The organism is Aeromonas sp. 75A (assembly GCF_051919425.1).
GTDB lineage: Bacteria > Pseudomonadota > Gammaproteobacteria > Enterobacterales > Aeromonadaceae > Aeromonas > Aeromonas veronii.
Window position 1 is genome coordinate 1,890,001 of the sequence record NZ_JBQBES010000002.1, and the last position, 47,500, is coordinate 1,937,500.

44 protein-coding genes, 1 tRNA gene, 2 rRNA genes and 2 pseudogenes (2 of these 49 running past the window's edge) are annotated in these 47,500 nt (G+C 60.4%); 20 read left to right on the plus strand and 29 right to left on the minus strand.

What is annotated here, in order from left to right; translation table 11 throughout:
• Positions 1–2,182 (minus strand): annotated as a pseudogene (gene polA / locus ACTG2T_RS08675) (DNA polymerase I) (it extends 586 nt beyond the left edge of the window).
• Between the two features lie 400 nt (positions 2,183–2,582).
• Here polA and elbB point away from each other — a divergent pair.
• Entirely contained in the window at positions 2,583–3,233 is a 651-nt protein-coding gene (gene elbB / locus ACTG2T_RS08680) for an isoprenoid biosynthesis glyoxalase ElbB (protein WP_076495371.1), read from the plus strand.
• A 72-nt stretch (positions 3,234–3,305) separates the two neighbouring features.
• Here elbB and ACTG2T_RS08685 read toward each other — a convergent pair whose 3' ends face one another.
• From ACTG2T_RS08685 to fieF, 4 genes are all read right to left on the minus strand, one after another.
• Positions 3,306–3,515 (minus strand): cell division protein ZapB, encoded by a 210-nt coding sequence (locus ACTG2T_RS08685; RefSeq protein WP_005339554.1) that lies wholly within the window; start codon positions 3,513–3,515, stop codon positions 3,306–3,308.
• Positions 3,516–3,761: 246 nt separating this feature from the next.
• Complete coding sequence (locus ACTG2T_RS08690; RefSeq protein ID WP_330125726.1) at positions 3,762–5,042, minus strand: hypothetical protein; 1,281 nt, start codon at positions 5,040–5,042, stop codon at positions 3,762–3,764.
• A 20-nt stretch (positions 5,043–5,062) separates the two neighbouring features.
• Entirely contained in the window at positions 5,063–5,842 is a 780-nt protein-coding gene (gene cysE, locus ACTG2T_RS08695) for a serine O-acetyltransferase (protein ID WP_005339552.1), read from the minus strand.
• Positions 5,843–5,850: 8 nt separating this feature from the next.
• The gene (gene fieF / locus ACTG2T_RS08700; protein WP_005339551.1) at positions 5,851–6,762 is read right to left on the minus strand and encodes a cation efflux pump FieF; all 912 of its coding nucleotides are present in this window, start codon (positions 6,760–6,762) and stop codon (positions 5,851–5,853) included.
• 85 nt (positions 6,763–6,847) lie between these two features.
• Between fieF and ACTG2T_RS08705 the strand changes: the two genes are divergently transcribed.
• The 3 genes from ACTG2T_RS08705 (at position 6,848) to trmL (ending at position 9,434) form a co-directional block, all read left to right on the plus strand.
• The gene (locus tag ACTG2T_RS08705) at positions 6,848–7,543 is read left to right on the plus strand and encodes a response regulator (protein WP_005339549.1); all 696 of its coding nucleotides are present in this window, start codon (positions 6,848–6,850) and stop codon (positions 7,541–7,543) included.
• Positions 7,525–8,895: an ATP-binding protein gene (locus ACTG2T_RS08710; protein WP_005356054.1), complete on the plus strand. Its 1,371-nt coding sequence runs from the start codon at positions 7,525–7,527 to the stop codon at positions 8,893–8,895. Before ACTG2T_RS08705 ends, ACTG2T_RS08710 begins: the two co-directional genes overlap by 19 nt.
• Before the next feature lie 74 nt (positions 8,896–8,969).
• Positions 8,970–9,434, plus strand: a complete 465-nt coding sequence (gene trmL / locus ACTG2T_RS08715) for a tRNA (uridine(34)/cytosine(34)/5-carboxymethylaminomethyluridine(34)-2'-O)-methyltransferase TrmL (RefSeq protein WP_005339545.1) — start codon at positions 8,970–8,972, stop codon at positions 9,432–9,434.
• A gap of 13 nt (positions 9,435–9,447) precedes the next feature.
• On the opposite strand, the gene ACTG2T_RS08720 is transcribed toward trmL, so the two are convergent.
• From ACTG2T_RS08720 to lexA, 4 genes are all read right to left on the minus strand, one after another.
• The gene (locus ACTG2T_RS08720) at positions 9,448–10,737 is read right to left on the minus strand and encodes an MATE family efflux transporter (protein ID WP_330125729.1); all 1,290 of its coding nucleotides are present in this window, start codon (positions 10,735–10,737) and stop codon (positions 9,448–9,450) included.
• A gap of 74 nt (positions 10,738–10,811) precedes the next feature.
• On the minus strand, positions 10,812–11,438 hold the full coding sequence (locus ACTG2T_RS08725; protein WP_150997314.1) for an SCO family protein: 627 nt from the start codon (positions 11,436–11,438) through the stop codon (positions 10,812–10,814).
• 209 nt (positions 11,439–11,647) lie between these two features.
• A complete protein-coding gene (locus tag ACTG2T_RS08730) occupies positions 11,648–11,863 on the minus strand; it encodes a hypothetical protein (RefSeq protein ID WP_019446524.1) in 216 nt (71 codons plus the stop codon).
• Positions 11,864–12,346: 483 nt separating this feature from the next.
• On the minus strand, positions 12,347–12,970 hold the full coding sequence (gene lexA / locus ACTG2T_RS08735; RefSeq protein ID WP_005339540.1) for a transcriptional repressor LexA: 624 nt from the start codon (positions 12,968–12,970) through the stop codon (positions 12,347–12,349).
• A 204-nt stretch (positions 12,971–13,174) separates the two neighbouring features.
• Here lexA and plsB point away from each other — a divergent pair, with 204 nt between their 5' ends.
• On the plus strand, positions 13,175–15,598 hold the full coding sequence (gene plsB / locus ACTG2T_RS08740; RefSeq protein ID WP_330125725.1) for a glycerol-3-phosphate 1-O-acyltransferase PlsB: 2,424 nt from the start codon (positions 13,175–13,177) through the stop codon (positions 15,596–15,598).
• A gap of 69 nt (positions 15,599–15,667) precedes the next feature.
• Here the strand turns inward: plsB and ubiA are convergent, their stop codons facing one another.
• On the minus strand, positions 15,668–16,537 hold the full coding sequence (gene ubiA, locus ACTG2T_RS08745; protein ID WP_005339536.1) for a 4-hydroxybenzoate octaprenyltransferase: 870 nt from the start codon (positions 16,535–16,537) through the stop codon (positions 15,668–15,670).
• The gene (locus ACTG2T_RS08750; protein ID WP_139398996.1) at positions 16,534–17,070 is read right to left on the minus strand and encodes a chorismate--pyruvate lyase family protein; all 537 of its coding nucleotides are present in this window, start codon (positions 17,068–17,070) and stop codon (positions 16,534–16,536) included. The genes ubiA and ACTG2T_RS08750 overlap by 4 nt, the downstream gene beginning before the upstream one ends.
• 145 nt (positions 17,071–17,215) lie before the next feature.
• On the opposite strand from ACTG2T_RS08750, the gene ACTG2T_RS08755 reads away from it, so the two are divergent.
• Both ACTG2T_RS08755 and ACTG2T_RS08760 read left to right on the plus strand, forming a co-directional pair.
• Complete coding sequence (locus ACTG2T_RS08755) at positions 17,216–17,650, plus strand: flagellar basal body-associated protein FliL (protein WP_005339527.1); 435 nt, start codon at positions 17,216–17,218, stop codon at positions 17,648–17,650.
• A gap of 112 nt (positions 17,651–17,762) precedes the next feature.
• Positions 17,763–17,927 carry a hypothetical protein gene (locus ACTG2T_RS08760; RefSeq protein WP_005339525.1) on the plus strand — a complete coding sequence of 55 codons (165 nt, stop codon included), beginning with the start codon at positions 17,763–17,765 and terminating at the stop codon, positions 17,925–17,927.
• Between the two features lie 20 nt (positions 17,928–17,947).
• On the opposite strand, the gene ACTG2T_RS08765 is transcribed toward ACTG2T_RS08760, so the two are convergent.
• From ACTG2T_RS08765 to ACTG2T_RS08780, 4 genes are all read right to left on the minus strand, one after another.
• The gene (locus ACTG2T_RS08765) at positions 17,948–18,280 is read right to left on the minus strand and encodes a DUF2799 domain-containing protein (protein WP_040069401.1); all 333 of its coding nucleotides are present in this window, start codon (positions 18,278–18,280) and stop codon (positions 17,948–17,950) included.
• A 137-nt stretch (positions 18,281–18,417) separates the two neighbouring features.
• The gene (locus ACTG2T_RS08770) at positions 18,418–18,543 is read right to left on the minus strand and encodes a hypothetical protein (protein ID WP_005339521.1); all 126 of its coding nucleotides are present in this window, start codon (positions 18,541–18,543) and stop codon (positions 18,418–18,420) included.
• 72 nt (positions 18,544–18,615) lie between these two features.
• On the minus strand, positions 18,616–19,596 hold the full coding sequence (gene acuI / locus ACTG2T_RS08775) for an acrylyl-CoA reductase (NADPH) (protein ID WP_330125724.1): 981 nt from the start codon (positions 19,594–19,596) through the stop codon (positions 18,616–18,618).
• 32 nt (positions 19,597–19,628) lie between these two features.
• Positions 19,629–20,651 (minus strand): LacI family DNA-binding transcriptional regulator, encoded by a 1,023-nt coding sequence (locus tag ACTG2T_RS08780; protein ID WP_219265408.1) that lies wholly within the window; start codon positions 20,649–20,651, stop codon positions 19,629–19,631.
• Between the two features lie 251 nt (positions 20,652–20,902).
• Between ACTG2T_RS08780 and ACTG2T_RS08785 the strand changes: the two genes are divergently transcribed.
• From ACTG2T_RS08785 to ACTG2T_RS08795, 3 genes are read left to right on the plus strand one after another with little or no spacing between them, the layout of a single operon-like run.
• Positions 20,903–21,346, plus strand: a complete 444-nt coding sequence (locus tag ACTG2T_RS08785) for a PTS sugar transporter subunit IIA (RefSeq protein WP_330125723.1) — start codon at positions 20,903–20,905, stop codon at positions 21,344–21,346.
• A gap of 35 nt (positions 21,347–21,381) precedes the next feature.
• Positions 21,382–21,669 (plus strand): PTS sugar transporter subunit IIB, encoded by a 288-nt coding sequence (locus tag ACTG2T_RS08790; RefSeq protein WP_005356014.1) that lies wholly within the window; start codon positions 21,382–21,384, stop codon positions 21,667–21,669.
• Positions 21,670–21,720: 51 nt separating this feature from the next.
• Positions 21,721–22,980: a PTS ascorbate transporter subunit IIC gene (locus ACTG2T_RS08795; RefSeq protein WP_042030406.1), complete on the plus strand. Its 1,260-nt coding sequence runs from the start codon at positions 21,721–21,723 to the stop codon at positions 22,978–22,980.
• A 98-nt stretch (positions 22,981–23,078) separates the two neighbouring features.
• Here the strand turns inward: ACTG2T_RS08795 and waaA are convergent, their stop codons facing one another.
• Both waaA and waaF read right to left on the minus strand, forming a co-directional pair.
• Entirely contained in the window at positions 23,079–24,344 is a 1,266-nt protein-coding gene (gene waaA, locus ACTG2T_RS08800; RefSeq protein ID WP_330125722.1) for a lipid IV(A) 3-deoxy-D-manno-octulosonic acid transferase, read from the minus strand.
• Position 24,345: 1 nt separating this feature from the next.
• Positions 24,346–25,380, minus strand: a complete 1,035-nt coding sequence (gene waaF / locus ACTG2T_RS08805) for a lipopolysaccharide heptosyltransferase II (protein ID WP_330125721.1) — start codon at positions 25,378–25,380, stop codon at positions 24,346–24,348.
• Positions 25,381–25,656: 276 nt separating this feature from the next.
• Here waaF and ACTG2T_RS08810 point away from each other — a divergent pair, with 276 nt between their 5' ends.
• Positions 25,657–26,433, plus strand: a complete 777-nt coding sequence (locus ACTG2T_RS08810; RefSeq protein ID WP_330125719.1) for a glycosyltransferase family 2 protein — start codon at positions 25,657–25,659, stop codon at positions 26,431–26,433.
• A 51-nt stretch (positions 26,434–26,484) separates the two neighbouring features.
• Here ACTG2T_RS08810 and ACTG2T_RS08815 read toward each other — a convergent pair whose 3' ends face one another.
• Positions 26,485–27,522, minus strand: a complete 1,038-nt coding sequence (locus tag ACTG2T_RS08815) for a glycosyltransferase family 9 protein (protein WP_330125718.1) — start codon at positions 27,520–27,522, stop codon at positions 26,485–26,487.
• A gap of 134 nt (positions 27,523–27,656) precedes the next feature.
• Here ACTG2T_RS08815 and coaD point away from each other — a divergent pair, with 134 nt between their 5' ends.
• Positions 27,657–28,139 carry a pantetheine-phosphate adenylyltransferase gene (gene coaD, locus ACTG2T_RS08820; RefSeq protein WP_021231538.1) on the plus strand — a complete coding sequence of 161 codons (483 nt, stop codon included), beginning with the start codon at positions 27,657–27,659 and terminating at the stop codon, positions 28,137–28,139.
• 105 nt (positions 28,140–28,244) lie between these two features.
• Here coaD and ACTG2T_RS08825 read toward each other — a convergent pair whose 3' ends face one another.
• The 6 genes and pseudogenes from ACTG2T_RS08825 to radC form a co-directional block, all read right to left on the minus strand.
• Entirely contained in the window at positions 28,245–29,180 is a 936-nt protein-coding gene (locus ACTG2T_RS08825; RefSeq protein WP_323918901.1) for a VirK/YbjX family protein, read from the minus strand.
• A 114-nt stretch (positions 29,181–29,294) separates the two neighbouring features.
• Positions 29,295–30,106 (minus strand): annotated as a pseudogene (gene mutM, locus ACTG2T_RS08830) (bifunctional DNA-formamidopyrimidine glycosylase/DNA-(apurinic or apyrimidinic site) lyase).
• Between the two features lie 34 nt (positions 30,107–30,140).
• Complete coding sequence (locus tag ACTG2T_RS08835) at positions 30,141–30,596, minus strand: hypothetical protein (protein ID WP_108613983.1); 456 nt, start codon at positions 30,594–30,596, stop codon at positions 30,141–30,143.
• Positions 30,597–30,689: 93 nt separating this feature from the next.
• The gene (rpmG, locus tag ACTG2T_RS08840) at positions 30,690–30,857 is read right to left on the minus strand and encodes a 50S ribosomal protein L33 (protein WP_005307500.1); all 168 of its coding nucleotides are present in this window, start codon (positions 30,855–30,857) and stop codon (positions 30,690–30,692) included.
• An 11-nt stretch (positions 30,858–30,868) separates the two neighbouring features.
• A complete protein-coding gene (gene rpmB / locus ACTG2T_RS08845; RefSeq protein ID WP_005307492.1) occupies positions 30,869–31,105 on the minus strand; it encodes a 50S ribosomal protein L28 in 237 nt (78 codons plus the stop codon).
• Between the two features lie 136 nt (positions 31,106–31,241).
• Positions 31,242–31,916, minus strand: coding sequence for a RadC family protein (gene radC, locus ACTG2T_RS08850; RefSeq protein WP_330125716.1), 675 nt, complete (start codon positions 31,914–31,916; stop codon positions 31,242–31,244).
• Between the two features lie 147 nt (positions 31,917–32,063).
• On the opposite strand from radC, the gene coaBC reads away from it, so the two are divergent.
• From coaBC to pgi, 5 genes are all read left to right on the plus strand, one after another.
• Positions 32,064–33,266, plus strand: a complete 1,203-nt coding sequence (gene coaBC / locus ACTG2T_RS08855) for a bifunctional phosphopantothenoylcysteine decarboxylase/phosphopantothenate--cysteine ligase CoaBC (RefSeq protein ID WP_124930445.1) — start codon at positions 32,064–32,066, stop codon at positions 33,264–33,266.
• Between the two features lie 81 nt (positions 33,267–33,347).
• Entirely contained in the window at positions 33,348–33,806 is a 459-nt protein-coding gene (dut, locus tag ACTG2T_RS08860) for a dUTP diphosphatase (protein WP_005339498.1), read from the plus strand.
• Positions 33,807–33,874: 68 nt separating this feature from the next.
• Positions 33,875–34,471, plus strand: a complete 597-nt coding sequence (slmA, locus tag ACTG2T_RS08865) for a nucleoid occlusion factor SlmA (protein ID WP_005339495.1) — start codon at positions 33,875–33,877, stop codon at positions 34,469–34,471.
• 165 nt (positions 34,472–34,636) lie between these two features.
• Positions 34,637–35,473, plus strand: a complete 837-nt coding sequence (locus ACTG2T_RS08870; RefSeq protein ID WP_041210774.1) for a mechanosensitive ion channel domain-containing protein — start codon at positions 34,637–34,639, stop codon at positions 35,471–35,473.
• Between the two features lie 339 nt (positions 35,474–35,812).
• Positions 35,813–37,462 (plus strand): glucose-6-phosphate isomerase, encoded by a 1,650-nt coding sequence (gene pgi, locus ACTG2T_RS08875; RefSeq protein ID WP_330125715.1) that lies wholly within the window; start codon positions 35,813–35,815, stop codon positions 37,460–37,462.
• Between the two features lie 156 nt (positions 37,463–37,618).
• Here the strand turns inward: pgi and ilvC are convergent, their stop codons facing one another.
• Entirely contained in the window at positions 37,619–39,100 is a 1,482-nt protein-coding gene (ilvC, locus tag ACTG2T_RS08880) for a ketol-acid reductoisomerase (protein WP_041210772.1), read from the minus strand.
• A 221-nt stretch (positions 39,101–39,321) separates the two neighbouring features.
• Here ilvC and ilvY point away from each other — a divergent pair, with 221 nt between their 5' ends.
• Positions 39,322–40,215: an HTH-type transcriptional activator IlvY gene (ilvY, locus tag ACTG2T_RS08885; RefSeq protein WP_330125714.1), complete on the plus strand. Its 894-nt coding sequence runs from the start codon at positions 39,322–39,324 to the stop codon at positions 40,213–40,215.
• On the opposite strand, the gene ACTG2T_RS08890 is transcribed toward ilvY, so the two are convergent.
• Positions 40,204–41,064 carry a hypothetical protein gene (locus tag ACTG2T_RS08890; RefSeq protein WP_330125713.1) on the minus strand — a complete coding sequence of 287 codons (861 nt, stop codon included), beginning with the start codon at positions 41,062–41,064 and terminating at the stop codon, positions 40,204–40,206. The two genes, ilvY and ACTG2T_RS08890, sit on opposite strands and share 12 nt — an antisense overlap.
• Positions 41,065–41,256: 192 nt before the next feature.
• On the opposite strand from ACTG2T_RS08890, the gene ACTG2T_RS08895 reads away from it, so the two are divergent.
• Positions 41,257–41,448, plus strand: a complete 192-nt coding sequence (locus tag ACTG2T_RS08895) for a hypothetical protein (RefSeq protein WP_005339486.1) — start codon at positions 41,257–41,259, stop codon at positions 41,446–41,448.
• A gap of 73 nt (positions 41,449–41,521) precedes the next feature.
• A complete protein-coding gene (locus tag ACTG2T_RS08900) occupies positions 41,522–44,104 on the plus strand; it encodes a bifunctional acetate--CoA ligase family protein/GNAT family N-acetyltransferase (protein ID WP_330125712.1) in 2,583 nt (860 codons plus the stop codon).
• Positions 44,105–44,360: 256 nt separating this feature from the next.
• On the opposite strand, the gene ACTG2T_RS08905 is transcribed toward ACTG2T_RS08900, so the two are convergent.
• The 3 genes from ACTG2T_RS08905 to ACTG2T_RS08915 form a co-directional block, all read right to left on the minus strand.
• Positions 44,361–44,437, minus strand: a tRNA-Asp gene (locus ACTG2T_RS08905).
• Between the two features lie 97 nt (positions 44,438–44,534).
• Positions 44,535–44,649: ribosomal RNA gene (gene rrf / locus ACTG2T_RS08910) — 5S ribosomal RNA — on the minus strand.
• Between the two features lie 83 nt (positions 44,650–44,732).
• Positions 44,733–47,500, minus strand: a 23S ribosomal RNA gene (locus ACTG2T_RS08915); it runs 122 nt beyond the window's last position.

Here is a 47,500-nt window from a genome sequence, read left to right on the forward strand (position 1 = left end):
TTGTGGATGTCTTTGCCCTCAGCAAAGGCGGTCAGCAACCCCTTGTCACCGGAGAGGTGCGCCATGATGCGCAACTCGATCTGGGAGTAGTCCGCCGCCACCAGCTTGTAACCGGCGCTCGGAATAAAGGCCTGCCGAATGCGGCGCCCCTGCTCGTTGCGCACCGGGATGTTCTGCAGGTTGGGATCAGATGATGACAAACGGCCCGTAGCCGCCACCGCCTGATGATAGGAGGTGTGCACCCGTCCGGTCTGCGGCTTGATCATCAGCGGCAGTTTGTCGGTGTAGGTGGACTTGAGCTTGGCCAACCCACGGTGCTCCATCAGGAGGCGCGGCAGCTCATAGGTCTCAGCCAGCTCGGCCAGCACCTCTCTTCTGCGGTGGACGGTGCCCCCTTCGGAGTCTTTTTGATGATCGGCAGGCCCAGCTTGGTGAAGAGGATCTCCCCCAGCTGCTTGGGCGAGGAAAGGTTGAACTCCTGCCCGGCCAGCTCATGGGCCTGCTTCTCCAGCTCCGCCAAGCGCAGCTCGATCTCCTGACTCTGCTGATGCAGCAGTTTGGGCTCGATGGTGGTACCGAGTCGCTCCATCCGCGCCAGAACCGGCAGCAGCGGCAGCTCGATTTCGCTGAATACTTTGGCGAGGCCCGGCTCGGCAGAAAGCTTGCCCCACAGCGCCTGATGCAGACGCAGGGTGACGTCGGCATCTTCCGCTGCGTAAGGAGCCGCCTGCTCCAGCTCGATCTGGTTGAAGGTGAGCTGTTTCACCCCTTTGCCCGCGATATCTTCAAAGGAGGTGGTCTCGACCCCGAGGTAACGCTTGGCCAGCGAATCCATATCGTGACGACTGGCGGTGGAGTTGAGCACGTAGGACTCGAGCATGGTGTCGTAGGCAATGCCCTGCAGGTCGATGTCATGGTTGAGCAGCACGTTGCGATCGTACTTGAGGTTCTGCCCCACCTTGAGACGGGTCGGATCTTCCAGCAGCGGCTTGAGCTTGCCCAACACCACGGCCTCGCTCAGCTGTACCGGTGCCCCCAGATAGTCATGGCCAAACGGCACATAAGCAGCCTTGCCCGGCTCAACCGCGAAGGAGACACCGACGATCCGCGCCTCCATATAGTCGAGACTGGTGGTTTCGGTATCGAAGGCAAACAGCGGTGCCGCTTTCAACTGTTCCAGCCAGCCGTCAAACTCGGCTTCGTCCAGAATGCAGCGGTAGTCGGTTTCGATGGCGGCAACCGGAGCGGCGCTCTCATCACCAGCCTCGTCTTGTCCGGCAATCTCGCTCCCCTCTTCACCACCGGATTCCAGCTCCTTGATCAGGTTGCGCAGCTCGTATTCGCGATAGACCGCCAGCAGGGACTCCTTGTCGACCGGCTTGAGCAACAGCTCTTCCAGACTCTGTTCCAGCTCGACATCGGTCTTGATGGTCGCCAGTCGATAGGAGAGACGAACCTGCTCCTCCTGCTCGCGGAACTTGTCGGCGAACGCCTTGGAGCCACGGAAGCCGAGGGCGGCGACCTTGTCGAGGTTGGCGGCAATCTCGTCGATGCTGCCAATCCCCTGCAGCAGGGCCAGTGCGGTCTTCTCGCCGACACCGGTCATGCCGGGAATGTTGTCGACCTTGTCCCCCATCAGGGCCAGATAGTCGATGATGAGCTCGGGCGGTACGCCGAACTTCTCGATCACCCCTTCCCGATCGGTCTTCACATCTTTCATGGTGTCGATCAGGGTGACATGGTCGGAGACCAGCTGTGCCATATCCTTGTCACCGGTGCTGATCAGCACCGGCAGCTGCTTCTCGGTCGCCTGGCGGGCCAGGGTGCCGATCACGTCGTCGGCTTCAACCCCTTCCACCATCAGGAAGGGGAAGCCCATCGCCTTGATCATCTGGTGGATAGGCGCGACCTGGCTGCGCAGATCGTCCGGCATGCTGGCGCGGGTCGCCTTGTATTCGGGATAGATGTCATCGCGGAAGGTCTTGCCCTTGGCATCAAACACCACGGCCACATGACAGTCAGGATATTGCTTGCGCAGGCTGCGCATCATGTTGGCCATGACACGGACGGCGCCGCTCGGCAAACCGGTCGATGTGCGCAGATCAGCCTGCTGGGAGGCAAAGAAGGCGCGGTAAAGATAAGAGGAGCCGTCGACCAGAATAAGGGGGTTGCTAGGGGCCATGAAATCGTCCTGCCAGAGATAAACAGCCGCTAGGATGCCACAGGGCCCCCCTCACACCAAGGGGCGCAGCAACAGCACACAGCGCCTGATTAAGGGACTCAGTCTGTGGATAACTCTGTGTTCAAAAATGGGGCGCATCAGAGCGCACAGTGATAAAGCTGTGCACAAGAATATAAAAAGCCATTAAAAACAATGAATTGAGATCGTAAAAACCGATCGCGAGACAGTTAGAATGATCTCGATCAATGTGGAAAAAGATTTAAGGGAGTAGGTACGGCAGGATCCAAAACGAAACAATCCTAGCACAGCAAGATGACTTGACCAGCGGAGGGCGAGCGATAACCATACAAAAGTACAACAATCCATCCTGGCTCACATTTTCAACAACGAGGAGTTTGCCATGAAAAAAGTGGCCGTGATTTTGAGTGGCTGCGGTGTCTTTGACGGGGCCGAAATCCACGAGGCCGTCATCAGCCTGCTGGCGTTGGCCCGTCAGGGAGCCGCCGTCCAGTGCTTCGCCCCGAACGTGGCACAGCTCCATGTCATCAACCACCTGACCGGTGAAGTGAGCGAGGGAGAGAGCCGCAATGTGCTGGTCGAAGCGGCCCGTATCTGCCGTGGTCAGATAAAGGATGTGGCCGAGCTGGATGCGGCCGATTACGACGCGCTGCTGGTGCCCGGCGGCTTTGGCGCGGCCAAAAACCTGTGTAACTTTGCTATCAAAGGAGCCGAGTGCCAGATCCAGCCCGATGTGCTGAAAGCATGCCAGAGCTTTGCCAAAGCCAACAAACCGGCCGCCTATATCTGCATCGCGCCCGCCATGATCCCGCTGATCTATGGTACCGGGACGCTGGCGACCATCGGCCATGACGAGGGTACCGCCAACGCCATCGAGGCGATGGGTGGCAGCCATCTCAACTGCCCGGTCAACGAATTCGTGGTGGATCAGGAGCGCAAGGTGATCTCCACCCCCGCCTACATGCTGGCCAACAACATAGTCGAAGCGGCGGACGGCATCGAGAAGACAGTCAAGCAACTGCTGGCGCTGTAATCCTCACCCTGCCAAAAACAGACGGGCCGCTCATGGAGCGGCCCGTTTTCAATTCTGCCTGAAGGCGATGAATTAGATGGTTTCGCCCATCTGATCCATCTTGCCCAGCAGGGCACGCAGACGCTCCTGCCATGCAGTGTGCTCGTTGCGCAGTTGATGGTTCTCGTCTTGCAGCTTGCTGTTCTGCTCTTTCAGCTCGTCCAGCTCCATCTTCAGCAAGGAGATGTTGTCGACGGCGGATTGTACTTTGGATTCGAGTTGCTCAAGGACTTCTAGTGACATATGCATACCTGTTTGTTCAATTGCGATGCCCCACAGAGGGCGATTCAAGCGCGTGAAGCCAGCATACCCCGAGCGCATCGGCACAAACAAGCCAGTGCGCTGTAAAATGCGCCTTCCATAGATGTATTGTCTAAATATGCGTCTATTTTTCTCGCATCCTGCGCCCGAGCCGCGACAACACACTGAACCGTGCGTAAAAGACCCCGCCGCCCGCGCATCATTTGCACCCTCTCGACGGAATCGCCGTTATCCATGCAAGGCGATATAAGCCCCCAGCAACAGACAGGCGACGACATACATCAGCAGGCCGTAGAGCAGGTTCCAGCGCAGGATCAGCCCGGCACTGAGGTTGTAGCGGGAGGCCAGCGCCAGATTGGATCCGGAGAGCGGACTGGTGCCGGTGGCAAGCCCCCACCCCAGCAGGAAACACATACCGAGCAGGCTGGGATCCGGCGCCAGCGGCCAGAGCAGCGGCGCCAGCCCGGAGATACTGATGAGCGGATGCACCCCGACGATGGCCACCAGCAGGATCAGCAGCAGAGTGAGGGATGCTTCGAGCCAGCCAAAGTGATTGAACAGCGGCAGGCCGTGACCGGCACCGAGATCGATGACCGACAGCGCACTGTTGATCCCTGCCGCCAGCAAACCGGCCCCCAGAAACAGCACCAGCTGACCACCGATGGCGGGGAAGCGCTCCACTACCTGCCGCTTGAGGGCCGCCTTGCGCCCGACCCTTGGCATAAAGAGCAGCGCCAGCAGCGGGGCCACCAGCGCGATCACCGCCAGAATGCCGAGCTGGGGCCAGATCTGCTTGATGAGGAGAACCAGCAGCGCCAGCGTGACCGGCAACCCCAGGGTCTGCAGCCGCAGCGGATAACCGGCAAAGTCGGCTACCCCGATCCGCTCCACCTGCCAGGCAGTCAGCCCCATCGCCAGCAAGGCGGCGAGGATCCCGAACGGCAGAATATGAGAGAGCTGCAAGCCCGGCGCATAGGTGAGCGCCACCGCCATGGCGACAAAGAAGGGTGACCAGAAGGCGGCAGCACAGAAGACCCGGCTCAGCACCATCACCTGACGCCGCTCCAGGGTGCCATTGCGCTCCAGCCGATCGCCGATGATAAAGAGCACCGAGAGGTTGATGACCGCCCCCAGCAGATTGAGGCTGGCCATGGTGCTCCACAGGCCTTTACGCCCGGTCCAGGAGGTGGTGCCGGTCAAGAGACCCGAGGTGGCGAGGTTGAGGGTGCTCACCGCGGCAAACATGGTGAGCATATTGATGTTGGGCAGCAGCCAGTCACCGGCGGTGAGGCTCGCTCCCTGCCACCAGGAGAAGAAGAGCAGCAACAGCGCCGCGCCATACAAGGCCAGCGCCTGCCGCTTGGCAGCACCCACCAGCCAAGGCCAGGTGAGCAGTGATGCCCCCCAGGCCGCCATGGCCGCTGGCCAGGGGGAGAGTCCCAGATAGAGATGCAGCAGGTTGAGCAGCCACATCCCCAAAATCAGATAACCCGACCAGCGTTTGGCCATCGACTACTCCGGCCGGGAGATCAGAGACACTGATCCATATCCAGTGAAGGCTTGTCGCACTCCGGACGGCCGACGATCTTGGCGGGTACGCCAGCGACCGTGGTATGAGGCGGCACCGGGTTGATCACCACGCTGCCCGCGCCAATTTTGGCGCCCACGCCCACTTCGATATTGCCGAGCACCTTGGCGCCCGCCCCTATCATCACCCCTTCGCGGATCTTGGGATGGCGATCGCCGCTCTCCTTGCCGGTACCGCCGAGGGTCACGCTCTGCAGGATGGATACATCATCTTCAATCACTGCCGTCTCGCCCACCACTATGCCGGTGGCATGGTCAAACATGATCCCTTTGCCGATGCGGGCGGCCGGGTGCACATCCACCCCGAACACCACCGAGATCTGGTTTTGCAGATAGAGGGCCAGCGAGCGGCGCCCTTGGCGCCACAGCCAGTTGGCGACCCGATAGCCCTGCAGGGCATGGAACCCCTTGAGATAGAGCAGCGGAGTGGAGAAGAGGTCGACCGCCGGATCCCGCTCCTGCACGGCGCAGATGTCGGCCGCCACTACCGTCAGCAGCTCGGGCTCGCTGCGCAGGGCCAGCTCGATCACCTCGCGCAGGGCGATGGCGGGCATGGTGGCGCTGTCGAGTTTGTTGGCCAGCTGGAAGCTGAGGGCCGAACGCAGATTCTTGTGATTGAGAATGGTGGAGTGGAAAAAGCTGGCCAGCATCGGCTCCTGGGCCGCCATGCACTCCGCTTCTTGCTGAATTTTGTGCCAGGTTTTGGCAACCAGTTCATCCATGTTGCAGCCTACTGTTGTTCTGGGTGAGGGCTCTGTTGTTCTTTTGTCAGCACCGAGATGGGGTCCATGTGGATGATGACATCCATCCGCTCGAATGCCTGGCGTACCGCCAGCTCGGCTTCATCGGCGATCTGATGGGCCTTGACCAGGGGGATCTGATCATCCAGTTCAAGATGCAACTGTACGAATCGGGTCGGCCCGGATTGACGGGTGCGCAGGTCATGTACGCCGTGTACACCTTCTACGGCACAGCAGAGCGCCATTATTCTCGCTTGTTCTTCCGCTGGCAACTGACGATCGAGCAGGGCCTGCACCGACTCGTAGCCGATGTGTCCCGCCCCCCACAACAGGAATAGCCCGATCAGGATGGCAAACAGGCCATCGGCCCAGTACCACCCCTGCCCCGCCAGCACCAGCGCCAGCAAGACACCGGCATTGAGCAGCAGATCGGAACGGTAGTGCAGCATGTCAGCCTTGATCGCCACACTGTTGGTCTTGCGAATAACGAAACTCTGGAAGCTGACCAGCAGCAGGGTCAGCACGATGGATCCGCCGCTGACCCAGAGACCCGCCTCCAGCCGCAGGATAGGCGCCTGATTGAGCAGGGATGAAATTCCGTGCATCACCAGCAGCAAGGCGGAGCCGGAGATAAAGGCCGACTGGATGAGGCCCGCCAGCGACTCCGCCTTGCCGTGACCGAAACGGTGCTCGTCATCGGCGGGGGCAAGCGCATAGCGAATGGCCAGCAGGTTGATGATGGAGGCACTCACATCCATGAAGGAGTCGGTAAGCGACGCCAGCAGGGTCGATGAGTCGGTCATCAGCCAGGCGATCAGTTTGCCGATGATCAGCAAGGTAGCGGTGGTGACCGCCGCTATGCTGGCAAAGGTCACCCAACGGGAATATTGTTGATGGCTCAAAACCGGCTTTCCTCTGGCGATGAAAAACTTATTATACCCTGACCCCGGCGTCAGTTTGGCGCGAAAATCTGCGGAATAACACCAGATGAACAGAATACTCCTGGTCGACGACGATCTTGAATTGACCCAACTGCTCACCGAAATTCTGACCCTGGAGGGATTTCAGGTCACGGTCGCCGAGGATGGTGAAGAAGGGCTGCAACGGCTGGCGGAGCAGAGCTTCGATCTGGTGTTGCTGGATGTGATGATGCCCAAGCTCAACGGCTTTGCCATGCTGACCAAGCTGCGCAAGACCCACGATACCCCGGTGCTGATGCTGACCGCCCGTGGCGACAGCCAGGATCGGGTCAACGGTCTGGAAGCGGGTGCCGACGACTATCTGGCCAAGCCATTCGACGACAGGGAGCTGCTGGCCCGGGTACGCGCCATCCTGCGCCGTACCCAGAGTGCCCCGCCCCAGCGCGGCAACTCCTCCGACGAAGTGCACTTCATGGATATCGTGCTGCAACCCGGCCTGCAGCAGGCCCGCTGCGGCGAACAGCTGCTGGAGCTGACCGCCACCGAATTCGGGCTGCTGGAGTGCCTGCTGCGCAATCCCGGCCAGATCGTCAGCAAGAGCCACCTCTCCGAGCAGGTGCTGGGCAAGAAGCTGGAACCCTTCGATCGCGCCATCGACATGCACCTGAGCAACCTGCGCAAGAAGCTGCCGGACCGCACCGATGGCCAGCCCCGCTTCAAAACCGTACGGGGGCGCGGTTACCTGTGGCTAGAGCAAGAATAGAGCGCATCAACTCCCTCAACGGGATCTCGACCCACATCTTCCTCTGGTTCTGGTTCATGCTGCTGGTGATGCTGGCCGCCGTGATCAGCCTGCCGACCCTGGATCCCCGCAACCAGATCCCGCTGCCGACCCACGAAGTCGCGCGGATGCAGAACAACGTGCAGGCCCTGCTCAACGCCGCCGAGCCGGATCAAGATTTCGATCTGGCCAAGGCGATGGACAAGATCGCCATGCTGCCGGTGGACAACGTCTACCTGCGCGACGAGAAGGGGCAGATCCAGTCCACCACCCATCCGCGCAAGTTCGTGGTGCGCTTTATGGTGGATGCTGACGACCCGGCCAATCCCATGCTGGGCAACGAGGATCGCAAGGCGATCGCCGGCCCCTTCCTGATGGAGCACCACGGCCATCGCTATCACGTCTATTTTGGCCTCAATGCCGAGAATCCCTACCTGTTCCTGTTTATTCAGGTGCTGGATCACCCGATCCGCATTCTGGGCATCTCGATGTTGGTCAGCACCCCGCTCTGCCTGCTGCTCGCCTGGCGGCTGACCCGCCCCATCCTGCAGTTGCAGAAATCGGTCTCCCAACTGGCGGCCGGCAATCTGGAGGTACAGATCCCCAACCTGGGACGGGGCGACGAGATCGGCCAGTTGGCGGACAACGTCAGCCGCATGGTAGAGACGCTCAAGAGCATGATCCAGAAACAGAAACAGCTGCTTTCCGATATCTCCCACGAGCTGCGCAGCCCCCTCACCCGGATGCAACTGGCGCAGGCGCTGATCCGCCGCAAGCAGGGTGACAGCGCCGAGCTGGCGCGGATCGAATCGGAGATTGGGCGGCTGGACAAGCTGATCGGCGATCTGCTGGATCTGTCGCGGGTGCAGCAGCATGTGGAGGCGCCGGTGGTACATCCGCTGGCCGACCTGCTGGAGCCCATCCTCGAAGATGCCATGTTCGAGGCAAACCAGAGCGGCAAACAGCTCAGACTGCCGCCGCTGCCCGCAGAGTCGATCCAGATGTGGCCCGAGCTGCTGGCCCGGGCGGTGGAGAATCCCCTGCGCAACGCCCTCAAGTATGCCCGCGAGTTCATCAAGGTGGACTGGTATCGAGAGGGACTGGAGTGGGTGATGACCATTCGGGATGACGGCCCCGGAGTGCCTGACGAGCAGCAGGCGCTGCTGTTCCAGCCCTTCTTCCGGGTCGATGATGCCCGCAACGCCAAGACTGGCGGCACCGGGCTGGGGCTGGCCATCGCCTCGGAGGCAATACAGCGCCACGGCGGCACCATTGCGGCCAGCAACAATCACCCGACCGGGCTGACCATCACCATCCGCTTGCCCATCGCCTGATCCTTTTCATCCGGACGGGCGCTGGGTATGCTGGCGCCCCTTCTTGGCTTTACATCTCTTTGCAGGAGCTCGTCATGCTCGATATCGTCCTCTACCAGCCGGAAATTCCGCCCAACACCGGCAATATCATCCGGCTCTGCGCCAATACCGGTTACCGGCTCCATCTGATCGAGCCGCTGGGGTTTGAGTGGGATGACAAGCGGGTAAAGCGGGCGGGACTCGACTATCACGAATTTGCCGAGGTGAAGCGCTGGCCGAGCTATGAGGCTTTTCTGGCTGCCGTGGCGCCCAAGCGGGTGTTCGCCTGCACTACCAAGGGCCGCACCGCGCACTCGGCAGCACAATATGCCCTTGGCGACGCCCTGCTGTTTGGCCCGGAGAGTCGCGGCCTGCCCATCGAGATCATCGAGAGCCTGCCATTCGAGCAGCGGCTACGCATCCCTATGGTGCCCCAGAGCCGCAGCATGAACCTCTCCAACGCGGTGTCTGTCTTTGTCTACGAGAGCTGGCGCCAGCTCGGCTACGACGGTGCCATGTAAGCGCCACCGATGCTCAGTGGCGGGCGTCGAGCAGATGCCCGCTGCGCTCCAGCCGCCAGCAAGTGACCCCCAGCGACAGACCGCGCCCCACCATCAGCGCTGCCATCGCCGCCCATAACGCGGCCACGCCCCACGACTGACAGAGCCACCAGATCGGGAAGAAGCCGCCAAACGCGGCCAGCAACATGCTGTTGCGCATCTCCCGCGCCCGGGTCGCCCCGATGAACACGCCATCCAGCAGGAAGCACCAGACCGCCAGCAAGGGCATGGCGATCAGCCAGGGAAGCTGACGATGTGCCTCCGCCACCACGGCCGGAATGTCGGTGATATAGCCGATAAGGTGGGCACCGAAGAGGGCAAACACCAGGGTAAAACCACTGGCGATGAGGGCGGCCCAGCCCAGATTGAGCACGATGGCCTCCCGCAGTTTCTGCCGATCCCGCTGACCGATGGCTCGTCCTACCATGGCCTCCACCGCATAGGCAAAACCATCGAGTCCGTAGGAGAGGAGCATCAGGAAGTTGAGCAGCACCGCATTGGCGGCCACCGCCACATCCCCCAGCCGCGCCCCTTGCAGAGTCATGAAGGCGAAGCAGAGCTGCAAACAGAGGGAGCGCAGGAAGATATCGCGGTTGAGGCCGAGCAGCAGCACCATGGGCGCGAGCTGCCGCCAGCGCTGCCAGCCATCCTGCCACACCGTCGGCGCCAGTTGCCGCAGCTGACGGCGTACCAGCCAGGTCCCGACCGCCAGCGCGCAGTAGTCCGCCATGACCGAGGCCGCTGCCACACCCCGCACCTGCCAGCCGAGCCCCAGCACAAACAGGGCATCGAGCGCCATGTTGACCAGATTGGTGAGGATCAACATCACCATGGGGCTGCGGGCATCCTGCATCCCCAACAGCCAGCCCATGACCACCAGATTGCAGAGCGCCGCCGGAGCACTCCAGATCCGCACCACCACATATTGGCCCGCATAGAGCTGCACCTCGGGCGAGCCGCCACTCAGGGCGATCAGTCGTGGCAACAGGGGGAAGAGCAACAACAGCAGCGCCAGGCCAAGAGCAATGGCCAGCCCCAGCGCCCGCAACAGGGTATCGAGCTGGGCACGACCGTCGGCGGCGCCGTGCGCCTGCGCCGTCAGGCCGGTGGTCGACATCCGCAAGAAGCCGAGCAGCCAGAAAATGAGGTTGATCAGGGTTGCACCGACCGAAACGCCCCCCAGAAACCAGGCCTGACCGAGATGACCGATCACCCAGGTGTCCACCAGCCCCAGCAAGGGGGTGGTGATATTGGAGAAAACCATGGGCAGGGCGAGCGCAAAGACGGCGCGGTGGCGAGAGGGATCTCGCCACCAGGGGGCAACAGCTGGGGTCACGCTCAGTGGCCTGTCAGCTTCAGGATGCGGGAGAAGTCAGAGAGCATGGTGGCCATCTGCACTCTGGGCACCTGACCCGGCGCCACCTGCGGACGGAATACCGCCTGCAGCTTGCCCTTGGGATTGATGAGCACGATGGAGGCTGAGTGATCGATCAGGTAATCCTTCTCCCCCTGATTGGCGATGGAGTAGATCAGCCCCAAATTGCGCACGAACGGGAACAGCTTGTCGTGGGGGGCAGTGGCCGCCTTGAACTCGGGATTGAAGAAGGCGGTATAGGTCTTGAGGCGTGGAATATCGTCACGCTGGGGATCCGCCGAGATAAACACTACCTGACTGTCGGGCGCCATCTTCTTCAGCTGGTCATAGACGGAGCGCATATCTGCCAGCGTGGTGGGGCAGATATCGGGGCAGAAGGTGTAGCCGACGAACAGGAAGGTCCAGTGCCCCTTCAGGTTGGCAGGAGTGAACGGCTGGTTGTCCGCATCGGTAAAGGCAAAATCATTGATGTCCCGCCCCGCCGGATAATAATCGGCCTGTTCCGGCTGCTCTGGCTGCGTGGCGTAAAACACCAGGATCAGACAGGCTGTCAGCAGCAGAAAGAGCAGGGGATAGCGGAGCTTCATCATAACAAGAGATCCTTTCAGTTCGAGGCAGATGGCCAGCAGTGACCGGACAAGAGGGGGCATTGTACCCCAGCGAGCCGCCAAGGTGGTTCAACCTTGTGCAACGCCCTGTCAGGAGTCGACCATTTGGCATAATTAATCGCCAGTTGCGGCCATAAAAAAACCGGCCCCCTCGGGTGCCGGTTATGGATGGATTTGTTTGTCTCTTCTGCTCAGGGGCGAGCGTTGCGTCCCTGCTGCAACATCTTGCCGATGGCCCGCACGCCGATGGGAATCACGGGGGCCAGCCAGCCCTCTTCCCCCTGGCGATCACCGTGACCCCGTTTGAACAGCAGCACCAGACGCACCACCTTCTCTTTCGGGCATCCCAGCCAGAGCGTCCAGTGCGAACCACGATGGTGCAGCCAGAGACCGTAAAACCAGGTCATCCGGCTACCTTTGACAAAACGGGTGATTGACGATTCCGCTGGCGCAGCCCCAGCCTCTGAATCCCATGGCGATCTTGATGCCATACCAGTCCTCCTTGACCGACAGGTCGTGTTGCTTCGTCGGCCTGAACTGGGAACAGGCCCGTCACGACTATCTGCAACCATTACGAGTGGTCCCCTTTGCCCGACAAGGCTCGGGATCTCCCCACTCCCCCTTCATATCCCGTGAAGGTGTACTGCCCGATTCTCGTTGTTACCGGCCCTCCCGTCCTGCGCATTGCGATGGTCAGAGGGAGGCGCCAAGCCCAGTCTCGGCGACAGGGCACTGATCTGAGCATATATCTGAAATGGATGATTGGTAGCCGGTCGCGCAGGACAAAAATGCCGCCACCGATGATCTGTTTGATATGACAAGGAAAGTGCGCCAGAAACAGCACGGCCTCCCAAAGGAGGCCGTGTGGCAAACGCAGTTGGCGGGGATGATTACATCCAGTCGGCGTTGCGGATTACCCCGACAGCCAGCCCCTCGATGGTGAGCTGCTGGCAGGAGAGATCTACCTCTATCGGGGAGAGCTCTTCATTCTCCGGCAGCAGCCATACCTGACTGCCCTTGCGCTGGAAGCGCTTGACGGTGACATCCTCATCGAGACGGGCGACCACCACCTGACCGTTGCGCACCTCCTGGGTCTTGTGCACCGCCAGCAGATCGCCATCCAGAATGCCGATGTTCTTCATGCTCATCCCCTGCACCCGCAGCAGAAAATCTGCGCGCGGGTGGAACAGGGCGGGATCAACCTGATAGTGGCTCTCGATATGCTCCTGAGCCAAGATAGGTTCACCGGCAGCCACCTTGCCGATGAGCGGCAGGCCGCTTTCTTCAAGCACCTCTTCCTCTTCGAGCAACAGGCGAATGCCGCGGGACGTGCCCGGCATGATCTCGATGACCCCTTTTTTGGCCAGGGCCTTCAGATGTTCTTCGGCCGCATTGGCCGACTTGAAACCAAGCTTCTGGGCAATCTCGGCACGAGTCGGCGGCATGCCAGTCTCGCTCATGTTCACCTTGATCAGCTCCAGCACTTCGGCCTGGCGGGGGGTAAGGGGTTTCATAGAATTGGCACCTGTCTTTTTATACAGCACACTGGCAGTATATACAGTGCAGTGGCCAAGGCAAGGCGCAGCTGACATTTGTCGCAACCAACCCCTCATTTACTACTGTTTTGATCCTGCGCAGCCGACTCATCGTACCTCTCGGCGACAAGGGGCTGTCGATTTGCTATGCTCACGCCGCATTTTTTTGGAGAGCAGACGCACATGTCCCTAGGACAGAAGATTTCCAGAGCCATCTTGCAATGGCCGGTCAGCGGCTTGGTCAATCACAAGAGCCTGCCGGAAAATCCCATCACAGAACTCAATCTGGATCCGGCCAGACCCATCGTCTATGCCCTGAAAACCAGTTCGATCACCGACCTGATGACCCTGCAGCAGTGCTGCGAGGATCTCGGTCTGCCCGGCCCCTTCACGCCGCTGGAGCTCAACGGCCAGCTGCTGCCGCGCTATGTCTGTCTGGACCGTCCGCCTCCCCTGTTTGGCAAACGCAGCAAACCGCTCCCCTTCCTGCAGGAGTTCCACCAGCTGCTGGATCTGCACAAGCAGGATCCCGAGCTGGATATCCAGGTGGTGCCCGTCACCCTGTTCTGGGGCCGCGCTCCGGGTCGGGAAGGGGAAGAAGCCTCCGGCCTCAACATCATCAGCAGCCTGGCGCCGAACCGGCTGAAGAAAGCGCTCATCGTGATCCTCAAAGGTCGCGAGAATCTGGTGCGCTTTTCGCCGCCGCTTTCCCTGCGCTATATGGCGGACAAACACGGCACCGACGAGGCGATCGCCCACAAGCTGGCACGAGTGGCCCGTACCCACTTCAGCCGTCAGCAGCTGGCTGCCACCGGCCCGAAACTGCCGAACCGCAACCTGCTGTTCAAGCAGCTGCTCGACTCCGCGGTGATCCAGCAGGCGATTGAAGAGGAGGCCCAGCGCGAGGGGATCAGCCTCGAGAAGGCGCAAAAGCGTGCCCATGGCTACATGGACGAGATCGCCTCCAACTTCTCCTACCGGCTGATCCGCCTGGGCGAGAGCTTCCTCGGCTGGCTGTGGAACAAGCTCTACCGCGGTTTGTCGGTCAATGGCGCCGAGAAGGTACGCCAGTTGGCGCAGGAAGGGCACGAGATCGTCTACGTTCCCTGCCACCGCAGCCACATGGACTACCTGCTGCTCTCCTACGTCATCTACCACCAGGGGATGGTGCCGCCCCATATCGCGGCAGGCATCAACCTCAACTTCTGGCCGGCGGGCCCCATCTTCCGCCACGGCGGCGCCTTCTTCATTCGCCGCACCTTCAAGGGCAACCCGCTCTACAGCACGGTATTCCGGGAATACCTCAACCTGCTGTTTGCCAAGGGTTACTCGGTAGAGTTCTTCACCGAAGGTGGTCGCTCCCGTACCGGCCGTCTGCTACCGCCCAAGACCGGCATGCTGGCGATGACCCTGCAGGCAATGATGCGCGGGCTGGACAGGCCGGTCACTCTGGTGCCTGTCTATCTGGGTTACGAGCACGTGATGGAGGTGAACACCTACCACAACGAGCTCAAGGGGAGTCGCAAGGAGAAAGAAAGCTTCCTGCAGGTGCTCGGCATCCTGCGCAAGCTGCGCAACTACGGCCGTGGTTTCGTCAACTTCGGCGAACCGCTGACCCTCAACAGCTACCTGAGCGAACATATCCCCGACTGGAAAAAGCACATCGGAGAAGAGGAGCGTCCGGAGTGGATGGCGGGCACCGTCAACAATCTGGCCGAACTGCTGATGACCCGCATCAACGGCGCTGCTGCGGTCAACGGCCTGACCCTGAGCGCGCTGGCGCTGCTGGCCGCCGAGCGCCACGCCCTGACCCGCGACGAATTGCAGGCCCAGCTCAACACCTATCTGGATCTGCTCAAAGCGGTGCCTTACAGCCCGCAGAGCACCATTCCGGATGAGGATGCCAAGACCCTGCTGGATCAGGCGATGGAGCTCAACAAGTTCGAGGTGAGCGAGGACAAACTGGGGCAGATCATCAGTCTGGACCGCTATCAGGCGATCCTGCTGACCTACTACCGCAACAACATCCTCCACCTGTTCGCCATGCCCTCTCTGGTGGCGGCATTGATCGAACGGTGCGAAGGGATCTCCCGCAGCGAGATCATGGCCCGTTGCATCGACATCTATCCGCTGCTCAAGACCGAGCTGTTCCTGCGTTATGAAGAGGAGGAGCTGCCGGCGCTGGTCGACAGCCTGCTCGACGCGCTGCAGACCCAGCAACTGATCGAGACCCACGATGACGGCTACTGGGTCAATCCGGCCAACCAGATGCGCCTGCTGCTGCTGGCGGAGAGCATTCAGGAGACCCTGCAACGCTACGCCATCGTGCTGACCCGGGTGCTGGCACAGCCTCATATCGAGGCGGAGCAGCTGGAGGCGGACGGCCTGATGATGGCAGAGCGCCTCGGCACCCTGCACGGCATCAACGCCCCCGAGTTCTTCGACCAGAAGCTGTTCAGCACCCTGATCCACACGCTGCGCAAAGAGGGTTACCTCTCTCCCGAGTGCAAGCCGGATCTCGGCCGCTTCCAGGCGCTGGCCGACAACATAGTGCCGCTGCTGAGCAACAAGATCCGCCGCACCATTCAGGCAGGCAATCAGCTCTGATCTGCAACGCAAACAAAGAAGGCCGCATGATGCGGCCTTCTTTTTTATCGGAGTCTGCGCGGGAACATGTCACGCCAGCAGGTAATCGAGCACCAGACCGGCAAACACCAGCGCCCCCACATAGTTGTTGTTGAGAAACGCCTGGAAGCAGGCTTCCCGCTGCCGCTCACGAATGAGCCGCTGCTGATAGACAAACAGCACCGCCGCCCCCAGCAATCCCCAGTAATACCAGCCCCCCAGCGTCATCAGCTGCCCGACCGCCAGCAACAGCAGCAGCGTCGAGAGTTGCAATGCACCGATGATCCGTTTGTCGTAACGACCAAACAGGATGGCGCTGGACTTGAGGCCGATCTTGAGGTCGTCATCCCGATCCACCATGGCGTACTGGGTGTCGTAAGCCACCGTCCAGAGCAGGTTGGCAAAGAAGAGCAGCCAGGCCACCAGCGGCAGGGCATCCGCCTGCGCCGCATAGGCCATCGGGATCGACCAGGAGAAGGCCATCCCGAGCACCAGCTGGGGATTCGAGATAAAGCGCTTCATGAAGGGGTAACTCACCGCCAGCAGCAGGGCGACAAACGACAGGCCGATGGTGAGCGGATTCATGGTCAGCACCAGACCAAACGAAATGAGCGCCAGCACGAAGAAGAGCGCCAACACCTCCCACGGTTTGACTCTGCCCGTGGGCAAGGGGCGACCAGCGGTGCGTTTGACATGGCCGTCGAAGTTGCGATCCGCATAGTCGTTGATCACGCACCCTGCCGAGCGCATCAGAAAGACGCCGACCACAAACACGGTCAGCACCCAGAGATTGGGCAGGCCACCAGCGGCCAGCCAGAGCGCCCACAGGGTTGGCCACAGCAGCAGCAGAGTACCTATGGGTTTGTCGACGCGGGCCAACTGCATATAGGCAAGTCCCCGCTCCTTGGTTAACAGATTCACTCCAGCTCCTTGTCACAGACGAGAGAGGGCAGAAACAGCTCGTGCACCAGCAGTGGCCACTGCCCCAGAAACAGACGGGAACGACGCCCCCAGACAGTGGCGGCCGGGCAACGGGGATTGGCGGCAATATCGAAACGGGCCAGCTGCAGATAATCGCGGCGGGCAGGCTCATGGCCAAATACCCGCTCACCCAGCGGCTGCTCGCCAAGCTCGGCAATGCCGCTCCCTTGCAGTGCGTCATCGGCAAACAGGGTCCAGCCCAGCACGGCGGGCCCACGATCCCCGTGCAGGATCACCTCGCGGCAGGTACCGGCCGGCGAGGCCGAATCCACAAGCCACTGCTCATCGGCAGTAAGGGCGACCGGGTGATTGCCCAGCCACTCCACCGAAAAGTGGCGATTGTGCTGACGCAGACGCCGGGTCATGGAGCCGGGCTCCAGCAGCCAGGGGCGCAAGCTGGCGGGCAATTCGCAACATTCGGGGGCCAGCCACCCGCTTAACGGCGTGAGGGGAACAGTCAACTCGGACTTCACAGCTTCACCATCCAGAGATTCCCGTGTTCAGGTTAAAATCCGGTTTATTATCCGTAAATCAATAGCGAAATGTAAGAACATCCGTGCTTGACGGCCCCGATGGCAACATCAAAAATGGGTTATCTCTTGCTGATGAGCCATCTATATGAAGATCTTCAAAATTCTGCTGGTGTTGTTACTGAGCTGTGGCGCCCTGCAGCAGCAAGCTCTGGCTGAAGATGAGCCGCCCGCCGAGGGCGCAGAGGGGGCTGCCAAGCCTGGTTTCTCCTACCACGCGCTCGATCCCGACATCATCACCAACTACCTGAGTGATAGCAAAACCCTCGGTTATATCCGGGTCACGGTAGAGCTGATGGCGGAAAACGAGGCCGATCTCAAGCTGCTGGAGCAGCATGACCCGCTGATCCGCGATGCCATCATCCGCCTGATTGGCAGCAAAAATGCCGATCAAGTGAAGTCCCTGACCAACCGAGAAGAGCTGCGCAAGGAGTGCGAGACAACCGTCAACGAACTGCTGGTGAAAGAGACCGGCAAGAAAGCGGTGCGCGAGCTTATCTTCACCAAGTTCCTCTACCAGTAATCCTTCCCGAAACAATCGCTTATTGGCATATCGGCCAATAAGCGAGCTTTGCCGGTTTATTCGAAATGAAAATCGATTACAATACGGCCGTCAAGTCGTAGAGGTAGTCGTTATGGGCAGCAAAACCCTGTGTGAATGGCGCCGTCACGAGATCCCCACCGATCTCAAGGCGTTGCGCAAGATAGTCCGCAAACCCAAGTTTGTCTGCAGCAAGTGTGCCCGCAGTGCCAATGACAAGGGTTACCTCTGCCAACCGCTGCGTTTGAAAGAGGAGTAACCCCCCTCCCTGTCACGGTGTTATTGATCGGTCCACCCCTGACGTCCCTGTTCGAACAATCTGCGCGCCTGGGTATCATTCGGGCAAACGCCGCGATACTCCTCGCCTGAGCGGCCAGCCAGATAGAGGTGCTCGGGGCGGCAATACCATGCCAATCCCTTCTGATGTCCCTGCTTCCACAGTTCAGGATCCACCTTCTTGCCACACTGGCCCTGATGGAACTCGATCCGCTCGGTGGTGAAGCCCAGCTTGCCATCCGCCTCCCCCACCTCACTCCACACCTTCTCGCAGGGATCATCGTTGGAGACACAGCCACCCAGCAGGGCAGCCAACAATATGATGGTGAGTCGCATAGTCATCCTTGAGTGTCATTTGGGCAGTTCATTCTACCCAGCGGCCCGCCCCTGACCAAGGACGAACGCTCAGCCGTGTGAGCGCGGCAAAAAAATCAGGCGGGCCCAAAGCCCGCCTGTTCGTTCAATGCCGTGGTTCACTGGTCATCGAAAGTGTCATCATCCTGCCAGCTTTCATCTTCCCACTGATCCAGCTCTTCTTCCCAGGAATCCGGCTCCCAATCATCATCAGAGGAGTCGTAATCCGGCTTGTGTCCACCCATCTTCACTCTCCTTGGATAGTTCACCCGCACTCCAATTTTATCCGGAATTGTCGGGCTCGCCAGTTAGAGAGTTCAAAGTTTGACCAGGGTCCGGCCGGCGATCTGGCCTTGCGTAATGGCCTCGGCGGCCTCCACTACCTGCTCCAGCCCAATCTCGGTAACCGCCTGCTCAAAGAAGCTAGCAGGAAGATCCCGTGCCAGTCGCTGCCATGCCAATTGACGACGTTCAAACGGGCACATCACCGAATCGACCCCCTGCAACCGCACGTTGCGCAGGATGAAGGGCATCACACTGGTAGGCAGATCAAAGCCGCCCGCCAACCCGCAGGCCGCCACGACGCCGCCATAGTTCATCTGAGCCAGCAGCTTGGCCAGCACCTGACTGCCGACGGTATCGATGGCGCCAGCCCACAGCTGCTTCTCCAGCGGTTTGGCTGGCACCAGCAGTTCACTGCGTGGCACGATGCGGCTGGCACCCAGTGCGGTCAGCATGGCGCCCTGCTCTTCGGGACGACCGGTCAGCGCCGCCACCTGATAGCCAAGGGCTGCCAGCAGGGCAACCGAGGTGGCCCCCACGCCACCCGCAGCGCCGGTGACCAGCACCTCACCGCTTGCCGGGGTAATGCCCGCCTCTTCCAGCGCCAGCACGCAGAGCATGGCGGTAAGGCCGGCGGTGCCGATGCACATGGCCTGGCGCTCATCCAGCCCGGCGGGCAGCGGCACCAGCCAGTCGCCCTTGACCCGCGCCTGTTCGGCCATGCCGCCCCAGTGCCCTTCGCCCACACCCCAACCGGTCAGCACCACCTTGTCGCCGGGCTGATAGCGGCTGTCGGCAGACTCGAGCACGGTACCGGCGAAATCGATGCCGGGCACCAGCGGCCACTGACGTACTATCTTGCCCTTGCCTGTGATCGCCAACCCGTCCTTGTAGTTGATCGAGCTGTAAGCGACCGCCACCCGCACCTCACCTTCCGGCAACTGGCTCTCGGCCAGCCGGGTCAGAGTCGGAACAGTCTTGCCGTCTTGGTTTTCCAGTAACAGAGCCTTGAACATGGTTGCCTCTTTGATGACATGTGAAACGGGGATCAGCTGCTTTGACGCTTTTGCAGTTGAAAATCGAGAGCCAGCGCAGTGCCCATCACGGGCTCCCCGGCCAGTTGGCGCAGGATCAGCTCGGCAGCCTCCTGTCCCATTTTGCGATAGGGGATCTTGACCGAAGTAAGGGTCGGATAACAGGCGCGCGCCACATCCAGATCGTCAAATCCGGCGATAGCGAGTTTGCCCGGCACATTCAAATGGCGGCGCTGGCACTCGAACAGCACCCCGGCCGCCAGTTCATCGTTGACGCAGATCAGCGCGTCCAGCTCGGGCCAGCGCAGCAGAAATTCACCCAGCATGGTGGCGCCGGTGCTGAAACTGGGCCGCTCAGAGGTGTTGATGATGGCATCGGGGGAGAGGTAGTTGTCGAGCAACGCCTTCTGCCAGCCCTGCATCCGCTGTTGCAGCATCCACTGCTCCTGACGGGCACAGAGAAAACCGATATTGCGGTAGCCCCGCTCGATCAGGTGGCGGGTGAGCTGATAACCGGCATCGAAGTTGGAGACCCCCACATTCATGTCGATGGGGCTGCGGGCCATGGCACCCACTTCCACCACCGGCAGGCGGGAGGCTTTCAGGCGGGTACGGATCGTCTCGCCGGGATCGCCACCAAACAGCACCACCGCCGCCGGATTGTGCTGCAAAAAGCTGGTCAGCAGGCTCTCTTCCTGCTGTTTCAGATGCTGGGCATCCCCCAGCATGATCTGGTAACCCTCCTCGAGCAGGGTCTGTTGCAGGCCAGCGATCATCTCGCCACAGCCCGCTTCCGCCAGACTCGGGACGATCACTGCGATGGTCTGGGAAGTCGCAGAGGCCAACGCCCCGGCGGCCCGATTGGGGATATAGCCGAGCTCTTCCACCGCAGCTTCGATGCGCTCGCGCATCCTGTCGGAGACCATCTCCGGCGTGCGCAGGGCACGGGAAACCGTCATGGCCCCCACACCAGCCAGCTGGGCCACATCGTTGAGGGTCACCCGACCCGTGCTACGGCGCTTCTTTGCTTCTGACATCCATCCCATCCTCGACTTGCGGCTGCTCACTTTAAGGCAAAAGAGCGCCACTGACCATTTGCTCAAGGCCGATTCTACTCTCTTTCCCCCACAATGAGGGCAGGATGACTCCCGTTAATGGGTGAAGTGATAGCGCTATCACGGTTTGATGTTAGCGCTATCTGATAGCGCTAACTTTCGCGATCACCCTCACAGTTTCACCACCGCAAGATCGATAGATTGGCGCCATCATAACTAGCCGGATCACCACCATGCTGACTCAACTGCTGACCGAGGATGTCATCCGCATCGAACCCGCAGCCCGCGACTGGCGTCACGCCATCGAGCTGGCGACGGCGCCCCTGCAGGCCAATGGCACCATCGAACCCTCCTACGTGGCGGCGCTGTTTCGCTCTCATGAAGAGCTCGGCCCCTACTACGTACTGGGCCCCGGTCTGGCGATGCCCCATGCCCGCCCCGAAGACGGCGTCAACCGGCTGGGTCTGGGGCTGACCGTCATCAGGCAGGGGGTCAACTTCGATTCCGAGGGCAACGACCCGATCCGGCTGCTGATCACCCTGGCCGCCAGCGACAGCAACTCCCACGTGGAGACCATCGCCCAGCTGGCCGAGCTGTTTATGAATGAAGAGGACGTGGCGGCCATCATCGCGGCCGACACCAAAGACGACATCCTGCGCATTCTGGCGCGCTACTGATCTGCGCCACGGCGCACCTGACAGAGGAAGAGACAATGAAAATTCTGGTTGTATGCGGTCACGGTCTGGGCACCAGCCTGATGATGGAGATGAGCATCAAGAGCATCCTGAAAGAGCTGGCAGTCACCGCCGAAGTGGATCACCGCGATCTGGCCTCCGCCGGTAGTGAAACCGCCGAGATCTTTGTCGCCACCCGCGACATCGCCGAGCAGTTACAGAGCATGGGCGTCAACGGCCGTCTGGTGGCCCTCGACAACATGGTCGACAAGGCCGCGATGAAAGAGAAGCTCGCCACCGCCCTGCGCGAACTGGGCGCCCTCTAAGGATCCTCCATGCGGCCTGCGGGCCGCATCTTTCATTGCCAGGAGCTGACCATGGAATTTTTCAACTTTCTGATGTTTGACGTGCTGTCCGAGCCCGCCGTGCTGGTCGGCCTGATCGCGCTTATCGGCCTGATTGCCCAGAAGAAACCGGTGACCGAGTGCATCAAGGGCACGGTCAAGACCATCATGGGTTTCGTCATTCTGGGGGCCGGTGCCACCCTGGTGATCAACTCGCTGGGTGACTTTGCCGTCATCTTCCAGCATGCCTTCGGCATCAAGGGGGTCGTCCCCAACAACGAGGCCATCGTCTCCATCGCCCAGACCTCGTTTGGCAAGGAGATGGCGATGATCATGTTCTTCGCCATGCTGGTGAATATCCTGATCGCCCGTCTGACTCCGTGGAAATTCATCTTCCTGACCGGTCACCACACCCTGTTCATGTCGATGATGGTGGCGGTGATCCTCTCTGCCGGCGGCATGAGTGGCGTGCCGCTGATCGCGGTGGGCAGTCTGGTGGTCGGCGTCGCCATGGTCTTCTTCCCGGCCATCGCCCACCCCTTCATGAAGCAGATCACCGGCTCCGATGACGTGGCACTCGGCCACTTCTCTACCTGCTCCTACGTGCTCTCCGCCCTGATCGGCGCCAAGTTCGGCAACAAGGCCCACAGCTGCGAAGATGTACAGGTGCCCAAGAGCCTGCTGTTCCTGCGCGATACCCCGGTGGCCATCTCCTTCACCATGGGCATCATCTTCCTGGTGACCTCCGCCTTCGCCGGCCCCGAGTTTGTCTCCAGCGTCGCCAAGGGCAAGCACTGGTTCATGTTCTCCCTGATGCAGTCCATCACCTTCGCCGCCGGTGTCTACGTGATCCTGCAGGGTGTGCGGATGGTCATCGCCGAGATCGTTCCGGCCTTCAAGGGGATCTCCGACAAGCTGGTGCCGAACGCCAAACCGGCACTCGACTGCCCCATCGTTTTCCCCTATGCCCCCAACGCCGTGCTGATCGGCTTCCTGTCGAGCTTTGCCGCCGGCCTGGTGGGGATGGCGCTGCTCTACGCCATGGGCCTGACCGTCATCATCCCGGGCGTGGTACCGCACTTCTTCGTCGGCGCCGCTGCCGGGGTCTTCGGCAACGCCACCGGTGGTCGTCGCGGCGCCATTTTGGGTGCCTTCGCCAACGGCCTGCTGCTGCTCACCATTCTGCCGGTGTTCCTGCTGCCGGTGCTGGGCGACCTCGGCTTCGCCAACACCACCTTCAGCGACTCCGACTTCGGTGTGGTCGGCATCCTGCTGGGGCTGATCGTTCGCTAATTCCGATCACCGCCAAAAACAAAACGGAGCGCATCGCGCTCCGTTTTTTTATGGTCGGCCATCGATGATGGATAGCGGGCTGTATGAAAGACTGAAACTCAGTCGTTCTCCAGCGCAGTGAGGCAGTGCGAGAGGGTACGCGCCAGCGCTCCCTGATTGCGCAGCACCACGGCGCGGGCCTGCTCCCCCATCTCGCGACGGGCGTTGCCGTCGGCAAACAGCTGGCTCACCCGCTCGCCCAGCTCGGCGGCATCGGCCACGATGGCGGCGCCCCCCTGAGCCACCAGCTGGCGGGTGATATCGCTGAAGTTGAAGTAGGCGGGCCCCGTCAGGCAGGGCTTGCCGAGGGCTGCCGGCTCCAGCAGGTTGTGACCGCCGATCTTCACCAGACTGCCACCGACGAAGGCCACATCGGCCGCCGCCAGCATCAGCGGCAGCTCACCCATGGTATCGCCGAGATAGACCTTATCCTCCGCATTCACCTCAGCACCATCAGTGCGCCGCACGCAGCCGTAAGGGGCGCACAGTTCGGCCACCCGGTCGAACCGCTCGGGGTGGCGCGGCACCAGAATGAGCAGCGCATCGGGATGGCGTTTGAGCAGCAGATCGAAGGCGGCCAGCACCTGCTCGTCCTCACCTTGATGGGTGCTGGCGGCGATCCAGACCGGCCGATCTGTCCCCAGCTGCTGGCGCAGGGCGCGCCCTTTTGCCTGCACCTCGTCACCAAACTGGATATCGAACTTGATGGAGCCGGTCACCGCCAGCCGCGAACGTTCGATACCGAGGCGGGCGAAGCGGTCGGCGTCATCCTGATGCTGACAGAGCAAATGGGTCAGCGGCCGGCTCAGGGCGTCGAAGGCACCGTGGAAGCGGGCATAGCGCTGGCAGGAACGCTCGGAGAGGCGGGCGTTGATGATGGTCACCGGCAGGTGGCGCGCCTCACAGGCTGCCAGCCAGTTGGGCCATAACTCGGTCTCCATCACCCAAAGTGCGCGCGGCTTGAAGGTGTCGAGAAAGGCGGCAATGGCCCAGGGGTAGTCGAGCGGCGCGTAGCGATGGATCACCAGATCCCCCAGCTTGGCAGCCTGATCGGCACCGGTGCGGGTGGTAGTGGTGAGCAGGATCGGCAGATCGGGCCGCTCCGCCTCGAGGGCGCGAATGAGCGGCGTGATGGCCAGCGTCTCCCCCACGCTCACCGCATGGATCCAGAGCGGCGCCTCCTGTCCGGTGGCGGGCAGCCGCCCGAGATGCTCGGCCCAGCGCTCGCCAAAGCCGGGCTTGCCTTTCTTCGGCTTGTAGAGGGCCAGCAGCGCCAGCGGCAATCCCAGATGGATCAGCAGGTTGTAGAGCAGACGATAGGGCATCTTACTGACTCTGCTCCAGCTTCTTGCAGGCATCGACCACCTGCTCCGGCGCCAGATCGATCAGGCACTTGAGATGGCCGAACTTGCAGGTGCGCTTGAAGCAGGGGCGACACTCGATGTCGGTGTGGACGATCTCGACCCGATCCGCCAGCGGCGGGGTGTAGAGCGGCGAAGTGGAGCCATAGACACCCACCAGCGGCCGGTTGAGGGCGGCGGCGATGTGCATCAGGCCGGAGTCGTTGGAGATGACCCGGCTGGCCAGCGCCATCAGATCGATCGCCTCGTGCAGGCTGGTCTTGCCCGCCAGCACGTGGCAGTTGGGGCGAGTCAGCAGATTGACCCGATCCCGGATGGTATTGGCCACCGGCACATCCTTGTTGGAACCGAAGATCCACACCTGCCACCCCTCGTCCAGATGCTGTTGGGCCACCACGGCGTAGTGCCCTTCCGGCCAGCGCTTGGCCGGGCCGAACTCGGCACCGGGGCAGATCACCAGCACCGGACGGGCGCGATCCAGTCCCAGCCGCTCCAGCGCCTTGCTCTGGTTGATCAGATCGACATGGAGCGCCGGATGCGGAATGGTCGGGATATCGGCCCGACTCTTCATCTGCGCCTTGGGATAAGCGAGCGCCAGATAGCCCTCCACCATCAGCGGGAAGGCGGACTTGTTGCTGCGCAGGTCGTTGAGCAGACCGTAGCGGCTCTCGCCCTTCCAGCCGGTACGGACCGGAATGCGGGCAAACCAGGGGATCAGCGCCGACTTCATGGAGTTGGGCTGGACGATGGCCTGATCGTACTTCTCCGCTGCCAACTGCTTGCCGAGGCGGCGGCGCGCCACCAGCTTGAAGTCACCGTGGCCGAGGGGCATGGTGATCGCCTTGTCCACCTCCGGCATCCGCTCCAGCAGGGCGCAGCACCAGGCAGGGGCCATCACGTGCAGTTCACACTCCGGATGGTTGGCCTTGATCGCCTTGTAGAGGCTCTGGGACATCACCATATCGCCGACCCAGGAGGGGCCGATCACCAATATTTTCATCACGCGTCTTCTCTCGGGACTGGCCCGGCTGTTAATCATCACTGGGCGAGATTATGCCCCAAGAATGACTGGATAAATAACAGAAGATCCTTGGCAGACGCTGCCGTCACCCCATTTTTCCAGCGGTGCCTCGCTTCCAACCGGACGAGACGAGACAGGCAAACAGCTGATAGAAACGGGCAATGGCGGCTCTCTCTTTGGCCCGTTTTTCCGTTAGAATGGCCCATCAATACGCATTCGACCCGCCAGCCGGGCAATAACCGTGAGCCCCATTTCGTGAAAAAACCGACTCTGGCTGCCGTTCTGATCGTCAAGAATGAAGCCGACAACCTGCGCAAGTGCCTCGCCTCCCTCGACGGACTGGTGGACGAGATCGTCATTCTGGACTCCGGCAGTCAGGACGAGACCCCGGCCATTGCCGCCGAATTTGGTGCCCGCTTCTTCGTCAACGCCAAGTGGCCCGGCTTTGGCAAACAGCGCCAGCTGGCCCAATCCCACGTGCAGTCCGACTGGGTACTGTGGCTGGATGCCGACGAGCGGCTCACCCCCGAGCTGAAAACCGCCATCGCCAACGTGATGGCCAATCCGGCCAGCGATACCATCTACTCGATCCCGCGCCTCTCCTGGGTGTTTGGCCGCTTTATCCGCCACAGCGGCTGGTATCCGGATCGGGTGCTGCGCCTCTATCCCAAGGCACTCACCAGCTACAACGAGGCGCTGGTGCACGAAAAGGTGGAAGTACGGGCCAACATGAAGATCGTCAATATTCATGGCGACCTGCTTCACTTCACCTATCGGGATCTGGAGCACTATCTGGTGAAATCCGCCGGTTATGCCCGCGCCTGGGCCGATCAGCGCACCGCTCGCGGCAAGAAGGGCTCCCTCAGTCAGGGGCTGATCCACGCGGTCGGCTGCTTCCTCAAGATGTACCTGCTAAAAGCGGGCTTCCTCGACGGCAAGCAGGGGTTGCTGCTGGCGATCCTCTCCGCCCACTCCACCTTCGTCAAATACGCCGACCTCTGGGTGCGCCAGCAGCCGCAGCAGCCGGAATAACCGTCATACGAAACAGGGCCCCACGGGGCCCTGTTTGCATTGCTGCATACGTTACTTGCGCCAGAAAGGCGCCGCCCAGCGGGCCATCACCGGCACCATGGTCTTGGGATCGAGCTGGCTCATATCCTCAGGATGGTCGCTATCCTCCGGCGGGCTGAAGGCGAGGTGACGCCCTTCGCTGTTGAGGGGCTTCCAGCGCAGCGGAGTAGCGGAGCGGCGCATCGGGAAGAAGCCGATGGTCGGCACATCGAGCGCACCAGCGATATGGAGCGGGCCAGTACTGCCTGCAACGAACAGGGCTGCGTTGGCCAGCACCTGACAGAACATCGGCAGACCATCGCTGGAGCGGTAGATCCAGCCGTTGCCACCGTGGGCCAGCAACTCGGCCGCCAGCTGTTCGGCCATCTTCTCCTCGCCAGGGCCTGCGGTCAGCACGCACTGCAGCTCGGGGCAGGCCTGATTGAGCTTGATGATGATGCGGGCATACTGCTCGATGGAGAGATTGTTGGCCGAACCGCCGCTACCGGCATGCACCATCAGCCAGGGGCGGCTGGCATCGAGCTTGAGCTTGAGTGCCAGCTGCTCGCGCACCTGTAGCAGAGTCTCCTCATCGAACTGCAGGAAGGGGGTCTTGGGCTCCACCACGGCCACCTGCTGATCGGCCAGGAAGCGGCGGATCAGCTCCAGATTGTACTCGGATTCCGGCTTCTGGGAGCGGGAGCGACGCTGCACCAGTCGCTGGTTGTAGAGCACCTGCGCCAGCTTGGTCGCCGGGGCCAGCCGGTAAGGGATGTGCGCCTTCCACACCAGCATGGCGTTGCGGGAGTTGGAGAAGAGGCAGATGGACGCGTCGAACGCCGCCGCCTTGATCCGCGCCAGCAGCGCTCGCTGTTGCTCCTTGTCGGCCCGCACGCCCGGATCGATGATCACCTCGTCAATCCAGGGGCAGAGCCGGGCCAGCGGCGCCGTGTAGGCCGGAACCAGGGCAGTCACATGACACTCCATGGAGCCTTTGAGCATGGCGAAGCTAGGCCACGCCAGCATGAAGTCACCAATCTTGTCATTGCGAACGACCAGAATACGTTTCATAAAAAATCCCTTTGCTCCCTGTCACCAATGCAGGGAGGCTTGATGCGCGATGGCGTATTCTTGCCTGATGCACTGCTATTCTCAAGCGACGACCTTATAATGCGACCAAATTTCCAGGTTGCAGGACCGCAAAGATGACTACCAGGGTAATTTATCCCGGGACTTTTGATCCCGTTACCAATGGCCACGCCGATCTCATCGGCCGGGCCGCCAAGCTGTTTGACGAGGTGGTGGTCGGTGTCGCCAACAGCCCGAGCAAGCGCCCGCTGTTCGATCTGGCAGAACGTGTCCAGCTTGTCCAGCAAGTGACCAGCACGCTTCCCAACGTCAAGGTGGTGGGCTTCTCCGGCCTGCTGGTCGATTTCGCCAAAGAGCATCAGGCCAACGTGCTTATCCGCGGCCTGCGCGCCGTCTCCGACTTCGAGTACGAGTTCCAGCTGGCCAACATGAACCGCCGCCTGATGCCCACGCTTGAGAGCGTCTTCCTCACCCCGGCGGAGGAGAACTCCTTTATCTCCTCCACTCTGGTGAAAGAGGTGGCGCTGCACGGTGGCGACATTCGTCAGTTTGTCGATCCCGTGGTGGCCCAGGCCATCGCAGCCAAACAGAAAGGGTGATCCCCTTCCACACTGGCCATTCCCGACGGCAACTACGAACAAGGGCTACCCGTAGGTAGCCCTTGTTGTATCTCTCTCGCATGGAGAGGTCAGCCTGCTTGCCGGTTACTGACGGGCAAACTGCTCATTCATCTCCTGCACCAGCAGATCGAGCCACTCGTAGCGGCGCCGGTACATGGCCCGCTTCTTGGCGGCGATCTCCTCCAGCGGCTTGCGCGGCTGGGCTTGCAGGGCGACGAAGTTGGCATCCACATCCCGGGCGTCGAACTCCTGCCACAGCTCGTCATAATCGGCCTGTAAATTGGCTTTCTGCTTGCTGCTATAGCGCTTGGCCTGAAACACGTGGGCCCGCTTGCGCACCGCCAGCACCTCCGCTGCCCCCATGCTCTGCGCCAGTTGCAGCACCAGCTGCACCAGCAGGGATTTGGGCCGCAGGCCGTGTCCCTCTTTGGTCAGCTCGCGCACCCGATCCTGGGCATTGTCGACCGCAGGCTCCGGCCCCTGCATGGAGCCGATCATCAGAATCAAACGATCCACGCTGCCCGCCAGCGAAAAGGCGCAGCTGTAGAGGCGCTGCCCCTCGCCGTTGACGATAGAGAGCGCCAGCTCGGCCTCGCGGCGGAAGGTGCCATCGTGGCGCAGCAGAATGCGGCAGCCGCTCTGTGGATAGTGCCCCAGCGCGATCCCCTCGCCCAGATAGAGGGGGTCGATCAGCTGCGGGTAGCACTCCAGCAGCAAACGGTAGTGATTTTCCAGCATCTCGGCCCGCTCACGGGCGCTGGCACAGGCGAAGCGATAGGGGCGCATCGGCTTGTCGAGCAGCTCGGGATAGACAGCTGGCAGCGCCTTGAGCGAGTCGCACTGAAACAGGCTGAAGACCCTGCTCAACGACTTGCGATAGAGCAGGCTGCGCAGCACGAACTTGCCGCGATTGAAGGTTTTCCGGTCACATCCCTCGGGGTAGAGGAAGCGGGCCATGGATTTTGCGCAATAGCGCTCCTGCCGGGATAAATATTCCCAGTCTATTGATTTAACTGTCATTTTTATATTCTCAAACCGCCTGAACGGTCGGGATACTAGTGACAGCTGTGCAAATCTTCAACAGAGTGGAAATACGCTGTTACAACTTCCCCCGGATCGGGGCAAAAAGTGCGCTCAGCGCTGGCAATGACTGCAAAAAACCGTGGTGCGCTGGCCCATTCTTGTCTCGGTCAGCAGGGTGTGACAGTGGAAACAGGGCTGACCGCCACGGCCATAAACCTGCAACTGCTGCACGAAATAGCCCGGCTTGCCATCGGCACTGGTGAAATCCTTGAGAGTGGTGCCGCCCTGGCGAATCGCCTCGGCCAACACCCGCTTGATCTCGGCCACCAGGGTTCCCAGCCGCTCGGCGCTGATATTACCCGCCGCCCGTTTGGGGTGAATGCCGGCAGCATAGAGCGCCTCGTTGGCGTAGATGTTGCCCACCCCGACCACCACCTGATTGTCCATCAGGAACTGTTTGATGGCGGTGCTGCGCCCCTTGGCGCGCCCCTGCAGGTAATCAGCACTGAAGGCATCGGTGAGCGGCTCTGGCCCCAGCTTGGCGAGCAGCGCGTGGGCTTCGGCCGGTTCCCGGGTCCACAACAGGGCGCCGAAGCGGCGCGGATCGTTGAGCCGCAGCAGCTTGCCATTCTCCAGCTCGATATCCACGTGGTCGTGCTTCTCGGCTGGCGTGCCGATATCCAGCACCCGCAGGCTGCCGGACATCCCCAGATGAAGGATGGCGGTGCCGAAATCGGTCTCCAGCAGCAGGTATTTGGCACGGCGACGCACCCGATGGATGGTGAGGTCCACCAGCTCCTGAATCTCACCGGGGATCGGCCAGCGCAGGCGGCCATCCCGCACCATCACGCGTGTCACTTTGATACCGGTGAGCCAGGGGAGATCCCCTGACGACTGACTTCAACTTCTGGCAATTCAGGCATTGGTACCTCGCAAACAGAGTCGACTGGTGGACAATCAGGGGGCAGGACGCAGCAGATCGCGATACTGCTCGGCAGTGAGGGCGAGCCAGAGACCGGAGGGCAACTGGGCACCATACTGGCCGCTGTTCTGATAGAGGCCGATCTCGACCGGATCGTTCTGGCCAGCAATCCACACCTTGATGGTCACCGGGGTGCCGCGCACCACCTCGCCGGGGGGCAGCAACCAGCCTTGCCAGCGTGCCAGCCGGGCATCCAGCTGCGCCGTGTCGAGCCCCAGATCCGGCACACTGCGCCAGCCCTGACCGATCCGCTCAATCTGCCAACTAGGCCCCTGCCAAGTGAGCACCACGGCCGCATCCGGCAGCAAGGGGCGAGCCCGCTTGGCGCTGTTCTCCTGCTGGGCAGTCTCCATACGATGCAACAGGGTGATCACGATCAGCACCACCACGATGATCACGTTATTCCAGCCTTTGCGGCTCAATTTGAACATGGCAAGCCTCCCTTTGAACCGGCAGTGTACTGAATTCGGCGCATAAAAAAACCCGGCACGAAGCCGGGTTTTTGGGAATGCAGCATCAAGTAATTACTTGATTTTGCCTTCCTTGTAGATCACATGCTGACGAACAACGGGATCAAACTTTTTGATCTCCATTTTTTCGGGCATGGTGCGCTTGTTTTTGGTAGTGGTATAGAAGTGACCAGTACCGGCGCTGGAGTTCAGGCGAATTTTCTCGCGAATACCTTTAGCCATGATCTAATTCCTTATACCTTAACACCGCTGGCGCGCAGTTCAGCCAGAACCACTTCAACGCCACGCTTGTCGATGATACGCATGCCTTTTGCGGATACGCGCAGGCTTACGAAGCGTTTTTCACTCTCAACCCAGAAACGGTGAGTGTGCAGGTTCGGCAGGAAACGACGCTTGGTGGCGTTGTTAGCGTGCGAACGGTTGTTACCAACTGCCGGGCGCTTGCCGGTTACTTGGCATACTCTAGACATGTCAGTCTCTCCAAATCTTACTTCATTGCTCGAGCAAATATCTGCCCCGCTGGCCTTCGATTGCGGGGCAAACAGAAGGCGGCATTTTATACAGCATCCGTGATCAAAGATCAACTAATACGGTGCCAGAGCACAGTTATAGCCAACCGCGCTCGGCAAAAGAAACCGTGATGCCATCACCGATCACCAAGTGATCCAGCACTCTGATATCGATCAGGGCCAAAGCGGCCGTGATCCGATCCGTGATCTGGCGGTCGGCCCTACTGGGCTCGGCGACGCCGGACGGGTGATTATGCGCCAGAATCACCGCGGCTGCATTATGTTTGAGCGCGATCTGCACGATTTCTCTTGGCCAGACGCTCGCCGAGTCGATAGTGCCATAAAAAAGCTCAACAAATTGAATGACTCTGTGCTGATTGTCGAGCAACAACAGGGCAAACACCTCGCGCGGCCGATCCCGCAGCTGGGCCTGCAGATAGTCGCGGGTCAGCTGGGGCGAGGTGAGCGCATCGCCCCGTTGCAGCTGCTCGGCCAGATGGCGTCTGGCCATCTCCAGCACCGCCTGCAACTGGGCATATTTGGCCGGGCCAAGGCCGTGCGCCTCGCAGAATGCTCGTTGATCCGCCCCCAGCAAGCTGCGCAAAGAACCGAATTGATTCAACAGGTTGCGTGAAAGGTCCACTGCACTCAGGCCATTGACGCCAGTGCGCAGAAAGATGGCGAGCAGCTCGGCATCGGAGAGCGACGCGGGCCCCTGACGCAGCAGCTTCTCTCTGGGGCGTTCATCTTCCGGCCACTCTTTGATGCTCATTTGTCTCTCCCTAATCCCTGTTGAGAAAAAACATAGCAAAAAATTGCGCGCGCCTGACCACACCCCTTGATGCCAACCCCTGTCGTCATCCATTGCCTGTGGTATCTTAGCCGACCAGTCAGAATGAGCCGGATAGAGAAACAGCAGATGAGATTGGCCGATAAACGCATCCTGTTGGGTGTCAGTGGCGGGATCGCCGCCTACAAGAGTGCCGAGCTGGTACGCCGCCTGAAAGATCAGGGCGCCGAAGTGCGGGTGGTGATGACCCGCTCCGCCAAGGAGTTCATCACTCCGCTGACCCTGCAGGCGGTCTCCGGTCATCCGGTGGCCTACAGCCTGCTGGATCCCTCCGCCGAAGCGGGCATGGGCCATATCGAGCTAGCCAAGTGGGCCGATCTGGTATTGATCGCCCCCGCCAGCGCCAACCTGATGGCGCGGATGGCAGCAGGCATGGCCGATGAACTGCTGACCACCCTCTGTCTGGCCACTCCGGCGCCCATCGCGCTGGCACCTGCCATGAACCAGCAGATGTATCTCAACGCCGCGACCCAGGCCAACCTCAAGACCCTGGCCAGCCGCGGCATTCTGCTGTGGGGGCCGGATGCCGGCAGCCAGGCCTGTGGCGATGTGGGCCCGGGGCGGATGCTGGACCCCCTCGAACTGGTGGATCGCTGCTGTCAGCAGCTGGCCGCCGAGCCCTTGCTGGCAGGCGTCAAGCTGCTGCTCACCGCAGGGCCAACCCGCGAGGCACTGGATCCGGTGCGCTACATCAGCAACCACAGCTCCGGCAAGATGGGCTACGCCATCGCCCGAGCTGCCCGTGAAGCGGGTGCCGAAGTGACGCTGGTGAGCGGGCCGGTGACGCTGGCGACGCCTGCGGGCGTTACCCGCATCGATGTCGAGAGCGCCGAGCAGATGCATCAGGCGGTGATGAGCCGGGTCGGCGAGTGCGACCTCTTCATCGGTTGCGCGGCAGTGGCCGACTACCGCCCCGAACAGGTCGCCAGCCAGAAGATCAAGAAGACCGGCGACAACGACCAGATGGTGGTGAAGCTGGTGAAAAACCCCGACATCATCGCGGCCGTCGGTGCCCTTTCAGACAAACCCTTCACCGTCGGATTTGCCGCCGAAACCGTGGATGTGGAACAATACGCCCTCGACAAGTTGCAGCGTAAGCGGCTGGACATGATCGCCGCCAACGATGTGTCCCGCGAGGGGCAAGGCTTCAACGCCGATGACAACGCCCTGACCGTGTTCTGGCAAGGGGGCCAGGCCCCGCTGCCGCTGGCCGACAAGCTGACGCTGGCCCGTCACCTGATCGCCCTGATTGCGCGCCACTACCGGCACTGAGCGTCCCGAAAGAACAAGACTCACGGCGCCCCGCCTTGCCAAGAGGGGCGCCAATACAAGATCCAACTGAAAAAGCGATTCATGACTACACAAATTGAACTGAAGATTCTGGATGCCCGTATCGGTACCGAGTACCCGCTGCCCGCCTACGCCACTCCCGGCTCTGCCGGCATGGATCTGCGCGCACTGCTGGATGCGCCGTTGACTCTGGCTCCGGGTGATACCACTCTGGTGCCGACCGGTCTGGCCATCCACATCCAGGATCCGGGTCTGTGTGCCACCATTCTGCCCCGCTCCGGCCTCGGCCATAAGCACGGCATCGTGCTGGGCAACCTGGTCGGTCTGATCGATTCCGATTACCAGGGTCAGCTGATGGTCTCGGTCTGGAACCGCGGCAAGGATGAGTTCACCATGCAACCCGGCGAGCGCATCGCCCAGCTGGTGATCATGCCGGTAGTTCAGGCCAGCTTCCAACTGGTCGATGAGTTCAATCAGAGCGAACGGGGTGAAGGCGGTTTTGGTTCTTCTGGTCGCCAATAACAGACCACACCAGCCCGATGGGCGGTGCTTAATAACAGAATCAAGCCATTGTTTTTTTAGGGGAATCCATGGCAAGCAGTAATCAGAAACAGAGTCGGCGCGATCAGATCCTGCAGGCGCTCGCCCATATGCTGGAAACCAGTCCCGGCCAGCGCATCACCACGGCCCGTCTGGCGGCCGAGGTCGGCGTCTCTGAAGCAGCCCTCTATCGACACTTTCCAAGCAAGGCGCGGATGTTCGAAGGGCTGATCGACTTTATCGAGGATTCCCTGCTGTCACGGGTCAATCTGATCATGGCGGAAGAGAAAGACACCATGGCACGCTGCCACCACATCCTGCAGCTGCTGCTGGTGTTCGCCGAGCGCAATCCCGGCATCACCCGCATCCTCAACGGCGATGCCCTGCTGGGCGAGCACGACCGGTTGCGGGATCGCATCAGCATCCTGTTTGACAAGCTGGAGACCCAGATCAAACAGGTACTGCGCGAGAAGCGGCTGCGCGAGGGTCAGGGCTTCCAGCTCGATGAGACCATGCTGGCCAATCTGCTGCTGGCCTATACCGAGGGCCGCATCAGCCAGTTTGTCCGTTCCGAGTTCAAGCTCAAGCCCACCGCCGGCTTCGAGGATCAGTGGCAGTTTATCCGCAGCCAGCTGCTGCAAAGCTGAGCGGCAGCGCTTTTCACCGAGCACGAAGAAGGGAGGCCTTGGCCTCCCTTCTTTTTTGTGGCAGCTTTTTATGGCAGTAAAATAAGCACCAGATGCGACCCGGACTGTCGCGCTGCGATGTTAGATTCATGCGCCATAAACCTTTAGCACCCGAAAGGACATCCTATGGAACCCGAAATCATTACCGAAGCGCAGACCTGGCTGGTCAATAACCAGGGCCTGCTGATCGAGTATGCCGTCAACATCGCGGCCGCCCTGCTCACCCTGCTGGTCGGCTATATCGCCGCCAATCTGCTCAGCGGTGGCGTGGTAAAAGTGATGCAGGCGCGCAAGCTCGACACCACAGTCACCCACTTCGTCGGCAGTATCCTCAAATACGCCATTCTGGTGTTCGTGGTGATCGCCGCGCTGGGCCGGGTCGGGGTGCAAACCGCCTCCTTCGTCGCCATCATCGGTGCCGCCGGTCTGGCCATCGGTCTGGCGCTGCAGGGCTCGCTCTCCAACTTTGCCGCCGGCTTCCTGCTGATCATCTTCCGCCCCATCAAGGCGGGCGAGTTTATCGAAGTGGCAGGCACGTCTGGCGTGGTGCAATCCGTTCAGCTGTTCACCACCACCCTCACCTCCGGTGACAACAAGATGGTGGTAGTACCGAACTCCGCCATCCTTAACGGCACCATCGTCAACTACTCGCGCATGGATACCCGCCGCGTCGATATGACCTTTGGTATCGGCTACGGCTCCGACCTGCGCAAGGCCAAGCAGATCCTCGAGCGTCTGGTGAACGAAGAGCCGCGCATCCTGAAAGATCCGGCTGCCACCATCGCCGTCGCCGCGCTGGCCGACTCCTCGGTCAATATCGTGGTGCGCCCGTGGGTCAAGACCGGCGACTACTGGGGTGTCTGGTTCGACTTCCACGAGAAGGTGAAACTCACCTTTGATGCCGAAGGGATCGAAATTCCCTTCCCGCAGATGGTGATGCACATGCAAAAACCGCAGGCGTAATCGCGGTAAAAGCAGCAATCAACAATGCCAGCCTTCGGGCTGGCATTGTCATTTCTGGCGCGCCATCCGCTGCATAATCAGGCCAGCGGAATGAAAACAATTTCAGAGCTGCGGGCCAACCCCAATCATGAGCGAGCGCAAGATCCCCCTTGCTTTCGTGACTCATAATCCCGATGTTCTGGTTGTATACTCCCGACGGTTGCCCCATTGCGGTAAAAGACAATCGGTAAAACTCTGTTACACGGGCCGCCCGGCCGGCTCGCTATAATGCTCGGATAATAAGGTTTGGCGGGACCTTGCCTGCAAGGTTCAAACACAACTTGGCATTTCAGGAATCCTATGAAAAACATCAATCCAACCCAAACCCAGGCCTGGCAGGCACTGGAAGCCCACTTTGCAGCAAACAAAGAGACCCGACTCAAGGATCTGTTCGCGCAGGACCCGAAGCGCTTTGACAAGTTTTCCCTCACCTTTGGCGGCGACATCCTGGTTGATTACTCGAAGAACCTGATCACCGAAGAAACCCTCAAGTTGCTGGTTGAACTGGCCAAAGAGACCGATCTTCGCAGCGCGATCGATGCCATGTTCAATGGCGACAAGATCAACATGACCGAAGGGCGCTCCGTACTGCACGTGGCCCTGCGCAACCGCTCCGACCGCACCATCGAGTGCGACGGCAAGGATGTGATGCCGGAAGTGAACGCCGTACTGGCCAAGATGAAAGGCTTCTGCGAGAAGGTAATCGGAGGCGAGTGGAAAGGTTACACCGGCAAAGTGATCCAGCACGTGGTCAACATCGGTATCGGTGGCTCCGATCTCGGCCCGGTGATGATCACCGAGGCACTGCGTCCCTACAAAAACCACCTGCAGATGCACTTCGTCTCCAACGTCGATGGCACTCACATCGCCGAGACCCTGAAGAAGATCGATCCGGAAACCACCCTGTTCCTGGTGGCCTCCAAGACCTTCACCACCCAGGAGACCATGACCAACGCCCTGACCGCTCGCGACTGGTTCATCAAGATCGCCGGTGACAAGGCCCACGTTGCCAAGCACTTCGCGGCCCTCTCCACCAACGGCAAGGCCGTGGCCGAGTTCGGTATCGACACTAACAACATGTTCGAGTTCTGGGACTGGGTTGGCGGCCGCTACTCCTCCTGGTCTGCCATCGGCATGCCCATCGCCCTCTCCGTCGGTTTCGAGAACTTCGAAGCCCTGCTGCAAGGCGCCTTCGAGATGGACATGCACTTCGCCACTGCCTCCTATGAGCAGAACGTGCCGGTGCTGCTGGCGCTGATTGGCCTGTGGTACAACAACTTCTACGGTGCCGAGTCCGAAGCCATTCTGCCGTACGACCAGTACATGCACCGCTTCCCTGCTTACTTCCAGCAGGGCAACATGGAGTCCAACGGCAAGTACGTGGATCGCAACGGCAAGCCGGTTGACTACCAGACTGGCCCCATCATCTGGGGTGAGCCGGGTACCAACGGCCAGCACGCCTTCTACCAGCTGATCCACCAGGGCACCAAGCTGATCCCCTGTGACTTCCTGGCGCCAGCCATCAGCCACAACCCGATCGGTGACCACCACCCGAAACTGCTGGCCAACTTCTTCGCCCAGACCGAGGCGCTGGCCTTCGGCAAGAGCAAGGAAGAAGTTGAAGCCGAGTTCCTGGCTGCTGGCAAAACCCTGGAGCAGGTCAAGGATCTAGTGCCGTTCAAGGTGTTCGAAGGCAACCGCCCGACCAACTCCATCCTGTTCAAGAGCCTGACCCCGAAAACCCTGGGTGCCCTGATCGCCATGTATGAACACAAGATCTTCGTACAGGGCGCAATCTGGAACATCTTCTCCTTCGACCAGTGGGGCGTGGAGCTGGGCAAACAGCTGGCCAACAAGATCCTGCCGGAGCTGGGCAACAACGAGGCTGTCACCAGCCACGACTGCTCCACCAACGGTCTGATCAACACCTGGAAAGCGTGGAAAGCCTGATTTATCCAGCCTTTCTGAATGCAAAAGCCCCGCTCGATGAGCGGGGCTTTTTTATGACTGTCAGGCTGAGTTTTCTGGCTGGCCGGTCGGGTGTCCAGTCCGACCGGCGACGGGAATCGTCATCCCCGCCCCTTCATCATCCAGCCCGATGCTGGCTTAACCGCCAACGGCGATGCGTTTCATGTCTTTCATATAACCGCGCAGTACCTGGCCGATTTTCTCGATCGGGTGGTTGCGGGTCGCTTCGTTGGCCGCCAGCAGCGCCAGGTTGTCGACGCTCTGCCCTTCCGCCTTGCTGGCACCCAGATCGCCCGCTTTCAGGGTCGGCATGAAGTGCTCGCGCAGCAACGGCACTGCAGCGTTGGCGAACAGGTAGTTACCGTACTCGGCGGTGTCGGAGATGACCACGTTCATCTCGTACAGACGCTTGCGGGCAACGGTGTTGGCGATCAGCGGCAACTCGTGCAGGGATTCGTAGTAGGCGGACTCCTCGTAGATACCGGAAGCCACCATGGTCTCGAACGCCAACTCGACACCCGCCTTGACCATGGCCACCATCACCACGCCATTGTCGAAGTACTCCTGCTCGGCAATCTTGCCTGCAAACGCCGGCGCATTTTCGAAGGCAGATTTGCCGGTCTCTTCGCGCCAGCCGAACAGCTTGGCATCGTCTTCGGCCCAGTCGGCCATCATGCCGCGGGAGAACTCACCGGCGATGATATCGTCCATGTGCTTCTCGAACAGCGGGCGCATCAGGGTCTTGAGCTGCTCGGAGAGCTCGAAGGCGCGCAGCTTGGCCGGGTTGGAGAGGCGGTCCATCATCAGGCTGATGCCACCCTGCTTCAGGGCTTCGGTGATGGTCTCCCAGCCAAACTGGATCAGCTTGCCGGCGTAGGCCGGGTCTGTCCCTTCGGCAACCAGCTTGTCGTAGCAGAGCAGGGAACCGGCCTGCAGCATGCCGCAGAGGATGGTCTGCTCGCCCATCAGATCGGATTTCACTTCCGCCACGAAGGAGGACTCCAGCACCCCGGCACGATCGCCGCCGGTGGCAGAGGCCCACGCCTTGGCGATGGCCATGCCTTCGCCTTTCGGGTCATTTTCCGGGTGAACGGCGATCAGGGTCGGCACGCCGAAACCGCGCTTGTACTCTTCACGCACTTCGGTGCCCGGGCACTTGGGCGCCACCATCACGACCGTGATGTCGGAGCGGATCTGTTGACCCTCTTCCACCACGTTGAAGCCGTGGGAGTAGCCCAGCGCAGCACCCTGCTTCATCAGCGGCATCACGGTCTTCACCACGTCAGAGTGCTGTTTGTCCGGAGTCAGGTTCAGCACCAGATCGGCGGTCGGGATCAGCTCTTCATAGGTACCGACCGCAAAGCCGTTGTCGGTAGCTTTCTGCCAGGAGGCACGCTTCTCGGTGATGGCGGCCTTGCGCAGGGCGTAGGAGATATCCAGCCCGGAGTCGCGCATGTTCAGACCCTGGTTCAGACCCTGGGCACCACAGCCCACAATCACCACCTTCTTGCCCTTCAGCACGTTGCAGCCGTCCGCGAACTCTTCGCGCTGCATGAAACGACACTTGCCCAGCTGGGCCAACTGCTGACGCAGGTTCAAGGTGTTGAAATAGTTAGCCATGGTGATTGCTCCGTTCGATTGATTCCATGCCGGATAGCGGCGTTGTCTGAACCACTATAGCGCGGGACACTTATTGCCTGAACTGATATATTCGAAACAGTACGTTGCAATAACTGAAACGATCACCCTTCATAATTGCCTGCTGAATGTACCGCGAGATGGCAGAAACAAGCCGCCAACCGCTGGATATCGGGCACATATGCCGCGCCAGGAGCTGAAAGATGGATCTTCGCAATCTCGAGCTGTTTCTCCACCTCGCCGACTCCCTCCACTTCGGCAAGAGCGCCGATGCCATGGCGGTCAGCCCCTCCACCCTGAGCCGCGCCATCCAGCGACTGGAGCAGGAGACAGGCTGCATCCTGTTCGAACGGGACAACCGCTCGGTGCGCCTCACCCCCGCCGGTGAGAAGCTGCGCGAATTCGGCGGCAGCCTGTTGCAGGAGTGGCGCCAGCTCAAGCAGGAGCTCAAACGCAGCGATGAACCGCTGCAGGGGCGGCTGCGGGTCTTCTGTTCGGTCACTGCCAGCTACTTTCTGCTGCCCGAGGTACTGGAGCGCTTTCGCCGCCGCTACCCCCAGCTGGAGATCAAGCTGGAGACCGGCGACCCGGCGCTGGCGGTGGACAAGATCCTGGCCGATGAGGCCGATCTCGCCATCGCCGCCCGTCCCGATGCCCTGCCCGCCAAGTTGGAGTTCGCCAGCCTTCAGCTGGTGCCGCTGGTCTTTATCGCGCCGCGCAACGCCCCACAACTGAACCTGTGGTTCCGTCAGGGAGAACCTGATTGGGAGCAGTTGCCAGTCATCCTCTCCGAGCAGGGGCTGGCCCGCAAACGCAGCGATCAGTGGTTTCGCAACAAGGGGATAGCGCCCAACATCTATGCCGAAGTGGCGGGTAACGAGGGGATTGTCGCCATGGTGGCGCTCGGCTGTGGCGTAGGATTGGTGCCGGCGGCGGTGATCGACCACAGCCCGCTCGGCGACAAGGTGCGGATCATCGACCTCAAACCCGCCTTCAAACCATTTGATGTGGGGATCGGGGTGCTCAAGAAGCGGCTGGAAGAACCGCTGATCCGCGCCTTCTGGGATACCGCGCAGAATCAGGGTTCACTGCGCTGACACCGGATTATAGATAAGGGCCGGATCGGCCATCATGATGCGGCTGGGCAGCGGCAAGTCGGGGTTGTGCAGCTCGAGGCGCACCCGCTCATCCAGTTTCAGCCGCCGAATGGTGCTGCCAAATCCCTCTTCAAAGACCCGGTCAAAAGCACCAGACTGCCGCGCCCGCAGCAGGCCAAGCTCGATGCGCTGGGCCAGCTCCGGATATTTTGGCGAGACAAAGAAGAGCAGCGCCAGCGGATAGCGAAACACCAGACGGGGCTCGATGGCGAGATCCGGATGCTGCCTTAGTTCATCCTCGACCTCGATGACCGAGCGCAGGAAGCAGTCAAAGCGCTTCTTGCGCAGCATGTTGAAGAGCGCCTCATAAAGATTGCCCACCGTCACCTTGAGGCCGTTAGCCCGCAGCAACTGGGTGTCTGGCCAGGATCTGTGCAGGCCGATGGAAAGCCCGGCGCGATGCCAGTCCGCCAACGACCCGATCGCGGCAAAACGCCCCTCATCCCCCCGCCGAACCAGACACACCCGCCACCCCAGCAGCCCCTTGGCCAGCGGAATGTGGATTGCCAGCAACTCACGCTCTCGCTCACCATCGGGGGCAAAAACACCGACCTGAACCAGCTCGCCGCTGCGCAGCTCCTTCACCGCCCGCCCCTGCTCCATCTGCGGGCTGGAGACCAGCTGGTAGGGGCCATATTCGGGCACGGTGAGATCGAGGGAGAGGCGCAACAACTGGACGACGGCGGGGTTGGGGTGATCCAGCAGCAGATTCCAGGCGCGGATAGGCTGCTCGGTTGCCGTTGCGCCAACCGTCCACAGTGCCATGCACCACCACCAGACTCTGATCATCCTGCGCACCATCCGTGCCTCATGCTCCTCGCCATACTATAACGCCAGCCAGCACCTCAACGGCGCCCTCTCTGAAAGATGTGTGAGCGCTCTCGTGTCAAATCTCGTGTCAAAAGTGACAATAGGCAAACCCGGCAGGTCATCGCAGACTGGGCGTTCATCAACACACGCCAAGGCGCAGGGAGGAGAGCCATGAAACAGCATCTGGTAGAGATCAAGGGTTCAACCCTGTTTGACGAGTATCTGCAAAGCATGGGCGTGCCCAGTACGGCGCTCGACCGGGAGCAGGATATCTATCTGCAGGAACGCCACCTGGGAGCCATTCGCCGGGTGCAGGGCGAACTGCGCTTTTATCTGCGTGCCAATGCCCTGAACAAACGGTGATCAGGATCCGGTCACAGAACCCGCAGCAAAGGCGTATTAGACTGGTATCTTCCCCCTTTTGTCGGGAGTGCCCATGAAAGCAAGCGGTCTGGATCGGCTGTTCAAACCCCACTCAATCGCCGTGATCGGCGCCTCGACCGACCCGCTCAAGGCGGGTCATGTAATTGTGCGCCACCTGCTGGCGGGCCAGTTCAAAGGGCCCATCCTCCCCGTCACCCCGCGCAACAAGGCCATCGCCGGCGTGCTGGCCTATCCCGATATTGCCAGCCTGCCGCTGACCCCGGATCTCGCCATCATCTGCACCAGGCGGGAGCGGGTCTTGCCGTTACTGGAAGCGCTCGGCCAAAAGGGCGCGGGGGCTGCCATCATACTGGCCGCCGACTTTTCCCCCGAGGAGCGACTGGAGCTGAAACGGGTCTGCCAGCAATATGACATTCGCCTGCTCGGCCCCAACAGCATGGGAATGCTGCTGCCCGGCCAGGGGATCAACGCCAGCTTTTCACCCATTGCCGCCAAGCCGGGGCAAGTCGCATTTCTGTCGCAATCCGCCGCCGTCAGCACCACCATTCTGGATTGGGCCAAGCAGCATGAGCTGGGCTTCTCCGCCTTCATCTCCCTTGGCGATCACTGCGATATCGACTTCGGCCAGCTGCTGGATCAGCTCTCCCGCGACAGCGTCACCCGCGCCATCTTGATCTACATGGACAAGTTGCACGACGCCCGCCACTTTCTCTCGGCTGCGCGGGCAGCCTCGCGCAACAAGCCGATCCTGGTACTGAAAAGCGGGCGCCACGATCCGGCCCACGGCCTCGACAACGTCTATGATGCCGCCATCCGCCGCGCCGGCATGTTGCGGGTACGGGATACCCACGAACTGTTTGCCGCGGTGGAAACCCTCAGCCACTCCATGACCCTCAAGGGAGAGCGACTCGCCATCATCTCCAACGGCCGCGGGCTGGCCAATATGGCGGTGGATGTGCTGCTGGAGCGGGGCGGCAAGCTGGCTCGCCCGCCGCTCGACATCGGCAGCGATGCCACCATCACCACCTATCAGGAGGCGCTGGACAACGTGTTGCAGGAGGATGGCATCGACGCCATCCTGATCATCCACGCCCCCTCGCTCACGGCACCGAGCGCGCCGCTGGCCAGCCATCTTATCGCCCATCTGAAACAACATCCCAGAGCGCGCCGTTTCAATATCCTCACCAACTGGGCGGGCGAATACTCGGCGCAGGAGGGGCGTAAACTCTTTACCGAAGCGGGCTTCCCGACCTACCGCACGCCGGAAAGCGCCATGGCCGCCTTCATGCACATGGTGGAATACCGCCGCAACCAGAAGCAGTTGATGGAAACCCCGGCATCCCTGCATGGCAACCAGCTCAATGTCGAGCTGTGCCAGCAGCTGATTCGTCAGGCGCAGGAGCGCAAGCAACTGAGGCTAGATACTCATCTGGTACACCCTATTTTGCAAGCCGCCGGTCTCTCGACCCTGACAACCTGGATCGTCACCGACGCCATCGAGGCGACCCTCACCGCCGAGCAGATCGGCTATCCAGTGGCGGTAAAACTGCGCTCGCCCGATATCCTGCACAAGTCTGCCGTACACGGCGTGGTGCTCAATCTGCGCACCTCGGCCGAAGTGGCGCAAGCCGCAGATGCCATTCTGGACAGGGTCAAACAGCATGATCCGGGCGCCCGCATCGAAGGCTTGCTGGTGCAGCGGATGGCTCGCCGCAGCGGCGGACTGGAGCTGCGGGTACGGATCCAGCAAGACGCCATCTTTGGCCCCGTCATCCTGCTGGGCGAGTCGGGCGCCGAACCGCAGGATATGGTAGCAGCGCTACCGCCGCTCAATCAGGCGCTGGCTCGTTACCAGATCATCGGCGCCATCAAAAGCCGCAAGATCCGCGAACAGGCGACGCCGGAGCGACTGGATATCGACGCCTTGGGCCAAGTGCTTTGCCAGCTCTCCGAATTATTGCTCGCCTTTCCGGAGATTCAGGAGCTGGACCTGCACCCGCTGCAAGCGTGCGGCACCGAGATGGTGGTGCTGGATGCCAGCCTCACACTGAGTGATGCCGCCATCCCGACCAGCAACCGGCTGGCGATCCGCCCCTATCCCACCGAACTGGAGGAGGGTGCCTGGCTTAAAGATCAGCGCCATATCCTGCTACGCCCGATCCGGCCGGAAGATGAACCGGCTCACAAGCAGTTCGTACTGCTGGTCTCCGATGAAGACAGGTACAAACGCTTCTTTGCCGATGTGGGCGAGCTGGGCCATGAAGAGCTGGCTCGCATGACCCAGATCGATTACGACCGGGAGATGGCCTTCGTAGCGGTGGGGCAAGATGGCGAGCTGCAGGATCAGATCCTCGGCGTGGTACGCGCTATCTCGACTCCGGACCAGAGCGATGCCGAGTTTGCTATTCTGGTGCGATCGGACTTGAAAGGGGTGGGGCTCGGCAAATTGATGATGGAGAAGATCATCCGTTACGCCAAAGAGCAGGGGATTGGCCAGTTATCCGGCATGACCATGCCCAGCAATCGTGGCATGATCAACCTCGCCAAACGGCTTGGCTTCAAGATCGATGTGCAAATGGAAGAGGGGGTGGTCAATATGGAACTGCCCTGCAACCAGCAGGCGGCAGAAGCCTGATTTGGCCGCCTGTAAACTCGCTCAAATGGCTGATAAGGCTCGGATATAGCCAGAAAATGGTGGAAATAATCGGCTATCTGGCCATCCTTCCGACAGATAAAAGCGAGCCATTGGCTGGTTTAACAAGCTAAAAACACCAAAGCTCGGTCATGGGGCCGGGCTTTGGCGCACGTTCTGGTGTGCAAATCTGGAGGTCACTGGGTAAAGAACGCCCATAGCAAAAAGGCCTTCCCAATCGGGAAGGCCTTCAAATTAGTGGCGGAGCGGACGGGACTCGAACCCGCGACCCCCGGCGTGACAGGCCGGTATTCTAACCGACTGAACTACCGCTCCGCATTCGGTTAGCTTTCGCTAAATCTTCTGCTGCATTTTCTGAGGTGTCATCCTCGCAGCCAGTGACATGATTCTTCACATCGCTGTTTAATTGGGTGCCTGGCAGTGTCCTACTCTCGCATGGCGAATGCCACACTACCATCGGCGCTACCGCGTTTCACTTCTGAGTTCGGCATGGGATCAGGTGGTTCCACGGCGCTATGGCCGCCAGGCAAAAATCTTCAATCTGAGAAAGCTGACGTAAGTAGTTCGCTTGGTATTTGCTACAAGCCTTAGAACACTTCTTGGGTGTTGTATGGTTAAGCCTCACGGGTAATTAGTATGGGTTAGCTCAACACGTCACCGCGCTTACACACCCCACCTATCAACGTTGTGGTCTCCAACGGCCCTTTAGGACCCTCAAGGGGTCAGGGATGACTCATCTCAGGGCTCGCTTCCCGCTTAGATGCTTTCAGCGGTTATCGATTCCGAACTTAGCTACCGGGCAGTGCCACTGGCGTGACAACCCGAACACCAGAGGTTCGTTCACTCCGGTCCTCTCGTACTAGGAGCAACTCCCTTCAATCATCCAACGCCCACGGCAGATAGGGACCGAACTGTCTCACGACGTTCTGAACCCAGCTCGCGTACCACTTTAAATGGCGAACAGCCATACCCTTGGGACCGACTTCAGCCCCAGGATGTGATGAGCCGACATCGAGGTGCCAAACACCGCCGTCGATATGAACTCTTGGGCGGTATCAGCCTGTTATCCCCGGAGTACCTTTTATCCGTTGAGCGATGGCCCTTCCATTCAGAACCACCGGATCACTATGACCTACTTTCGTACCTGCTCGACCTGTCCGTCTCGCAGTTAAGCTGGCTTATGCCATTGCACTAACCTCCTGATGTCCGACCAGGATTAGCCAACCTTCGTGCTCCTCCGTTACTCTTTGGGAGGAGACCGCCCCAGTCAAACTACCCACCAGGCACTGTCCGCGAGCCCGATTCAGGGCCCTGCGTTAGAACATCAAACATACAAGGGTGGTATTTCAAGGACGGCTCCAGCGCAACTAGCGTCACGCCTTCAAAGCCTCCCACCTATCCTACACATGTAGGTTCAATGTTCAGTGCCAAGCTGTAGTAAAGGTTCACGGGGTCTTTCCGTCTAGCCGCGGGTACACCGCATCTTCACGGCGAATTCGATTTCACTGAGTCTCGGGTGGAGACAGCATGGCCATGGTTACACCATTCGTGCAGGTCGGAACTTACCCGACAAGGAATTTCGCTACCTTAGGACCGTTATAGTTACGGCCGCCGTTTACCGGGGCTTCGATCAAGAGCTTCGCTTGCGCTAACCCCATCAATTAACCTTCCGGCACCGGGCAGGTGTCACACCCTATACGTCCACTTTCGTGTTTGCAGAGTGCTGTGTTTTTGATAAACAGTCCCAGCCATCTGGTCACTGCGACTCCCAACTGCTCCATCCGCAAGGGACTTCACTGTCAGGAGCGAACCTTCTCCCGAAGTTACGGTTCTATTTTGCCTAGTTCCTTCACCCGAGTTCTCTCAAGCGCCTTGGTATTCTCTACCCGACCACCTGTGTCGGTTTGGGGTACGATGACTTGTAATCTGAAGCTTAGAGGCTTTTCCTGGAAGCAGGGCATCAATGGCTTCCGCACCGTAGTGCGTTCGTCTCGTGTCTCAGTGTTGTGTCTCCGGATTTGCCTGGAAACACCACCTACGCACTTTCACCAGGACAACCGTCGCCTGGCCCACCTAGCCTTCTCCGTCCCCCCATCGCAATTACAAGTCGTGCAGGAATATTAACCTGCTTCCCATCGACTACGCCTTTCGGCCTCGCCTTAGGGGTCGACTCACCCTGCCCCGATTAACGTTGGACAGGAACCCTTGGTCTTCCGGCGAGGAGGCTTTTCACCCCCTTTATCGTTACTTACGTCAGCATTCGCACTTCTGATATCTCCAGCATACCTCTCGATACACCTTCGCAGACTTACAGAACGCTCCCCTACCACTCACACATAAGTGTGAATCCGCGGCTTCGGTGCCTGGTTTGAGCCCCGTTACATCTTCCGCGCAGGCCGACTCGACTAGTGAGCTATTACGCTTTCTTTAAATGATGGCTGCTTCTAAGCCAACATCCTAGCTGTCTGAGCCTTCCCACATCGTTTCCCACTTAACCAGAACTTTGGGACCTTAGCCGGCGGTCTGGGTTGTTTCCCTCTTCACGACGGACGTTAGCACCCGCCGTGTGTCTCCCGGATATTACTTACTGGTATTCGGAGTTTGCATGGGGTTGGTAAGTCGGGATGACCCCCTAGCCCAAACAGTGCTCTACCCCCAGTAGTATTCGTCCGAGGCGCTACCTAAATAGCTTTCGGGGAGAACCAGCTATCTCCGAGTTTGATTGGCCTTTCACCCCCAGCCACAGGTCATCCCCTAACTTTGCAACGTTAGTGGGTTCGGTCCTCCAGTTGATGTTACTCAACCTTCAACCTGCCCATGGCTAGATCACCCGGTTTCGGGTCTACACCTTGCAACTAGACGCCCAGTTAAGACTCGGTTTCCCTACGGCTCCCCTATACGGTTAACCTCGCTACAAAATGTAAGTCGCTGACCCATTATACAAAAGGTACGCAGTCACCCCGAAGGGCTCCCACTGCTTGTACGTACACGGTTTCAGGTTCTATTTCACTCCCCTCACAGGGGTTCTTTTCGCCTTTCCCTCACGGTACTGGTTCACTATCGGTCAGTCAGGAGTATTTAGCCTTGGAGGATGGTCCCCCCATATTCAGACAGGATGTCACGTGTCCCGCCCTACTCGATTTCACATCAAGGTTGTTTTCGTGTACGGGGCTATCACCCTGTATCGCCGGCCTTTCCAGGACCGTTCCACTAACTTCCAAGATGCTTAAGGGCTAATCCCCGTTCGCTCGCCGCTACTGAGGGAATCTCGGTTGATTTCTTTTCCTCGGGGTACTTAGATGTTTCAGTTCTCCCGGTTCGCCTCTGTTACCTATGTATTCAGTAACAGATACCCAAGTTATCTTGGGTGGGTTTCCC

Excerpts from the sequence above, each read along its gene's own strand:
- waaF (WP_330125721.1), bottom strand. The coding sequence starts at position 25,380 with ATGAAAATATTGGTGATCGGCCCCTCCTGGGTCGGCGATATGGTGATG.
- coaBC (WP_124930445.1), top strand. The coding sequence starts at position 32,064 with ATGAGATTGGCCGATAAACGCATCCTGTTGGGTGTCAGTGGCGGGATC.
- ACTG2T_RS08770 (WP_005339521.1), bottom strand. The coding sequence starts at position 18,543 with ATGGGTGGACACAAGCCGGATTACGACTCCTCTGATGATGATTGGGAG.
- ACTG2T_RS08755 (WP_005339527.1), top strand. The coding sequence starts at position 17,216 with ATGAAGATCTTCAAAATTCTGCTGGTGTTGTTACTGAGCTGTGGCGCC.
- ACTG2T_RS08730 (WP_019446524.1), bottom strand. The coding sequence starts at position 11,863 with ATGACCTGGTTTTACGGTCTCTGGCTGCACCATCGTGGTTCGCACTGG.
- ACTG2T_RS08765 (WP_040069401.1), bottom strand. The coding sequence starts at position 18,280 with ATGCGACTCACCATCATATTGTTGGCTGCCCTGCTGGGTGGCTGTGTC.
- ACTG2T_RS08790 (WP_005356014.1), top strand. The coding sequence starts at position 21,382 with ATGAAAATTCTGGTTGTATGCGGTCACGGTCTGGGCACCAGCCTGATG.
- slmA (WP_005339495.1), top strand. The coding sequence starts at position 33,875 with ATGGCAAGCAGTAATCAGAAACAGAGTCGGCGCGATCAGATCCTGCAG.
- ACTG2T_RS08780 (WP_219265408.1), bottom strand. The coding sequence starts at position 20,651 with ATGTCAGAAGCAAAGAAGCGCCGTAGCACGGGTCGGGTGACCCTCAAC.
- ACTG2T_RS08870 (WP_041210774.1), top strand. The coding sequence starts at position 34,637 with ATGGAACCCGAAATCATTACCGAAGCGCAGACCTGGCTGGTCAATAAC.
- radC (WP_330125716.1), bottom strand. The coding sequence starts at position 31,916 with ATGAGCATCAAAGAGTGGCCGGAAGATGAACGCCCCAGAGAGAAGCTG.
- ACTG2T_RS08705 (WP_005339549.1), top strand. The coding sequence starts at position 6,848 with ATGAACAGAATACTCCTGGTCGACGACGATCTTGAATTGACCCAACTG.
- ACTG2T_RS08795 (WP_042030406.1), top strand. The coding sequence starts at position 21,721 with ATGGAATTTTTCAACTTTCTGATGTTTGACGTGCTGTCCGAGCCCGCC.
- rpmG (WP_005307500.1), bottom strand. The coding sequence starts at position 30,857 with ATGGCTAAAGGTATTCGCGAGAAAATTCGCCTGAACTCCAGCGCCGGT.
- ACTG2T_RS08895 (WP_005339486.1), top strand. The coding sequence starts at position 41,257 with ATGAAACAGCATCTGGTAGAGATCAAGGGTTCAACCCTGTTTGACGAG.
- acuI (WP_330125724.1), bottom strand. The coding sequence starts at position 19,596 with ATGTTCAAGGCTCTGTTACTGGAAAACCAAGACGGCAAGACTGTTCCG.
- cysE (WP_005339552.1), bottom strand. The coding sequence starts at position 5,842 with ATGGATGAACTGGTTGCCAAAACCTGGCACAAAATTCAGCAAGAAGCG.
- ACTG2T_RS08760 (WP_005339525.1), top strand. The coding sequence starts at position 17,763 with ATGGGCAGCAAAACCCTGTGTGAATGGCGCCGTCACGAGATCCCCACC.
- ACTG2T_RS08785 (WP_330125723.1), top strand. The coding sequence starts at position 20,903 with ATGCTGACTCAACTGCTGACCGAGGATGTCATCCGCATCGAACCCGCA.
- dut (WP_005339498.1), top strand. The coding sequence starts at position 33,348 with ATGACTACACAAATTGAACTGAAGATTCTGGATGCCCGTATCGGTACC.
- ilvC (WP_041210772.1), bottom strand. The coding sequence starts at position 39,100 with ATGGCTAACTATTTCAACACCTTGAACCTGCGTCAGCAGTTGGCCCAG.
- ACTG2T_RS08815 (WP_330125718.1), bottom strand. The coding sequence starts at position 27,522 with ATGAAACGTATTCTGGTCGTTCGCAATGACAAGATTGGTGACTTCATG.
- lexA (WP_005339540.1), bottom strand. The coding sequence starts at position 12,970 with ATGAAACCCCTTACCCCCCGCCAGGCCGAAGTGCTGGAGCTGATCAAG.
- waaA (WP_330125722.1), bottom strand. The coding sequence starts at position 24,344 with ATGCCCTATCGTCTGCTCTACAACCTGCTGATCCATCTGGGATTGCCG.
- trmL (WP_005339545.1), top strand. The coding sequence starts at position 8,970 with ATGCTCGATATCGTCCTCTACCAGCCGGAAATTCCGCCCAACACCGGC.
- ilvY (WP_330125714.1), top strand. The coding sequence starts at position 39,322 with ATGGATCTTCGCAATCTCGAGCTGTTTCTCCACCTCGCCGACTCCCTC.
- ACTG2T_RS08720 (WP_330125729.1), bottom strand. The coding sequence starts at position 10,737 with ATGGTTTTCTCCAATATCACCACCCCCTTGCTGGGGCTGGTGGACACC.
- ACTG2T_RS08690 (WP_330125726.1), bottom strand. The coding sequence starts at position 5,042 with ATGGCCAAACGCTGGTCGGGTTATCTGATTTTGGGGATGTGGCTGCTC.
- ACTG2T_RS08890 (WP_330125713.1), bottom strand. The coding sequence starts at position 41,064 with ATGATCAGAGTCTGGTGGTGGTGCATGGCACTGTGGACGGTTGGCGCA.
- rpmB (WP_005307492.1), bottom strand. The coding sequence starts at position 31,105 with ATGTCTAGAGTATGCCAAGTAACCGGCAAGCGCCCGGCAGTTGGTAAC.
- elbB (WP_076495371.1), top strand. The coding sequence starts at position 2,583 with ATGAAAAAAGTGGCCGTGATTTTGAGTGGCTGCGGTGTCTTTGACGGG.
- ACTG2T_RS08835 (WP_108613983.1), bottom strand. The coding sequence starts at position 30,596 with ATGTTCAAATTGAGCCGCAAAGGCTGGAATAACGTGATCATCGTGGTG.
- ACTG2T_RS08685 (WP_005339554.1), bottom strand. The coding sequence starts at position 3,515 with ATGTCACTAGAAGTCCTTGAGCAACTCGAATCCAAAGTACAATCCGCC.
- ACTG2T_RS08825 (WP_323918901.1), bottom strand. The coding sequence starts at position 29,180 with ATGACAGTTAAATCAATAGACTGGGAATATTTATCCCGGCAGGAGCGC.
- coaD (WP_021231538.1), top strand. The coding sequence starts at position 27,657 with ATGACTACCAGGGTAATTTATCCCGGGACTTTTGATCCCGTTACCAAT.
- plsB (WP_330125725.1), top strand. The coding sequence starts at position 13,175 with ATGTCCCTAGGACAGAAGATTTCCAGAGCCATCTTGCAATGGCCGGTC.
- ACTG2T_RS08725 (WP_150997314.1), bottom strand. The coding sequence starts at position 11,438 with ATGATGAAGCTCCGCTATCCCCTGCTCTTTCTGCTGCTGACAGCCTGT.
- pgi (WP_330125715.1), top strand. The coding sequence starts at position 35,813 with ATGAAAAACATCAATCCAACCCAAACCCAGGCCTGGCAGGCACTGGAA.
- ACTG2T_RS08900 (WP_330125712.1), top strand. The coding sequence starts at position 41,522 with ATGAAAGCAAGCGGTCTGGATCGGCTGTTCAAACCCCACTCAATCGCC.